The sequence below is a fragment of the Desulfobacterales bacterium genome (assembly GCA_028704555.1).
Classification (GTDB): Bacteria; Desulfobacterota; Desulfobacteria; order Desulfobacterales; family JAQWFD01; genus JAQWFD01.
On sequence record JAQWFD010000028.1, the window covers coordinates 1 to 49,187 of the forward strand.

Genomic DNA, 49,187 nt, shown 5'->3' on the forward strand with positions numbered 1-49,187 from the left:
CTTGAAGCTAATATCCCGAACCGCCCGGTCCTTTGCGCTCTTCAAGACGGAGGTAAATTCAAGAACCGGCCGATCCTCCGCGTAGAAGAGGGTGGCCAGTCCTTCCAGCAGTCGTTCCTCCTGACGGGTCACCCGCGCTCTGGCCGTGATGATCCCTTTTTTCACGGGATAGAGAAATTTTGTTTCCGCTGAAATCGTTGCAAAATGGGTCTGGGGAGACACCAGGCTCTTGATGGCCATAACCACCGCGGTATCGGCCAGGCTGACGAGCGCGCCGCCATGCATCAGTCCGGCGCCCTGCGCAAAATCGAAGAGAAACGGCATGGTCAGGGTGGCCTGCCCGTCCAAGGCATCGATGATCTTCATGTGAAGCAGCCGCTCGAACGGCGCGCAACTGATCCAGCTGTCCAGCTCGAATTTATGCGGTCCGGTAGATATCTGTTGTCTGTCCATTTCTTTTCCTGATTTAGCATCCATCATGTCATCCATTTTTTACCATCTTCCTTATATACAATTTGACGGCCCTGTAAAAAGTCATATTCAGCCCTCATTTGTCATTCACCTAAAATAAGAAATTCAGTTATTTCAGCATGTTCTGGATTCCCGCCTACGCGGGAATAACGGGTGTGGGTACTGAGAATGTAAAAATTTCCAGTATGATTACCGGGCCCGATGCTGAGGATCAGGGATTTTTCCCGGCGATATATTTTATCATCTGGCCGATGACCATGGAGATGACTTCCCGGGCAAAATAGTTGTCCGGCAGGGTTTTCATGACAAAGCGCGTCATCTCTTCGGTGCTGCGGGCCAAATCCCGGGTTCGGGCCCAGGAGGCCTCGAGCATCTTTCGGGTTTCCAGTGCAGAATTCATGGAGGCTGTCATGAAACCGGGTACATCCGGTCCGGTCACCCCGCCATAATGGGCGGCCAGAACCGCCTCCATGTCATATGCGGAGATCTTTCCGAGGCTTTCGATATACAGATCAAAATTTGAATTGGCGACCGTAAAAATTTCATCACCACAGGGAATGCCCCCCGAATCGGACGTGAACATCGCCTTGATCGCCGGGACGTACACCGCGATCGAACAGGAGGAGTGCCCGGGCACCTCGAGAATCTCAAGGGTTAAATCGCCACAGCCAAGCCGATCCCCGCTGCTGACCGTTTCTTCGACATCCACCCCGGTAAAAACCAGGCCCAAGTGCTCAGCCGCCTCTTCCCTTCCGTACTGTTTCAGAACAATGCGGTTATACCTCTCGCAGGCATCGATGACCTTCTGAAGACGCAACCGCTCCTGCGTTCGTTCGGTAGCCGTCACCGTCATCCAGGGCCATCGTTTTTTAAAAAAGGGAACGATCCCGCAGTGATCAAAATGGGAATGCTGAATAACGATCCGGCGGATTTTTTCTTCATCTATGTCAAACGCCTGCAGCTGTTCGAGAACTTCCGGCACAATATGGACCATACCCCCGCCCAGCAAAACATATTCGCTGCCGCCATCGAGCAGATAGACACAGGACTCTTTCCTGCCCAGCATCAGGATACGATCCGTGATTTTTCCGGGTGTTTCAATTTTCATAAGCGATTAGCACTTTAAATCAGTTATCATCCCCCTTTGTCAGCCGCATGGCGAACCCGGGTCAAAAAAATAACAGGAACCCCTTCAGCGGCTCATCCCTGATCCGCATGTCCTGCGTTTTATGTCAAAAACGACTTTGCGTAAATCAATCCGTAAATTGACATATCCAGTCGTAAGCGGAACCGCTTTTAATCTTTTTCAATTTCAAACAATACTTATACATACTGGCGTTGTATATCGTATTGACGAGTTCCACCGGATTGCCATTTTCGTCGTACATGATTCTTTCCGTAAAGAGTATCGGAGAACCGGGTGCAATTTCCAGATGAGCCGCCGTTTCCTCGTTGGCAAAAAAACTTTTCGAAGTTTACGCCTGTATGCAAAAAAAGTCAATCAAATCAACTGATTGTTTGTGAGGCTTACTGACTTATGCAGTACGGGCAAACGCGAAAATTAACGGATAAATCAGGCAGATACGCTCAGATTTCGAAAAGCTGTTATGGATGGAGACTGTTTAGTAAACCTTTTACAGATTTGGAGTCAAGCCCAAAAAAAAGGCGATTTGAACAGTTTGCGCTTCTTAACGCTTCATGGCCCCGGCATCTTTTCCCCGGATCGCACCATATCATACGCCGGCAACGGGCGGGACTTCGAAACTACACGTAAGAATATGGCCGCAGTTATGGATCAAGCCCGCATAACGATTTTTATGAGGCAGTTGGCTTGAAAATTAATCCCCCGCCGCAAGCAGCAGGATATTAATTTAGTTATCAGCGTAAAATCATTCTGAGCTTAAACCAAAACGGCCGGCCCTTTTTAGGGCCGGCCGTTTAATTTGTTACAACCTGCAGATGTATCTGATCCGTTATAAATCAGATATCCAGCATACTGACTTCAAGTGCGTTATTTTGGATAAATTCCCGCCGGGGCTCTACCTCATCTCCCATGAGTATGGTGAAAATTTCATCGGCTTCCACCGCATCCTCCACCCTGACCTGAAGCAATTTTCTGTTTTCTCTGCACATGGTGGTTTGCCACAACTGTTCCGGGTTCATCTCCCCGAGGCCCTTATACCGCTGGACAGCCAGACCCTTTTTCCCTTCATTAATTAAAAAAGAAAATAGCGCTCGTTTATCCGCGCAATTTACGGATTCTTTTTCCCCTTCTATATTCACTACATTGAAAGGCGGTTGATCATACGCACTGATCTGTTTGCCCAGTACGATAAGATTCTGAAAATCAGCAGAATAGACCAGCGAACGGTTAATGGTTATTTCATGCCCGGAGGTTAAACTCTGCCGGATCATGTCTTCATCCAGCACGTTTTCAGGCGCAATCACCGTTAATTCATAAATACCGCGTTCTTCACTCCAGATAAGCTCCTGCGTCCGGTATCCTTTGTCGACCAGGTTCTGTTTTAACTGCAGCATTTTATCCTGGTTTTTCAAAAAGGCTTTTTCCTCAAATCCATAATGAATCAACAGCTCAATAAGATCCTGAGGCACCGCCTTTTTTTCAAACCGTTTCATGATCGCAAAATAGTCGGCAAGATTCCCGACCAGGGTATACAGGATATGCTCCTTCAGGCTTTGTTGATCGCCAGAGGTTTCAACTCGCTTTTGACTGCACACCCGTTTGAGCAGATATTCATTCAGATCCGCTTCGGTTTTCAGATAAATTTCCTGTTTTCCCTTACCCACCTTCAAAAGCGGCGGCTGCGCAATATATAAATATCCCCGATCAACGACTTCCGGCATCTGCCGAAAGAAAAATGTCAGCAACAGGGTTCGAATATGAGATCCGTCGACATCGGCATCCGTCATGATAATGACCTTGTGATACCTTATTTTTTCAATATCATATTCTTCATCGCCGACGCCTGCCCCTAACGCCGTAATAATATTCTTAATTTCTTCACTGCGCAGGATCTTGTCAAACCGGGCTTTTTCAACGTTCAAAATTTTACCCCTGAGTGGTAAAATGGCCTGAAATTTTCGATCTCTGCCCTGTTTGGCACTGCCGCCTGCCGAATCTCCCTCAACCAGAAACAGCTCTCTTTCAGCCGGATCGGAACTCTGACATTCGGCCAGTTTCCCGGGCAGGGTTGAATCCATCAACGCGCCTTTTTTCCGGGCAATCTCACGGGCCCGTTTAGCGGCATCCCTGGCTCTGGAGGCATCGACGGCCTTGCCAATTATTTTTTTCGCAACCAACGGATTTTCTTCAAAATAGGTTCCGAGACTCTCATTCATCAAGGATTCGACCAGACCTTTGACTTCGCTGTTGCCCAGTTTGGTTTTGGTCTGTCCTTCAAACTGAGGATCTTTAATCCGGATGCTCACCACGGCGGTCAGCCCTTCCCGCACATCATCTCCGCTGATTTTGATATTAAGATTTTTCGGCATATTGCCGTTGGTGGCAAACTGATTAATTGATCGGGTCAACGCCGCCTTAAATCCGATCAGATGAAATCCGCCCTCGACCGTATTGATGTTGTTCGCAAAGGATAAAAGCGTTTCCGTATATTTGTCATTATACTGAATGGCGACATCGATCTGAACATCGTTTCTTTCCCCATGGATGACAATGGGGTCATGTAACGGACTATGACGCTTGTTCAGATATTCAACAAACGATTTCAATCCCCCTTCATAATGAAACTCTTCTTTATTATCCGATCGTTCATCTTCAATCATGATCCGGAGCCCTTTATTCAGAAAGGCAAGCTCCCTGAATCTGCGGATCAGGGTGTCATAATTAAAAATCAGGGCAGTGAAAATCTCGCAATCCGGTTTGAAATGTACCAGGGTTCCCCGGCGGGTCGTATCGCCGGTAATCGTCAGTTCAGTGGTTTTATGACCTCTTGAATAGGACTGGGTATAAATATGGCCGCCGGAATAAATTTCCAGGTTCACAAACTCTGAAAGAGCGTTGACCACTGAAATTCCCACCCCGTGCAGGCCACCGGACACCTTGTAAGAGTCATTGTCAAACTTTCCTCCGGCATGCAGTTTGGTCATCACCACTTCAACAGCCGGAACACCTTCGGTTTTATGAATTCCGACCGGAATTCCTCTTCCGTTATCAAGGACACTGACGCTGTTGTCGGGATGGATTTTCACCTCGATGTAGTCGCACACGCCGGCCATGGCTTCATCGATACTGTTATCCATAACCTCGTAAACCAGGTGGTGAAGTCCTTCAATATCGATATTTCCGATATACATGGAGGGTCGTTTGCGAACCGCCTCCAGCCCCTCCAGTACTTTAATATTATCTTCGTTATATATATTTTCTTTAGTCATATTCTCATCGGCATAATTATACTTAAGTAATGATTATTTTTTTCTTCCTCAATGACACAGGGTTTTTCCGCATCGATAATCGTAACTATCACGTTTTCGCTGTCAATCACATTCAATGTATCAATAAAATATTTTGGATTAAACGCAACCTCAATCGGCTCTCCGCTGAACTCGATAGCCATATCCTCCTTGGACTCGCCAAGCTCCGGATTGATTGAAGTAATCTCGAGGCTATTTTCCCTGAAATTAAATATCACCCCTTTATAGGTGTCAGATGCCAGAATAGACATCCGTTTGAGCATCATTAAAAACATCTGCCGGTTGATGGATATAACATTTCCATCCCTTTTAACGACAATCGCGGAATATTCCGGAAAATCTCCTTCCAGGAGCCGGATACTGATGATTTCAGATTCTTTCTTTAATATAAAATGATTGTGTTTGAATCCGATCCGGACAGTTCCTTCTGAATCTAAAAATTTATGAACTTCCTGAACCCCCTTTTTAGGGACGATAACCCCCGGCCCATCCGGCATCCGAATGTCCGCTTCAAGCACATGATCCACAAGGGTAAGTCGGTTTCCATCGGTAGATACGATTCTGAACACCCCGGCACCCTCTTTGGTAATTCTTTCCATATAGACACCGATCACATGGGCCCTTGAATCGTCAGCAACGGTGGACAGCAATGTTTTTTCAAACATTTTTTTCAGAACAGCCGATTCGATATCGAAAAATTCGACATCATCAAATACCGGAATATCGGGAAAATCATCTGAACTCATTCCCACAATGTGATATTCAACCGTATTATTTTTGATTTCGATCCATCTGTTTTCCTTTTCATGGATCATAATATCGCTGTTGGGAAAATCTCTGACAATTTCATAAAATTTCCTGGCATTGATGGCAATGACTCCTTCGGTCTCGATGGTGGCGGCAAAAAAACCTTCGAAGCCGGTTTCAAGATCTGTCGCGGAAATCAAAATACCCGAATCCCTGGTTTGAATCAAAACATTCGCCGTAATGGCCAGATTGGTTTTGCGACCGGTTAATCCCTGAACCTTTGACAACACATCGAGTACATCACGTTTATTGATGGTAAACTTCATGATATAAATCCTTCATGTTAACTTCAGGAATTAATCCATTGTTTAAGCTGTGGAACCAGCTGGTTGTCCCACTGGTCCGACACCCTCAGCTGAATGAACTGCTGATACAACCGATCGATTAATTCTACAACTTTTCCATAAAGAAAGACTTTTTCCAGAACAGCGCCTTCGATATCATCTTTTATCTCTACTATCGCGGTTTCAGGTGGTTTGAGACCGGTTACATTCAGGCTTTCACCGGTAAGGGCAAATTTCCACTGAAAATCACCTTCCGTATAGACCAGATTGATCTGGGTTACCACAGCGCCTTTTTTCAATGCCAGAACGCCTTCCTCCAGTCCGGCATCATCCCCTTTAATGGTAACGCTTTCATGGGTATCGTCATCGATTCGTTTTTCCAGAACAATTCGATTTCCAATCGCTAAGGACGCACTTTTCCCATCCTTGTTTAAAAACCGTTCCTGTTCTTTTTCGATGACAAACCACAGCCAGGTTAAAAACTCACAGCCTAAAAACTTATATCGATTGTAGGATACAGAAAGATCAAGCATATATTACTCCATAAATAACGTTGGAGACAGTTTTTCGAGACAATCATTCTGGCTGTCGGATAAACCGGCGGTCAACTCTGCGCAGGTGTATGGAAACAGTCGAATCAGTCTCACACCGAAGGATTTTGAAAACAGGGTTTCCAGCTCTTCGTTAGCCGCTTTCTGGGTCGAAAAAAACCATACCACAGCGTTTTCATAATCCCACATCAGATCATAGATATTCGGTGTGGACGGAATGCGAAGATTGAGGCGGTTAATCACCTCTTCCTTGAGCATTTTTTTTTCATTTTGGGAAAGGTACTCTCTTCCACTGTCAGCCAGACGTTTTGCCGATGCAATTTTGAAATGTTTTTGAATCACCTTGGCCGGTATCGATTTTTTATCGATTCGCAGTGAGAATACCAGCAGCTCTCCGATACTAAAAGAAGATCCTTCAAAATCCGGGTGAAACGAATTTTCAAATGATGTCCAGCCAACCGCTCGGTCTGGAACATCATCATCAATATCTCGAATGACATATTTTTTCAACCCATCGGCAATTGTGTCAAGAACAGGTTGTTTGAGGTTCCCTTCGACCTTATAGCGTGTCAGAGATACCGTAGAGGACAAAAGACCCATTATACATCTCCGGTGTACGTTCAGTTACAATCGAATAGATCCAGATGGTTGGATATCGTTTTTCAATATGTTGCAGGATGTACGTTAAAAAACTTATCCTATATTGCCTGAATATTATTTACAAGATTTTTTTGAAACTCTTCAAAAGAGCGGCTTTCCGTAATTTTTTCATCGTGGATAAGAGCAGATTATATTAATCTCTTTTATTATTTATATTAATATAACTAAAAGAAATAATAATGATGTCAATAAATACAATAACTTTATAAGTGACTGATAAAATTAGCTAATTTTATCAGATATAGTATCTTAAAACTCATTGAGAAAATTGTTTAAAATATGTGTCATATCAACACCGCAATAAATCGTGTTGATAAATAACAATTCATTAACACGATTTTCATCACTGTTTATACAGATATAAACGTTAATATTATTCCTGTAACCCGCAGAAATACAATTTTCAACTTAAACATCAATAATCAACGCCGCTGGAAAAAATATGAGAAAGGGTTTCGGGAAGATCTGTTTTTCTTAAATCCGTTAATTTGATGTCGCCAATACCCTGTATAAAAAAATACATCGAAATTTGATTTTTAAAAACTGTTTTATAATTCATCTATAATATATTTAATAAAATATAAAAGATATGTAAGGGGGGATGATAAGTATAACAACTATCATAACTCTTTTATATTATAAAAAAAATAAATCATACAGACCCTATGAAAACATTGTGCAGATAATGTTTGAAAATTAAAGCATATGATCATAAGAATGGAAAATGTATATAACTGACACAATATTGACGATCGTATCATCACCATTTAGCGGTTTATGAACAACCGCTAAATGAATTGTTTATAACTTGTTTATAACTGACTTTTTGAATGAATTATTATGAAATTTATTGCGGACTTACATGTTCACTCCCACTTTTCGAGAGCAACGGCCAAAAATCTGGACCTGGAACATATCAATATGTATTCCCAGCTGAAAGGAATTCAGGTGGTCGGAACCGGGGATTTCACCCATCCCGGCTGGTTTGCCGAAATTAAAGAAAAACTGGTTCCTGCAGAAGAAGGTCTTTTCCGACTCAAAGATGATATTCAGCAGGCCTGTGATGATAACGTTCCATTATCCTGCCGTCAGCCGGTCCGATATCTGCTGACATGCGAGATCAGCAATATTTATAAGAAAAACGGCAAAACCCGGAAAAACCACAATCTGGTCTTTATGCCCGATCTGGATACGGCAGCAGATTTCAGATCCCGACTGGAGCGGATTGGAAATATCCGATCTGACGGACGACCGATTTTAGGACTGGATGCGAGAAATCTTCTTGAAGTGGTGCTCGACACCTCTGAGCGGGCCTTTCTGGTACCGGCACATATCTGGACGCCCTGGTTTTCGATGTTGGGGTCCAGATCCGGGTTTGATTCGGTCAAAGAGTGTTTTGAAGATCTCACGCCCCATATATTTGCGGTGGAAACCGGTCTGTCTTCAAATCCGTCCATGAATTGGAGGGTGTCAGATCTTGACGGGCTGACGTTGATCTCCAATTCGGATGCTCATTCGCCGGCCAAGCTGGGCCGGGAGGCCAACTGGTTTGATACCCAGCTGTCCTATTCGGCTATCCGGAACGCTATGGAAACCGGGGATCCTGCACAGTTTCTCGGCACCTTTGAATTTTATCCGGAACAGGGGAAGTATCATCTGGATGGACATCGAAATTGTGATATCCGGTGCAGGCCGGATGATTCCATCCGGTATAAAGGAATCTGTCCGGTATGCGGAAAGCCCCTGACTCTCGGGGTGCTGTACCGGGTGGAGGCCCTGGCCGATCGGCCGGAAGGCGGAAGGCCGGAAAAGACACATCCGTTTTACAGTCTGATTCCCTTAACGGACATACTGGCTGAAATTTTCAAGGTCGGACCCGATACCAAGACGGTTCAGAGCCGGTATCAGACAGCGGTAAATGAACTGGGACCTGAATTTGATATTCTTCATTGCCTGCCCGTACAGGAAATTGAACGGATCGGCATTCCCCTGCTGGCAGAGGCCATTAACCGGGTACGTCAACAGCAGGTGAGTATTCTTCCCGGATATGATGGTGAATATGGTACGATTAATATATTTGATATAGATGAGCGAGAGCGACTGAAAGGCCAAAAATCCCTGTTTACGGTTCCGGTGCCTGATAACCGAAGCGACGGGTTCCGTAAAATGCGTTTGATTTCCAAATCTTCCGATGTAAAAGTTTCACCTCATCAGAAAAGGATGAATACGATCCATTCTGAGCCGGTCCAACAGTCTCTGTCCGTACCGGATCGGTTAAATTTAACGATCTGCGGGTTAAATGACCGGCAGAAGGAAGCGGTCTTTCACCATGAAGGACCGATCATGATTGTGGCCGGACCGGGCACTGGAAAAACCCGCACCATTACCCATAAAATGGCCTATCTCGTCGTGGAAAGGCAGGTTTCGCCCGAGCAGATACTGGCCGTTACCTTTACCAGTAAGGCCGCCCGGGAAATGAAAGACCGTATTCGGCTCCTGCTGGCACCTTCCAAGGTACTGCCATGGGCCGGAACGTTTCATTCCCTGTGCTTGAAGATATTGATTTCTCTGGAAGACAAAACATCCGGCAGCACCGGTTTTTTTATTCTGGATGAAGCGGATCGCCGATATATGATCCGTGAAGCAGTTCGTCAGCTCACAGGCGCCGGCATTGAACCGACCCTTTCGCCCAGTGCGCTGCTTGACAGGATTGTAACGGCCAAACAGCAGATCATCAGCCCTGAGGAAAATCTGGATACGGTTGTCGGAAATTTGCAGATCAATGAATTCAGAGCGGTATACACCAGATATCAACATCTTTTAGCTGTTGAAAAATGCATGGATTATGAAGATTTGATTTTTAATGTGGTCCGTATACTCGAAACCGATCCGGCGTTTTGTGAGGTTTGCAGACAACGGTATCCGTATATTTTTGTCGATGAATATCAGGATCTGAATCATGCTCAGTACCGGATGATCAAAGCCCTTGCGCCCGGAAAGGCCGATATTTGCGTGATCGGCGATCCGGATCAGTCCATTTATGGATTCAGAGGATCGGATACCGGTTATTTTGCGCGTTTTATCGATGATTACCCTTCGGCCAAAGTGGTCCGGCTGACGCAAAATTATCGGTCTTCCGAAACGATTTTACAGGCATCTCATCAGATTATTTTTTGTCAGCATCAAGAAGACAGTTCCCGGATTTATTCAAATATCGACGGGGTCAAAACCATATCGATTCTTGAACAGGGAAGTGAAACGGCCGAAGCGGTGGCCATCGGTAAGCAGATAGAACAACTGGTTGGCGGAATCGGGTTCCATTCGATGGATTTTGACCATGTGGACCCGTCAAACGATATGCGGTCGTATAGTTTTTCAGATATTGCGGTATTATTCCGGACAGGGGTGCAGGCGAACGTATTTTCCGATATATTTGATGCCGCCGGTATTCCGTTTCAACGGGTCAGCCGGGACAGCGTGTGGGGATCAGAGCCGGTATGCCGGCTGATATCCTTGCTGAAACTGACAGATGGCCTGGGATCATATGCGGATTTTGAACGGGTGCTGGCGGCAATTGGACATCAGTCCGGGAAAAAGACATTGGACTCGTTCAAAACATGGGGGTATCAAAATGATTTCGGGATTCAGGATGCCATGATCCATGCCGTCCGGTTGCCCATTGCCGGTATGAGTCTGTTCCAGCAGAAAAAAATATATCACAATGTGACCCTGTTACTCGAACTCAGTGATCAGGTGAAAAATCTTACCGTTGATCAGAAACTGATGTATTTTATTAAACATACCCATGGCGGTGAGCTGAGCAGCGGCACCATCCGCATTCAGGAAACAATAGATGATCTGATCAGGCAGGCGGCGTCGTTCGGAACAGACAGCCGGGAATTTCTTTCGATGATTGCACTGCAGACCGATACGGATACCTGGAATCATCAGGTGGAAAAAGTGTCGCTGATGACCATGCATGCCGCCAAGGGGCTGGAGTTTCCCGTGGTATTTATCTCCGGATGTGAAAAAGACCTGATTCCTTTGAGCCGGCCGGATCAGGCCTCGACGGATCCGGATGAAGAAAGAAGGCTGTTTTATGTGGCCATGACCCGGGCAAAAGAAAGGCTGTATCTGACATATTCCAGAAAGCGCATGGTATATGGTAAATGCCGGATCAGAGAACCGTCTCCGTTTATTCCGGAAATCGAAATCCGTTTGAGGACCCATGAGACGGGCAGGATAAAATCTGACCGGCACGATAAGGACGGCGGGCAGGTGCAGCTGAAATTATTTTAACAGTGTATGAATATTTTTTGCCGCGGATTTACGCGGATAAGCGCGGATCAATTTTTTCTTTTTGAACAACGTTGTTTTTTTAGCCACATAAATTAAAAAAAAGTTGATAGCCAACGGTGTAGGGGCACGATGCATTGGCCCGATTTCGGACGGATAGACCGTAGAATGTTTATAAGTACGGAGTTATTGACAATTTTGTTGTGGGGAAATGATATGGATAAAAGACTGATTCAATCTATGGATCTGAATAATCATCAGGTGTTAAAAATTTACGACGCATCAAGAAAAATTACCGGAGGGCGCTGGTTTATCACCATGATTTCCGAAATTGAAATTACGGTGGATGAAACCGCTTTTGCCGGTTGTGAAGGATCATTGCCGGATATCAGCGATATCAGAAACGCGCTGGGTGTGACCGTTACATTCGAACAAAAAAGAGAACGGGTGTTTATTGATGAAAAGGAAAAGGATCGGGTGCTTAAGGAAGTATGTGATTTTTTTCTCGACAGTTCCCTTTCGTATCTGTCCCATGCCGATTTTCCGGGGAAATTTATATTGAGACAGTATGACCAGTATCGGAAAAAACAGGCCTGGTACCAGGAATAATCCGGCGTTGTTGGTAAGATTGTTTATAACGTGTTGATAAGCACAAACCGGTTTGCGCTTTTGATTTTAACAGACGGATATAATGAAATTTGTCTCACGCTCCAAAGGCCGGAAAAAATAAAAATTATTTTTGCGGTCTGGATTGGATCACATAAGGCTTTATCCTGAGGCCCTATGCTCGTTCAATATTTTGTTCATCATGTCCGTAACTATGTTGATATAATGATTATAACTTTTTAAGTCACTAAAAATATTCGTCATTTTAAGTGCTGGGGTGTCTGCCCGGCAAGGCACGAAAGCGGATCATCCGCTATATTCCCAGCTTTCGAAATGCAGGCAGGATGTATCGGTGCTTAAAAGGTAAAGTTGTTTTTGAGGAAGCCCTGACGATGGCCGGCGCTGAGGTCATGATCAGAAAATGTTCATAAACCTGTTGATAAGGTGTTTATAAATAATTTTGTATGGGAATAGAACCGTCTTGAAAAGTTGCTGTAAACAGTTTGTTTTCAGTGTCATGGCAGGGATTGTGTGGATGAGCTTTCCAGCGTCCGGCTATCCGGATATATACCGGTATATCAATAAAGAAGGGGTGATGTGTTTTACCAATGTTCCAACCTCGTCACAATACAGTGTTTATATCCGGGAAGAACCGTTGAATTCGGATCGATTTCCCAGGGATCAATATGATCACATCATCGTCCGGGCCTCTGATACCTTCGGGGTCCCTTTTTCCATGATAAAGGCGATGATAAAGGTGGAATCCGATTTTAACCCAAAAGCCGTGTCCCTGGCAGGAGCGATGGGGTTGATGCAGATTATGCCGGAAAATTTTACGGTATTGAATCTTGAGGATCCGTTTGACCCTTATGAAAATATCATGGCGGGATCACGATTTTTCAAAAACCTTCTTCAGCGGTATAATGATAATTTCCAACTGGCCATTGCAGCATATAATGCGGGGCCGGGAAAGGTTGACCAGTATAACTGTATTCCACCGATAAAGGAAACCCGGGAGTATGTCTCAAAGGTGATGAAATTTTATTACGTGTATAACCGGCAGGATGCGGATAAATAATTGGATAGCGCTCTTGCGGGCGGACATAGGGACCGCTATCGCTTGAGGAGCACTTCGTTTGAGGCAAAAGATAAGAAACAGAAAATTTTTAGTTTATAACATTCTTAAAGGCGGCAATGACGAGAACGTGATGCCATGCTCTAAAAATGAATTTGATCCATGCTATGATCAAGCCCAAAACTCCTATGCATCCAGAAAACCGAATGGCTCAGAATATCATGTCATGATCAATGATGGTTCCTTCTTTAACGACTCCGGCAGTATTTTTCGTGTTTTTAATCCGGACACGTCCTTTGATGGAAACCTGATCTTCAAAAAACACATCTCCTTTAATTGACAATGATTCACATTCTATGAGTGAAGGCGTTGAAAATTGAAATCGGGCATTCAGGTCATCGATTTTCCCGTAATAGCGGGGATCCAGAGACAGTTTCGGGAGGTCGAAAAGTCGATCCGGATTCATGATCAGTTGAAAATTTTCGGTCAACTGAAAACAGTCTGACCGGACGGTGAGCAGATCGTCGCATTTTTTCACCGGAAAAAAACGGGAACGCGGCACTTTTACCGCTATTGACCCTTCAAATAAAGATATGGCCGATCCCATTGCCGTTTCAATCTGAAATACCTTCGGACTGTTCATATCCCTGGGATCGATCGTTTTCGGATTGACAATCATGGGAAGCTCTATGGTTTGACGGGTTTGAGTCAGCTGCTTTAAAAATTGCAGATTGATCCAGATGTTATTCGTATTGAAGAATCGGTACCGGCAAATATTTTTAAAGGCTTCGATTTCTTCGTCAGGACACTGGGCCGATTCTCTGAGAAGCAGACGTCCGTTTCTGTGTCGGGCCAGATGTCCTCCTTTGGCGTCCGCCGGCGTTCTTTCGGCAACCTCCATCATGAACGGTAGTTGCTTTTCGGCAAAATATCCCAGAAGCGATGTATCCATGGTCGCTCCCAGGTTGTCCGAATTGGAAATAAAGGCATAGGTAATGCCCTGGCTCAGGAGAAAATCCAATATGCCCGACGTAACCATGGCTGTATAGATATCCCCGTGCCCGGGTGGATTCCATTCAAGTGACGGATTTTTCGGACAAAGGGCGGGTGACAGGTTGTCCTGCAGTATTTTCGGAAATTTATGCTGCATGAATAAAAGCGGAAATTCTTCAGGGTGGATGGCCTTCAGAGCGGCCATCGTATCGTCATGGGTACTGAAGCTGTTCATAAATGCCAGTTTTACATGATCGGCCTCTGCCTGTTTTGTGATGATTTCAAGGAATGAATATCCGTTTTTTATTTTGAGAAGGGATTTGGCCCGAGTCAGGCCCATACTGGTTCCAAGGCCGCCATTTAACACCAGCATCACGGCATGCCCCAGCATTTGATTTCCGTAATCGGCATACGGCTTGAGATGTCCGGAAGTCTCTATTTCGTCCGGATCCACAGGCCTTATATCTTTGTCATACACAAGACCTGTGGATCCGGATACCAATTTTTTATAATAATATGCAAACGTATCGATCGCTACTTTTGGGAGCCCTTCGATATCCATTTTTTTGATGAATGACGGAAGATGGTTCATATATTTTATGTCCGGCCCCTTTTAAGCATTGATTAAAATCAGGAAATATTTATACCGGCTCAATCCAGCCCGCTGTATCTTCGGATCTGCCGTATTGAATATCCGTGATGGCCGTAAAGAATTTTTGAGCCAGTGGTCCAACGTTCCCATCGGCCACGCGGATCACCCTGTCCCCGTATTTGAGTTCGCCAACCGGTGAAATGACCGCCGCGGTACCGGAGCCGAAAATTTCCTGCAGCGTTCCCCTGTCATTGGCCTCCATGACCTCGTCAATGCTGATTTTTCGCTCGGAGACGTTCAGATTCCAATTTCTGGCCAGCTGAAGAACAGAATCCCGGGTAATGCCCGGAAGAATGCTTCCGTTGAGCATGGGGGTGATTACTTCATTGTTGATGACAAAAAAAATGTTCATGGAGCCGACTTCTTCGATGTATTTCTGCTCTATCCCATCCAGCCACAGGACCTGTGTATAGCCGTTTTTATGGGCTTCTTCACCAGCGTACAGACTCGCTGCATAGTTGGCCGGGGTTTTGGCTTCACCGAGACCGCCTCTGACCGCGCGAACATGATCACGGGTGACCCAGATACTGACCGGATTGAATCCTTCCGGATAATAGGCACCGACCGGAGAAAGAATCGTAAAAAACCGGTAGGTGCTTGATGCCCTTACCCCCAGAAACGGATCCATGGCGATAACGGTGGGCCGGATGTACAGAGAGGTTCCGGCTGCTTTAGGAACCCAGTGCTGTTCAAGACGAATCAGTTCTTTTATTGCTTTCAGGACAAATTGTTCGTCCAGTTCAGGGATGCACAGGGCCCGGGCGGACTCATTGAACCGTCTGATATTGTCTTTGGGCCTGAACAGACGAATGTCTCCGGATTCTGTCCTGAACGCTTTGAGCCCCTCAAATATGGCCTGCCCATAATGAAGAACCATGGTGGACGGATCCATTTGGATAGGGCCATACGGCTCGATTCGGGGATTATGCCACCTGTTTTCAGGATCATAATCCATATTCAGCATATAATCTGTAAAGAGGGTTCCAAATCCGAGCCCGGAATCATCCGGCAGTGGTTTTAACTGCTGTGCTTTTGTAATATTAATCTGCATGTAAAACTCCTTCAGTAAGTCCGGAAATTGCTTCTATCGGTCCAGCCGGTGAACCTGATCAGAAACATCGACATTCATGTTAGAGACGATCCGTATCGGGTTGTTCGGTAGATACGAATGCTCAAAAACAGTTATTGCGCAATCCACGAGTTAACGTTTAGAGACCGATCGGGTAGGATCTGTCAATCAGGCGGTGATATCCGGTCTGGTCACTGAAAGCCGTATGGCAATTCACGACGGGGTATCCGTCTGAAGGGGGAAAGAACCATCAGACCATTGGATTTCAAGGGGTGAGTTTTCCCTGAAAGTGACATATACCTCCTGCTTCTGATACAGAAGTGACCATTTCGGGTAACTGCTGTGTTGCTGTTCGGGAACCGTGTTAACGTGTCAGAGATATTTTTTAAAAGAAATAGCACAACTATCTGTTAAATCAAGATGTAAGTTATGACGGCATCGCAAAAAGTTGTGGGGGATATAAAAAAAAGAAGTTTTTGAAACAATCAAGGTGAAAGGCGGTTGAATTCCTTTCACCTATCTCTCTGCTCAGTGGCCGAATAAAATTACAATCATGTCAGATGTATGAGAAAAACCTGTATCAATACGTTTCATAACACAACCCTTCTAGGTTTGACTGGTGATAGAGGCGTTCTTCAATATCGATATCGAAATAGTCTGCAGCGGGTTTCAGGATCTCGGGATGAGTCCGATTTACGGATCGAACGGTTTCCAGGATGATTGCCATGGCATTTTGAGTGACTTTTCCAAGAGGCCTTCTACATCTTCCTGCCGGCATTCCCAGAAGTGAAACGAGCACTTTAATACCCAATGGATTTCTGGCCCGGCATACCACATTGCCAAATGGCGTTTTTTCCGTGGTCGTGAAAGTCACCAGATTAAATAGCGGCATCAGTGCGTCTGATATTTCCCTGGCTTCGGCGAGCTGATTCATCTGGATCAATTCAACCATCTCGGCTACCGCTTTGGGTGCGATATTGGATACTACGGAGATGATCCCGGAGCAACGGATAACAGAATTTGTCATCATATCGAATGTCAGCGCGTCATCACCGGAAAGTATGGAAAAATCCGGCCCGCACAGTTCACGGATTCGTTTCACGTTCGCCGTATCCCCGGTCGCTTCTTTGACGGTTTGTACGTTTTCATATTCTTCATGTAAAATCGCCAGATCTTCGGGAAGCAGCTTTGTTCCGGTTCGGCCCGGAATAATATACGGTATGATGTCTATATCCGGAAATGCCGATGCAACCGGGGCAATATATTCCCGTCGGATTTCCAGAGAACTCGGTCCGTTGTAATACGGGTCCACCAATAATACGGCGTTTGCCCCGGCCTTTTGCGCATGTTTGGTTGCTTCAAGGCACTCTTTTGTATTGTTGCTTCCGGTACCCGCAATACAGATGCACTGGTTCCGGCACTGGTTTGCAATATGTTCAACAATGGTATTGTGTTCCTGCCATGACAATGCGGGGCTTTCGCCGGTAGTTCCTACGGCAAGAATTCCATTGATGCCGTTTTGAATCTGAAAATCCACTATTTTTTCCAGTCCCTCATAATCAACGGCATCATTTCTGAAAGGAGAAATCAGTGCGGTGAAACATCCTGTGATCATAACTTACTCCCTGTAAAAACAAATTGATCAAAATACAAGCTGTCATATGGATGACGCAAAAAGATAATACATTTCAACGTCCCTCATCATTGCGGGGGTGTAAACGGCATCATGGACAAGGGACAACAGAATTTCAAGTGACATGCCTGATGAGCTCGTAAAAATTACCCAAACCCGTCATTCCCGCGCAGGCGGGAATCCAGAACGCACTAAAACGCCTGGACTTCTCTTTTTAGTCGAATGACAAACAAGGGCTGAATATGACTTTTTACATAGCCATCATACCTGTTCATTGAATCTTTAGATAAAATCGGTTATTGAATACCATATCTGCAGAGGTCAGGCAAGCTTAAGGGCCTATGTAAAAATAAATTACACCACCCCGCCTGCATTTTTGTTCGTCTCCCGGGTTGCATCAAGGGGGCTTGATCGTACCTGCGGCCATATCCTCTTACGTGTAGTTTCGAAGTCCCGATCGTTTCCTCCGTATCGTGCTGGAGATGCCGGGAATGGCCGGGACGGTCCTCACGACGTTATGGCCGAAGTTATGATCAAGCCCGGGATACCCATACAATGAGCATCCTTGATACGTACCATTCCGGCAGCACGGCGTATTTTTGTCGAGGCCCCGGGTGGCGGATATAAATATCATGGAGATAACGGATAAGTCCATGCGTAAGTCAGAAAGAATAATTCGAAAAAAAGGGCAGCCCTGTTCGTGTGAACGAAGCTGCCCTCTGTATTACTGGTGATTCAGCTGAGCGGTGTTAATTGACTTTGGGATGGCACTTTGCACAGGTGGCCGGTGCGGCTTTCGTGTTATTCTTTTTGTTGAAGTCTTTGTGGCAGCTGATGCAGTTTTCATGAACGGCGTCCGCATGGTACTCCATCTTCTGCGCCATGGTCAGTTTTTCACCCTTTTTGGCTTTTGCCTTGGCGGGTTTTTTGTGGCATTCGATACAGCCCTGAACCGCATCACCTTCTTTCAGGGTTGCCAGCGGTTTTCCGGTGGCATCGTGGTGACATTCGCCGCAGCCGATTTTATAATCGGTGTAGTGTTTCTGATGGGAAAAATCGACGATGCCTTTTTTATGAGCGGCATAAGCCTTGTTGTCCATTTTAATACCGGCAGGACAATCTGCAGCATATACGGTTGCGCCGAACAGAAAGAAAAATCCGGCCAGAGCCATGACTAGTGATAACCCTTTTTTTCTCATAACCTCCTCCTTAAAGTTAATGTTAAATGTATTACCCCATATCTTAAATTGAAGTACTCTAAAAATTCGTATCAAGTAAACATGAATCTGTCAACGGGAAAGAGTATAAGGGATATTCATTCATGCTTCGTTGTCGGAAGAAGACTTACTTTTTTTTGAGAAAATTTTAGCTCCGATAATACTTATTTCATACAGCAGCATTAACGGAAGCGCCATCAGGATCTGCGTAACCACGTCCGGCGGGGTTAACAGGGCTGCCCCGATGAAGAACAGTAAAATGGCATATTTTCTCTGCTTTTTCAAAAAATCGACGCTGACAAGGCCCAGTCTGGCTAAAAAAGTTATCACCAGAGGCATTTCAAATACGACTCCAAATGCTATGAGTAATTTTGAAGAAAAAGAGAGATATTCTTTCATTGACGGCATGGGTTTGATAAATTCGGTTGAAAAACTTAAAAAAAACTCAAACCCAAAGGGAAAAACGATAAAATAACCGAACAGGGCTCCGCCAATAAAGAAAAAAGAAGACAGAATGACAATCGGGTACAGCACGCTTCGTTCTTTTTTATACAGGCCCGGAGCGATAAACATCCAGAACTGGTAAAGGATAACTGGCGCGGCCAGCATGAGTCCGGAAAGAAACGATACCTTCAGGTAGGTAAAGAAGGCCTCGGGGAGGCCTGTGAAAATAAGCGTATCACCGGTTTTCATGACCGATACCAGCGGATGCGTTAAAATTTCAAACAGCTTTTCCTTGAAACCGTACGAAAGAGCAAAACCGACACCGACAGCGATGAAACTGACAATCAATCGATGGCGAAGTTCATCAAGATGAGAGGTAAACGGAAGTTTTTCAGCATCATTCATGGGGTGAAGAGCCTTTTGACCCGGTGTGCTTCCCCTGTCCCTTTATTTCATCAGGGGCGGTTTCAGAGGTAGCTTCGGTGGTTTCTCCAGGCGTTTTATCTATTGCATGGATGGAGGTTCGGATATCCGTGTTTATGTCATCGATGGTTTCTTTAGCCGTTTTAATTTCGTCATCGATTTCAATGGTCTGTTTAAATTCCCGTGTGGCCTTTTTAAATTCTCCCAGCGCACGGCCTAATGACTTTGCAAGATCCGGCAGCTTTTTGGGCCCGATCACGATCAGAGCGATGGCCAGAATAAGTATGATTTCCGGCATTCCCATGCCAAACATGTGGTTCTCCTTGTAAGGAAATTTAAAGAGATTATATTTTATGTGTAATCAATTTATCAGAAAATAAGTTATTAGTACTTAGAATCAGGTAAAGAGTCAAGAGGATTTAAACAGGCCTCGAAACAGGCTTCGGGCCATCAGTCAAGAGTTGCGCGGATGCCCGGTTTTCGGATTTCAACCATTTTTGTCCGGGCATCCGGTTTTAACACCAGGAAAAAAAGGGTGCCGGGGTGCTGCATGTGACCGGATGCGATTTCAGCATAAGGGCCATCTCCCCAGAACAGATCTGCCCGGCCCGGTCCCCGGATAGCGCCACCGGTATCCTGATTCATTGCAAATCGGCTGAATTTCCGCCAGTTTCTGATTTCACCATTTCCGTCAATTACAGGTTTGCGGGTCTGTATAAACGTCAGCGCGGCTGGTGGAAATATCCGCCGGTCCAGTGCAACGGATCTTCCGGGCGTGAGTCTGACATTCAAACATCCCAGAGGGCCATCGGGTTCGGGTTTGAAAAAAACATAACTCGGATTGTAGTTCAGCACCTCGTCAAGCTCATCCGGGTGCTGGCTCAGATAAGAGCGGATGGCCTGCATGGACATCCCGGACCGCGGTATTTTCTGCTTTTCGATCAGCAGGCGACCGATGCTTCGGTAGGGCCGGCCATTTGAAGCATGGTAATGTACGTTGAGAATGGATCCGTCAGTCAGGCATATTTTTCCGGACCCCTGAACCTGGAGGAAGAACAGATCGACCGGATCTTTCAGCCAGGCCAATATATCCGCCTTGCCATCCAGTGCACCGCTGCCATTGATTTCTCTTCGATCAGGATACGGCACGATGGTCTGCCCGGAAAACCTGCCGATAATCCGTTCGCCCTTGAATCGGGGTGAAAACGGTGACAGGTCTATTGAAATCAGGTCCTTCGGGCGGGTATATACCGGAACCCGGAATCGGTCGGTTTTTTCAGGGCTTCCCTGAAGAACGGGTTCGTAGTAGCCGGTAAACAGGACCCGGCCGCTCCGGTTGTTTCCAACAGACTGATAGACGCGGTAGTTATCATAAATAAAGCGGTGAAGTTCGGATTTGACTGGCCGGGTATGAATAAAATTTAGAAAATGGGTCAAAGAGGCGGTCATGTGCCGGGTATCATAGACCTCATCGCCAAAGGTAAACGGTGTGTCCGGGGAAACGGTTTCAAGGTAGGACAGACTCTGTCTGACGGCAAATTCAACATCATCATAGTTCATGTCGTCCGTGAACTCCGGATACTGGCTGACAGGCACTCTGATCATGACCCCGGGGACCGATTCAGTGCCGTCATGACGGATTGAAAGGGTGTTGCACCCGCCGATGCACAGCCATAGTATACACAGAATTGCTGTGGTTAACGTCGCCGTTTTGCGGGCTATCCGGGGCGACCGGTCAGCGTTTTTCATGGATATCCGGTTGAGAATCTTCAAAAGGGGTCAATGAAATCAGTTGAGCCGAAGGGGCGGATCGAAGGCTGCGGGTTTTTACCTCAACCGGGTTGATGGCTGACAGCTGTGCCTCTGCTCCGGATTTGATGCCAAAGTCACCGAATTTTCTGGCGGATGTTAACACCCGGCTTTCAAACGATCCGATGAGCCGGTTATAGGTCTGACAGCAGCGGTCTATCTCCCGGCCCAGGCGGTTGATATGCTCGGCCATAGAGCAGAGCCGCTCGTAAAGTTCCTGCCCCAGCCGGCAGATGGATTTGGCATTTTCTGCCATATTTTCCTGCTGCCATCCAAATGAGATGGTTTTTAACAGGGATATCAGGGTGGTGGGGGTTGCCAGGATGATGTTTTTTTCAATGCCCTCTTCGATCAGTTGAGGATTTTGTTCCAAAGCGGCGCTGAAAAAATTTTCTCCGGGTAAAAACAGCACCACAAATTCCGGCATGGAATCAAACTGGGCCCAGTAGGCTTTTCGGGATAATTGATGAATGTGGGTCTGGAGCTGCCGGGCATGGCTGGCCAGCAGCTGATCCCGCTGTTGATCGGTTTCGGCCTCCAGAGAGTCCAGATAGGCGGACAAAGGTGCTTTTGCATCGATGACAATCTGTCGTTTTCCCGGCAGATTGACGATCATATCCGGGCGTATTTTCCCCTCATCCGTGTCTGAGGAATGCTGAAGGGAAAAATCGCAGAGATGGTGCATGCCGGCAAGCTCAGCTACCCGCTGGAGTGTCATTTCCCCCCATCTGCCCCGAACATGGGGCAGCCGGAGCGCTTTGACCAGTTTTCCGGTTTCTTTCTGAAGGGCATCCTGGGTCCGGATCATCGAAACCACCTGCTGGGAAAGACCGCCGTAAGCCTTTTCCCTGGCCAGCTCCATGGTCTGGATATGTTGGTCATACCGGATCAGAGCCTCTTTGACCGGATCGATAACGCTTTCAATGGCTTTGCTGCGATGCGTCATATCCTGTTGGGCGCTGTCTATATATTTTGACAGGGTGGTATGGGCCAGATCCAGAAACGACTGGTTGTTTTCTTTTAATACGGCCGATGAAAGTGCCTTGAACGTATGTTCCATCTGCGTTCGCATCTGTTCGAGAAAGGCGATTTTTTCTTCAGCTGCCTGACGCTCTTTGCGGATTTCGGTTTCAAGGCCGGTCTGCCGCTGTTTCAGTTCTGTGATGGTGGTGAGCAGGTTGCTGTTGTCGTGACGACTTTCATTCAGGGTCTTTTCGATCTGCTGCATGTAATCGAGTCTGGCCAGGGCGGCTGATCGCTGCTGGGAAATGTCCAGAACCCGTTCGTTGAGCGTACGAATCTGCTGTTCGGCGGTTTTCAGCACCGATTCCAGAGCCTCGTTTTGTTCGGTTTTTCGCTGGACAGTTTCTGACAGTGTTGAAATGGTTGCCCGGTGTTCCATCCGGATGCTGGATACGTAACGGGAAGACCGGATGCTGGAGGCCATCCACCCGATTGCTCCCGCGATCAGCACTCCGGATAACCCCGCAATGTTGATGAATAAAGATTTCATGTTACCAGTGGTGTCTTGAATGCGGATTTCAATCGACCAGCTCCGGCGGATGTTTCCGGATAAAGTGGCCACTTTTCCCGCCGGTTTTTTCCAGCAGGCAGATGCCTGAGATGACCATGGACTTGTCGTAGGATTTGCACATGTCGTAGATGGTCAACGCTGCTATGGATACAGCCGTCAACGCTTCCATTTCAACCCCGGTCGGACCGGACATGCGGGCCGTGGCGTTGATGACAATGGAGTTGGAATTCATGTCCGGGATAAATTCCACTCCCACGTGGGTTACATTCAGGGGGTGGCACATGGGGATGAGTTCCGAGGTTTTTTTGGCGGCCATGATGCCCGCGATTCGGGCGGTTTCCAGCACATTGCCTTTTTTGACGGATTGCGTTTGAATCAATTCAAAGGTTTGCTGCGTCATAGACACCCGCCCCCGGGCAACGGCCGTTCGCACGGTCGGCTGCTTGTCCGTAACATCCACCATCCTGACATGACCTTTGCTGTCGAGGTGTGTAAATTCTGTCATTTCGTACTCCACATGCGTGTTTAGTCTGCAAAAAACTGTTCTTTTCGGGTGACGGTTGTTTTAATCTCATTGAGGGTGTCATGAAGGGCCGGAACGACATTGTCCCGGATATCTCCGGCAACCACCAGAAACATCACATCATCTCCAACCGCCAGCCGTTTATTTTCAACGATTTGTATCCGGATGTCAAGAATGCCGGGCCTTTTTTTATGCTTTTCGATCACCTGCCGGAGCTTTTCGTGATCTACCGTCAGTTTCAGGCCGGTTACTTTTCTTCCTTCCCGGGAGGTGGCCCGTACAACGCCGTTATGGCACAGGATCATGCCTACCCTGTCAAAATCAGGATGTTGTTTAATGCTTTGAATCAGTTCGTTCATGTCCATGAGTTCTATCTGCCTGTTGGTTGGTGTTGGTTTTTACGTTCGATAATCACGGCTTTACATGCCGTTTACGATGTCATACGCGGCAATCGGATGTTTTTCAAGTCCTTATTGCTGAAGCAACGATCAGGTTTACATTTCCAGAATTTGTTTCAGCTGTTCCGGGGTATTGATATTGAAAAAAGATATCAGTTGTGCATCCGTTTTTTGGAGGACCTGTTGTGGAATTTGTTTGACGCGGACCTTGTCATAAAAAAGAGATATTTTAAATTTTTTCCGGATCAGCTGGTTTTCGGCTGCCTTCAGGCAGTTTCTGGAATAAACGGCGCACAGGGGCTCCAGGCCAGATGATGTTTGCGGCACAACAATGTCGATGTTTTCTTCGATATGGCCCATGATGGCTTGAACCAGTTCTTTTTTTAAAAAGGGGGAATCACAGGCGGTAAAAAACGCATACGGTGTGGTGGTATAAAACAGGCCGGAATGAATTCCGGTCAGCGAACTTCGGCAGGGGAAAATATCCGTTACGATATCCGCCTCCCAAACCAGGTATTGAAGCGGGGAATTGGTCACGATGATGATGTGTTCAAACAGATCGGAAAAAGTTTCATACAGCCGGTCAATGATTTTTTTCCCGCCGATTTGAATGAAGGCCTTGTTTTTTCCGTTAAAACGGGAATTCAGCCCGCCAGCCAATATCACGCCGGTACAGGGGTATGTCATGTCATCATCCTGCGTAGTAGACGGTTAGGGTAGTGGTAATGATGTCTTTATGGCCCTTGTGTCATGTTATGGATAAGGATCGCAGTCGGATTGAAGCCATCTGTCCCGATAGAAACCATATATATGATCTTCATAAAAAAAAATGATTGTAAAAGCAAGGTAATTTCATTTATGGTTCAAAAATGCGGCTCCTGATCGGGAGCGGTATGCGGATAGAAATGTGTATTTTTCTGAAGAATGAAATGAATGGATGCATGCACAAAGTGGTTGCTTAATCGGTGTATTGATAACCAGTGAAATGGAAACTATGAATGATGAGTACGCAAGAGCATAAAAAAAAGGCTCCGGAAAAGGTGAGGGTCGCTGTTGTAACAGTATCGACCACCCGGACGCTCGCGGAGGATAAAAGCGGCCAATGGATCAGCCGGACAGCGGAAAAAGAAGGGCATGAGGTGGTGTTTCATCAGGTGATTCCGGACGATGCCGCCGTGATTGAGGCTACCGTAAAGGAAGTGATCCAAAGCCTGCGCCCGGCTGCGGTTCTGCTGACCGGAGGAACGGGAATCACCCCGAAGGATGTGACGATCGAGGCCGTCCGTCCTTTGTTTGAAAAAGAACTTACCGCGTTCGGCGCCCTGTTTGCCCAGCTCAGTTACGAAGAGATCGATTCGGCCGCCCTTATGTCCCGGGCAACGGCCGGGGTGATCGATGCCACGGCTGTTTTCTGCATGCCCGGCAGTATCAATGCCTGTAAACTGGCCTGCAAATCGCTGATTTTTCCCGAGCTCGGGCATTTGGAAAAACATATGAAAGAGGTTTGATACACTCATGGAAGGGAATCAATCCAGACGATCATCCAGCAGGAAGCCTCCGTTTATAACGGCGGTGGTGGCCAATGAGCGGGGAGAAATTTTCGATCTTCAGGGATATGCCGCCGTGGGTATGGACGGACCGGTTCAGGTTCCGCTGACGGTTGAGCAGACCGTGAATCTGCCCTATGGCGGGGAAATGATGTTTCTGCCGGATCGCTACCCGGTGGTCTACAACATGAAAGCCCGACGCATCGAGACATTGAAGGAAAATCCATTTGTTCCGGGCGAAGCGGTATTTCCTGTAGCCGCGTTTAATTCTCCCGGGTATGTGACCGCTTATGTGACCGCTTATCAGGAACGCGACACTGCCGGTTATCTGCCCCTGTTTTCCTATGGCGCGGCCGGCTGGTACCGGGGAAAATTCCGTTCTGCCGTGATCTGTGTGGACCGTGAAAAGCGTCAGGATTTACGATTGATGAAACGGGAAGATGTCATCCGGGGCGTCAGCCAGATGAGAAAGATAATGCCGGACAACCGGCTGCGACGGCATCTGGAGACCTGCGCGCTGGAGTATGGCTGTCCTGCGGGGAAAAATTTTTTTTTAAAACGCTATGAAGCCCCCCTGCCCACGTCTCAGGCCTGCAACGCCAGGTGCCTGGGCTGTATATCCCTGCAGACGAGTGAAATTTCCAGCTGTCAGCGCCGGATTTCCTTTACCCCTTCCCCGGAAGAGATCGCCGAAGTCGCGCTGGAGCATATCCGGAAGGTCAGGCACAGCGTGTTGAGTTTTGGTCAGGGATGTGAAGGCGATCCCCTGCTGGCGGCAGATGTCATCGAGCCGGCCATCCGCCTGATCCGCTCCCGGACACCAGAGGGCACCATTAACATGAATACCAACGCCAGCCTGCCGTCAGTTCTGAAAAAGCTGTTTGGTGCCGGCCTGGACAGCATGCGCGTCAGCCTCAACTCTGTCCGGCAGGACTGTTACCATGCGTATTTCAGACCCGCAGGGTATCATCTGCGGGATGTTGAAATCAGCATCGATACAGCCCTTGATGCCGGAAAGTTTGTTTCCGTCAATTACCTGAACTGCCCCGGGTTTACGGATACTCCCGAAGAACTGGAGGCAATGCTCAGCTTTATCCGCCGCCACCCCATTCACATGATCCAGTGGCGGAATCTTAATTTTGATCCGCTGAGATACATCAGCATCATGAACAAGGCCGGGTCCCACGGCATACCGGTGGGAATGGCCACGGTGCTGCAGACCATCCGAAGTCGGTTTCCGCATGTGATGTATGGCTACTTCAATCCTCCCAAGGAAAAATTTCATCTTGCAGGATGGTCTGAAGCGATCGGTTGATTAAGGCCCTCGTCAAAAATTAAAGAAATCCTCCATCCTGCCGATGAATAAATAAGAGCGTAAACGCTGCTGTTCGATCTGAGACCGGTTGAAGCAGGTCTTATCTGATTTTGTCTACAGGAATTTTTTATACACCGGATTGAATTACCGGCCGTTTGATGCATTACGCAGGTATGAAGCGGGTTCACTGGCATCGGCCAATTATCGGGCATTCGTGTGTCCGCACGGATCAGGGGGTATGGATGGAAATTATCATTGGCGCGCCATCAAAAATTGGAGGGACAACAATACGATCGGGTTGCCACCGGGCAGGTCATGTCGAGGCCAGGCTATTGAACAGCCGGCCGTCAAGAAAACGGTACGGACATCTGCCGAATGGCGGAAAAGATCGCAGAGGGGAAAAAAATATACCGGATCCGTCCAGCGGACGGGTGCTTACCCTGCTTGTCCCGGAGGGATATGAAATCCCGGCCGATCTGGATTCCGGGAAATACCGATTATTTCTACGGTTTGCTCCGCGGTGAGACAGATTTCGATATCAATAAAGGTTTTTCAAGGTCATGTGTTTGTGGTATTTTGTAAGCCTTTCGTATGGAAAGCATAAATTTGGTATCAGGGTCTCGGAAACAATAAAAATAAATAACTTCAAACACAAGACGGATCATCATGAAATGGATTGAAGCACAGGTTATATTTGATTCCGGCGATAAACAACTGGCCGTGGATCTGATCTCAGAGGCATTTTACAACCTTGGCGTGAAGGGGGTGGTCGTGGCCGATCCTGAACTGGAACCGGAAGAGGGGTGGGCGGACCAGATCGAGACCAGGGCCGAAAAGGATTCAGTCACCGGATATTTTCCGGATTCCGACGCATCTTGTGACAAGTGCCGGCGCCTCGAACAGGCGCTCAGGCAGCTTGAAGCGGATCAGGACCTTTGCTGCCGCATCGAATACCGGAAAATCGAGGAAGAGGATTGGGCCAATTCCTGGAAAGAATATTTCCGGCCGGAGAAGGTGGGCGAGCGGATCGTTGTCAAGCCGACCTGGCGGGAGTACTTTCCCCGTGAGGAGGAGATTGTCATTGAAATTGATCCCGGAATGGCCTTTGGCACCGGAACGCATCCGACCACGTCGCTGTGCGTTCAGATGCTGGAAACCTATGTCACTCCCGATGTCTCTTTTCTGGATATCGGTACCGGTTCGGGGATATTGATGGTTGCCGCCGCAAAACTCGGGGCCGAAAAAGTCCACGGTGTCGATATGGACGAGGTGGCCGTTCAGGTGGCCCGGAAGAATCTGGAACTGAACCAGATCCGGCCGGATCAATTCACGGTGGCCCATGGGGATCTGGTGACCGGGGTCGAAGAAACATTTGATATCGCGGCAGCCAATATTCTGTCCCATGTGATCATCACGCTCCTGGACAGTGTCGCAATGGTCCTCAATCCCGGCGGCCTGCTGATATGCTCCGGTATTATCGAGGAACACAGGGACAGCGTGCTGCTCAAAATGATGTCCTGCGGCTTTGAGATTCTGGATGTCCGGTCAAAGGACAGCTGGGTGGCCATTTGCGCCCGATATCCAACAGCGCCGGCGATATAAAATCGCATATTGAACCAGCAGGGTCACATTTTATCTGATTTGCGGATGTGGGTGACATGGATTCAGTTCCTGATATGTTGCAGAAATTAAAAATGTTTAAAAATCAGATCTATCAGATGGATCAACGGGTACGGTTATATGTTTCTGACCGGAAAAAATACGGCCACCCGTTTCCTGAAGACCTGATCAACAGGATACGGGCTTATGAAACAATACTTCACCGGTATCTGGCGGGATTTCGAAACACCGAGCTGGAGCTGTGGCTGGATAATCTGATGTATTCGCTTCAGGTTTATGAAGCCATATGGAAGCGAATGCTTGAGGGGGATGCTCAGGGGTCCGGGACGAAAAGAGGAAAAGACCCTTATCCTGACCCGTCGGTCCGCTCTCATCCCATCGTTCAAAAAGCCTTTGAACTCGAGGCGAGACAGTGGTCGAAATTAGGAATTTGTGACACGGAAACCGAAGAGGAGCTGGCGGCCCGAATCCTTGAACAGTACCATGAGGCCAGTAAAAATCTGAAACAGAATGAAAAGCTCGTGTTGTCGTACGATCTGAGGGATCACAGGGTTCAGATCAAGGTAAGGGCCTCGGAATAAATAAAAAATTACCCCCCGCCCGCTTTTGAGATGGGGACGGTTTGCGCTTTTTAACGCTTCATGGCCCCGACATCTTTTCCCCGGATCGCGCCATGTCGTACGCCGGCAACGGCCGGGACTTCGAGGCTACGCACATCAAAATATGACCGCAGGTATGATATCAAGCCCTGTTTTTTCAAGTTCAAGGAGGGCGGCAATTCAATTTTTCTGATATTTATTGGTATCGAAGCGGTTTTTCTCTTTTTCTGAATACCCCCAACGGCACCATATCTTGAGATGTTTCCTGCTTGACACACAAGCCATTCTTTTATATACCTTTCTGACCCATGTGAATAAATCCTGACGTTGCATAAAAACATGGCAATTCATACAGAAAACGGGGGGTTGCTCAGCCCGTTGAGAAAAAAATGGCTGGCTGTCATGTCGTTTCCCCTGCACCTTTTTCGTTCAGGGTAAGCTTTATGACCCGTATGGCCTTGGTCCTCCATCAGTGACATCTTATTTGCCGGCAGCGCCGGGAATGAGTTGAAGACATCTATGGTATCTTACGACCCCGGCAGAAATAAATTGCACGGGTTTGAGAAAATCCGAAAGTCTGCATAATTCATGCGCAGTTAATTTTTGTCGAGACCCTTACAGCAAGTTCATGAGTGTAGATCTGTGAATCAAAATGAAATGAGCAAACCGATTCAGAATATGCCACCGGTTCGATTGAAAGGGGTGGGAGACAGCCTCTGGGTGACGGTGGATACGGCCCAGCCGGAAGAAGTATTAAAAGAGCATCTGATAAAACTGTTTGAGCGGATGAAACACCTGGTCGTCAATGCCCGCGTTGTTATTGATACCGGAAAAGAAAACGGTTCCGAACCGCTGATCGAACATCTGGGAGCGTTTTTAAAGCAGACCTTCGATGTCGGACTGGTTTCGGGTCCCCCCATAAAACGGTCGTTGGCGCAGGAACAGGTTCGAAGACAGGACATGGGCCATTCATGGCAGTATCATCGAAGCGATGTGTTGATGCTGGCCGGCCGGGTTCGATCCGGACAGAAGGTAAGGGCAAGAAAACACCTTCTGATCATGGGAGATGTCAATCCGGGCGCTGAAATTGTGGCTCCCGGAGATATTCTGGTGATGGGCAGTCTTTGCGGGTCCGCGATTGCCGGTCAGCCGGAAAATGAAGAGGCCATTATCGTGGCGCTGGATTTCAGACCGACCCAGATCCAGATCGGCGGATTTGTGGCAGCCGGTCTTCCCGCTTCATCGGAAGGGGCTGCAGAGTTTGCTCATGTGGAAGACGGATTGATCGTTGTGGAAGACTACTTGAAAGCCAAGCCGTTTAAAGACCTGCCATGGCCGCAGGTCAGATGAGAGCCGTCTGACCGCAAGCGGTCCGGCGGAATTGGACAGCCGGCATCTGTAAGGTTCGCAGGTAGTCTCGAGCCTCCGGGATATGGTTCAATCGCAGGGATGATAATATTGGATCAAATCTAATACCATGACATGAGAGCCCGGACAATATGTCCGATAGAGGGCGTTCAGTCAAAACTGTTTTCAAGAGGTGCACTTTGGAAGGAAAAGTAATCGTTATCACTTCAGGCAAAGGGGGCGTCGGTAAGACTACAGCTACGGCATCTATCGGCGCCGGACTGGCTGTTGAGGGAAAACGCGTTGTGGTGGTGGATATGGATATCGGTCTCAGGAATCTGGATGTGGTGATGGGCCTGGAAAACCGGATCGTATATAATGTGGTGGATGTTGTTCACGGTCGATGCAAGGTCATGCAGGCGGCTATCAAAGACAGAAGACTGGACAATCTGTATCTGATTCCGGCGTCCCAGAGCGACAACAAAAACGCCCTGACTCCTGACGGCATGCGGCAGCTCTGCGGGCAGTTACGGGAGGAATTTGATTTTGTCCTGATCGACTGCCCGGCCGGGATCGAACAGGGATTCGAGAATTCGATCGCGGCCGCTGATGAGGCGGTGGTGATCTGCACTCCGGAGGTCTCGTCGGTCAGAGACGCGGACAGGGTCATCGGACTGTTGTACGCGCGGTCCATTACGCCGAAGCTTGTGGTGAACCGGATCGTTCCCAGAATGGTGGAACGGGGGGATATGTTAAGCCATGAAGATGTGGTCGAGGTGCTGGCGATAGAACTCCTTGGTTTGATTGAAATGGATGAGCAGGTAGTCGTGTCCACCAATACTGGTGTTCCGCTGGTGCTCCAGAAGGAATCAAAGGCAGGGGACGCATTCCGGCGGATTGCACTGCGACTCAACGGGCAGCCGGACCTTCCTGTCGAAGTTCCTCAAACTCAAAAACGGTTCTGGAAAAAGATCAGCCATAAGCTTGGCTTTGGGAAATAAGGCGAATCAATGTTAAACGGATTACTGCAAAAAATTTTTGGTAAAGGCGGGAGTAAGGATGTAGCGAAAAAGAGGCTGCAGTTTGCCCTGGTATATGACAAACTGGAAGTAACCGATGATATTATGAGAGAGCTGCAACGAGAGATTGTGGAGGTGATTTCACGCTATTTTGAAATCGATAAGGAGACCATAAAACTCGATATTCAGCGATCTGATGATTTGTCTGCGCTCGTGGTCAACACGCCGATCATTTCGGCCAAACACAGGCAGCGCTCGGTATCCTGAGGGGTGTATTCTGTTGATCTGGCCGGAAGGCTTGTCCGCGTTTGCCCGGCGTTAACACGTGAGGGTATCCTGTCGGATGGAAAGAATGCTACAAATCTCCCAACGGTCTTTTGAAAGTAAACGTTGCCGGTTTGACCACCAGATTCTTCCATGCGGTCTTCGTGTTCCCGCCCAGGGCTGAAAAAGGCAGTGAAACAATAAATACGGCTGCGCCTGCGATTGTGGCTACAACACCAACCGGGCGAACCAGGAGCGCGTCCGCAACCATTTTTTCACCGGACAGCTGCTCATCGTTGTTCATATGGCCTTGAGCCATAGCGGCAGAACCAAAAGGGATGAGCACCAGCGCCGAAATTATCAGCACAGCTATCATCTGTTTAAAATTTTTGTTCATAGATCCCTCCATGTTTATCAAGCCCGTTTCCATTTTATTTCAAACCGTCAGGCGGACTTTTCCGGTTTCGATCCCCGGAGCCGGTCTGCCAGGCTATGAATCAGCAGAGAAAAGAACCTCATCAACTATTGATTTTATGATATAGAGTAAGAAAAAGCCGTTGAGCGTGTCAAGAAAAAACACCTCATCCTGTTGAATTCCCATGAAATGAGCGTTGATGATTTTCCATCAATTTCGCATCCCATACGGAAAGAGGGCCTTCCCCGAATCAGCATGAGTATATCCCCGGAATATGAATATATTGAAGTGGCCGTCTCGCTTCCGGTAGACGGGACCTATACCTACCGCGTGCCGCAGCCGTTTCTGGCGATAGTGGCGGTTGCAAAGAGAGTGCTGGTTCCGTTTCACAACCGGACGGTTACCGGCTATATTCTCGCCCTGCATGCGGACGGGGGGCCGTCGGCCGGTGAGACGAAATACATCTTGGATGTGCTGGATGAAAAACCGCTGTTTACGACGTCTCTGATTCCGCTTTTTAAATGGATTGCCCGGTATTACATGTATCCTCTGGGGCAGGTCATTACAAAAGCCCTTCCTGCGGGTATCAATGATAAGGAAGTTACCTCGCTTAAGATTACCGGAAAAGGGGCTGCCGTATTGTCAGAATCCGGTATTCCGCCGCTTGCCGAACAGGTATTAACCCGATTAGTCCAGGGGCCAAACCGGCTCAAGACCCTGAGCCGTCAGATTGGCTGTCCCCTGCCGGCCGGGCTGATTCTTTCAATGGAAAAAAAGGGGTGGATCGTTACGCGCCGGTATATTCAAAAAGGAACGCCCGTACCCAGGACCGAGCGATATTTGTCGTTAATCCGGTCGGATATTCCACAGGATCGGTATTATCCGCAGCGAAAAGCCATTTTGGAGGCGATTGAATCCGAGGGAGAAATTTCATTAACGCATTTAAAAAAGCGGGTCCAGTCAGGATGCGGATCGGTCCGCTACCTGACCGAAAAGGGATTTATTCAGACGTGTGAAAAAAAAGTTTACACCGATCCCCTGGGAGAGCTTATTGAGCCTGACAGCCCTCCGCCGCTGACTTTGGAACAGGAAACCGTTATTTCCAGCATTAGCGGGGCCATGGGTAAGGGGTTTTGTACCTACCTGCTGGAGGGGGTGACCGGAAGCGGCAAGACCGAGGTCTATATGCAGATTGCCGCTGAAGCCGTTCAAAACGGGTTTTCGGTTCTGGTGCTGGTGCCGGAGATCGCCCTGATATCTCAGACTGAAAGACGCTTTCGCGCCCGGTTCGGACAGTGCATCGCCCTTCTTCACAGCGGGCTGACAAAAACCGAGCGTTTTGACCAGTGGAAGCGCATCATGGATCAGGAGGCGAGCATCATCATCGGGGTCAGATCGGCTGTTTTTGCACCGCTGGATCAGATCGGCGTCATTATCGTTGATGAAGAGCATGATCCTTCCTATAAGCAGGACGGCAGTTTTTCCTACAATGCCAGAGATCTGGCCGTCATGCGGGCGAAGTTTCAGAACTGTATCGCATTGCTGGGATCGGCTACCCCGTCCATTCAATCCGTATATAATGTGGTTCATTCCAAATTCAAAGGCTTGCAGCTGAGACACCGGGTAAATCAGCAGCCGCTTCCGGAAATCCGGGTGGTTGATCTTCGTGAGTATCGGGACATGAAGGGGATGAACCGATATCTTACCCCGGATCTGGTCGATGCCATGAAGCAGACGTTGCAGCGGGGTGAACAGGTGCTGCTGTTCCTCAACCGACGGGGGTTTGCCAATTTTGCGGTCTGCTCGGAATGCGGCAAAGCGATTCGTTGTAAAAATTGTGATATCTCCATGACCCTCCACCAGAAGGCAAACGCCTATAAATGCCATTTTTGCGGGTATACCCGACCCTTCGGTATCAGTTGCCCGGATTGTGGCTCATCGAAGATTTATCTGCTGGGCCTGGGGACCGAAAAGCTCGAGGCGGGGATAAAAGCGCTGTTTCCGGACCGCCGGATTGCCCGGATGGACCGGGACACCACCCTGAGAAAAGGGGCCTTGATAACCCTGCTGAAGGGACTGCGGAATCGAACAATCGATATCCTGATCGGGACCCAGATGGTTGCCAAAGGCCACGACTTTCCCCATATTACCCTTGTTGGGATCATCTGCGCGGATCTGTCGCTGAATTTTCCGGATTTTCGCTCCGGAGAACGCACGTTTCAGCTGCTGGCCCAGGTAGCCGGCAGAGCCGGCCGGGGGGAAACTCCCGGAAAAGTGATTCTGCAAACCTATACGCCGGACCATTACAGCATCGAGTGCTCAAGGGATCAGGATGTCGAAGGGTTTTACAACCGGGAAATCGAGTTCAGAAAGTCTTTGAATTATCCCCCGTTTTCCAGGATGATTCAGCTGAATATATCAGGCAGGGATAAGAACGATACAAAGCGGGATGCCCGGATTCTTGGTGAATGCAGTTTTTCATTGATGAAGGCCAATCCGGCATTTATGAATCAGCTGGAGCAGCTGGGACCGGTTGAGTCTCCACTGGCAAAGATTGCCAACCGCTTTCGATGGCAGATTCTATATAAAAGTCCCAATGTCGGGCTCCTTCATGAATTTGTCCGCAAGCTGATGGAGGAGAAAACGTTTAAATCAGTTCTTCGTCAGGTGACACTGGCGGTGGATGTGGATCCGTTTTTTATGATGTGAAAAAAAGAACGGGGAACGGGGAAACGGGGTATAAGGTATGAGGTATAGGAGGGTATAGGGTATAAAAAAACACTCCGCTATTTTACACCTTGCACCTTGCACCTTACACCTTACACCTTACACCCTTTATCTATTCAAAATCGTAAATCTTAACCCTGGCGCACATGGGGACGCATTCCTGTAAGAACGCCTGGTGGAGCGGGTGAATCTGGTACTGGTCCTGATCGCTCATTGATTGGAAAACGGAATTGATCGCAAACGAATAGGATTTATCGATCACGGTACGATCAGCAGTGGCAGCCGGTGTGCCGATATGGACAACCCGGGCGAAGTCAATTTTTTTTAATGATTCCAAACCGGCACAAAATTTGTCTTTCTGCTCGACTGACAAATCGTCTTTCAGCCAAAATACGACAATATGAGATAACATCATCGTCTCCTTTCGGGTTGCTTTCTAAAGAGATTTATTCCTTAGTTCAATGCGGTTTCGGGTTGTCTTTTTGTATCTTCGTGTGTGTGCTGATCATATCAGCCCTTTGCATGGATATGTTTATCACACATCCATTATAAGTGTGACGTTTCCGTGTCAAGAGAGAAAATTACATCCACTGCCGGATCTTGGACTTTTGCAAGATAATATCCGTCAACCTGCCTTATAACAGTTGAATACGATGGATTGTTCTTTAAACAATAACTTTGTTCTTGCAAAATGAATTCTATTCATAATAGAATTTACTACAGATTAATTCCGTGCAGCGAACCGGAAAGAGGCCTCGGGCAGGTTTTTTAAGCTTAAACAAGATAATATCGGACACATGATTCAATGGGCTTGATCATAACTGCGGCCACAATGTCACGGGGTCCGTCCCGCCCGTTGCCGGCTTCTCCAGCACGATCCGGGGGATGCCGGCAACGGGCGGGACTCAGAGGCTACGCACAGCAAAATATGGCCGCAGTTATGATCAAGCCCAATTCAATGTATATTTCGAGGGCCAGAATCTGAGCCGGAAGCGGTAGAACTGCTTTTGGCCCGAATTTTCAGCCGACTGTTTGTAATTTGAGCCTATTGCTGTTGTCCGAACGAAAATTTGATTATTTTTTACGTTCAAGGCGGGCAGAAAGACCACCGCATTCAGGGAAAATTTGCAGCCCTTCGTTCAGGCATGACAGAATCAACACTTTCAGAGAGGAGGTAGCTATGACGCAAAAGATACTGGTGGCATTGGACGATTCCGAAAATGCGATGAGAGCGGTTGAATTCATTACGAAAATATTTAAACCGGACAGCAGGGTTACCCTGATGTGTGTTTTGCAGGATACGGCGGCGCTGTGTGATATGAGCAGCCCGGAGTTGACATCCTACTTTATTGCTCAGCAGGGGACGTTTTGTGCGCTTGAGCAGGAAAAGAAAAAGCTGGTGGAAAGTGCTGTTGAAAACGCCAGAGCCCTGCTGCTCAAAGCCGATTTTTTCGAAAACAATATTTCTATTAAAGTCGATATGAAAAAAACAGGCGTGGCTGCAGACATCCTTGAAGAATTCAAACTCGGGAATTATGATGTCCTTGTGATGGGCCGCAGAGGGCTGTCCGGAATCAAGGAATTTTTTCTCGGCAGTATCTCACAGAAAGTGATTCACGGCGCAAAAGATATATCGATTATGCTTGTCAGCTAGACAGAACCTCCCCGTCGGATTCAAGAAGTGGAATCCGATCTTCACGGATTAAGGGCCTTTGCCCTGAGAGAATTGCTCCGGATCGGTCATTTTGCGGTATCCGGAGCTTTTTTCATTTGGACCTGATTGACGGGCGAGTGCCCAGTATTTTTTCATTCAGCCGTCGTGCTCTCAGACAGAAGGTTTCCAGTTTGGCCGTGATGAGTTGGGGAAAAGGCGATCCATCGCTTTCGATGGCCAGAAACGGCAGCTTGTCCAGATCACCGATCGTGGATTGAAGGTCACGGTTGTCCGGGTCTGATGCCAGTTTTATCTCTCCGCTCATGTTTTCGGTAAGGATCGATTCGGCTAACCGGTTCGGCATGCAGCCGAATGGCCCGATGGCAATCACACCACAGACCTGTGAAACGATTTCGCTCAGCGCGCTTCCCACCGTTAGAATGGCTTCCCCGGCCAGTTGACGAGACAGATAGGGTTCGGCATGGCGCATGATGGAGGGCAGATCAATGGGATGGGCATGGACCAGTCCGGAATCGGATAAAATGGATTTGATCTTTTTTTCATACCGTTTTTTAACATACTGCCTTAAATGAACCGACAAGGTGTCGGGAACTGAAACATAATCATCCGTAAGCCCGCCGGTAACCAGATAGTCCGAGTAGTGAAGCCATTCGGCGATGGGAGAGCATGTGGTGGCAAAGCCTTTTTGAGCCATTTTCTCGGTCAGATACTGACGGGAAAGCGAATCTCTCCGGACAAAAATCTCACCTGAAATGGAGATGACCGGTACGTTTTCGGGCGGAATTTTCATGGGAATATGACGAAAGCATGCTACAGCCTGCCGGAGACTGTCTTCAAGCTGCCGGTATTTTCCGTTTTCCAGCTGCGTCAGGATCAATGCCCATGCGGCATTGAACAGCTTCATGGCCGCGTCAGGATCGGCAGCATTGGCCAGCAGCATGGAACGGATATCCTCCATCACATCCGATACGATCACCGCCCACCATCCTCTGATCTGAAACGCATTATTAAAACCGGCATAGGCATTGTCCGACGACAGGGCCAGCAGGGCCACATCCGGGATATTGAGCCGCCGGATTAAATCTTCCATAAAGATGTAATACTGACCGAACCGGCAGGGACCTGATCCTGTCGGCATGAAATACACCACAACTTCATCGCTTTGTTTATGGTTGTAAATATAATTCAACAGCATGCCGGTGGTCAGGATCAGCGGCAGGCACTCTTTGCAGGAGGTATGAGCCCGTCCGAGTTTAAGAATGGGTTCGGTGGCGGGTGGATGAACAAATGTGCGCAATCCTTTGCCCCGGAAAACGGCTGCCAGCGATTCGGTGGCGATTTTTCCCATCGACGGCAGCATAATCGTTACCTGGGGATCTGTCAGCGAGAGGCGGCTGCCGGAAGAGGTCTTCACCATGGCGGTACCGTTGTGAAGAACCATTTGTGCGGGGGTAAATGATGAAGGCCTGCGAGGCTGCTGTTGATCGCTCCGGAGATGACCAAACGCATTGACGATGTCCAGAAATGCTTCAATCCGTGTTTCCAGGCCGGCATCTGCCGTGTGATTGTCCAGTTCGAGGGTCAGACAGGGTTTGCGTCCCATCAGTTCTCTGACATACCCAATGATAAATGAATCCGGTCCGCACGAAAAATTGGTGATATAAGTCGCGAACAGCTGCGGGTGTCTTTTGATAAAACCCGCCGCGTTGAGCAACCGTTGCCCCATTCCCCAGTACATATGCCGTTTTGCTTCTTTTGCTTCCAGCGGCAGAAAATCCATCGGAAGGACCCGGATGCCTCTGGATGCCAGTTTATGAGGGATTCCCATATTGGCATCATCTGTAAATCCGTTATACGGCCGGGCCAGAATCACGATGGCGATCTGTTCAGGATGGGCTTCCAGTTCATCGAGGATCCGGCGGCCCGCCTGTTGCATTTTTTCGAGGCATTGATCTTGGCGTTCAGCAGCTGTCGTAAAGGCCCGGTTGGCCTCAGGCCGGGGAATTCCCATGCGAAGCGCCATGTTGACAAGCGGCTTTCGGGCTGCGTGCAGGCCGGATTTCAGATCGATGACGGGAAACAGGAGTTGAACTTTCTTTTGTTTGAGGTCGTTCAGTTTTTTCCGGAATGCTGTTTGAAGAAAATATGCCTCTCCCTGTACTATCGGGCAGACGCAGGAATTGAGTTTGCTGTCCAGTGTTGGAATGGATTTGAAATGAGGCAGGAAAATCGCATCCGGCGGATGGGGCATATGGATCAGATTGTAAAAAAAACCGTGTGAAAGCTCCGCCGGATAGCAGAAAGCGGCTTGTCTCTGTTCTATCCCCTCTGCGGATGCGGCTTCGGGAAGAACGGGCTCATAGCCCAGTTCAGAAAAAAAAGTTGAATACAGGGGATAATAGGTGTGGACCATGAAGCTTTTATTGAAACCGACTCTTCCCCGATAGCCGGGAGGGCTTTTTTTATTGGGACCGGTTGATCCGTATGTTTCATACACCAGATGCTGGCGAAAACGAACCTGGTTGAGCGCGTTTACATCATAATTGATCTGATGCCTCAGATTGTAGTAGCGGTTGCAGGCGCCGCCAAACGGGTAGGCCTTGCCTTCAATTTCGATGAGGGCAATTTCGCAGTGCCGGTCACATTTTTCGCTGCCTCCTCTGCAGACAAAGGATTTCCCATAGCCGACCTGACGGCGTGCCAGTACTTCCAGATCAAATCGTTTTTGTTGCATCAAACCGGCTTCGATGCGGGATTTTACTTCCAGGGCGACACCGAATGCGCCCATCAGTCCCGGATGCGGTGGCACGATAATCCGTTTTCCGATCAACGAAGCCATGGCCAGGGGAACGGCACGGTTATAGCATACCCCTCCCTGCATGAATACTTTTTCGCCTACCGGCCGGTTGCCTTTGACCCGGTTGGAATAATTCATGCAGATGGAATAGACCAGACCGGCGATGATATCCTCATGGCGGACACCTTCGTGAATGGCGTTTTTGATGTCGGAAGCAATAAAGGCCGCACACTGGTCATTGAAGTTGGGGGGGTGGGTGCCGGCAATCGCGATATCGGCAATATCTTCCATCTTCACGCCCAGTGTTTCATATGCCGATTCTTCCAGAAAAGATCCGGTCCCCGCGGAGCAGGCTTCGTTCATGGCATAATCGGCCGGGACACGGTTGATGATGTAGGTGTATTTTGCATCCTGACCGCCGATTTCAAAAATGGTGTCCACCTCCGGGTCAAAATACACGGCCGCCGTCGCATGGGCGATGATTTCATTGATCACGGCATCGGTCAGTGCGTGAAGCCCGGAGATCTGGCGTCCGGAGCCGCAGATGCCGAGACCTTCGATAACAATTTCCCGGGGCGCGACGTGTGATGAAATCTGGCGAAGAACCGCGCTGTAGCATTGACGTGAGGCTTCGACGGGATCCCCATTGGTTCGCAGGTATACGGAAGCCAGGATGGCCTGGTCGCTTTTACGGATCAGCACCGCTTTGGTGGTGGTGGAGCCCACGTCAAGTCCCAGCAGGCAGATGTCTCCGGAGTGAATTCTGCCCATGGGAAGGTCCCTGAATTCCACCTGTTGATGGAAATTGGAAAGAGGCGGCAGGCATTCAAAAGAAGCGCTTTGCGTATGAAACAAACGGGCCGTTCCCGGAAACGGGGTGGTTTCATGTTCCAGTGCCCAGAGAGCGGCTCCTAATGCCTCAAAGTACGGGGCTTCTTCGGGAACAATCAGTCCCGGTATTTCCTTGCGCAGGTAGTCGATCATCATGCGGTTTTGTGAGGTTCCCCCGCAAATCATGATATTCCGCCGGGGAACTTTTTTCAGAAGCTCCAGGATTTTACCGGCCATCATTTTGCACAGTCCGGCGGTGACCCTGGCTTTGGCAATGCCCTTGTTCGTGGCGTGCGTGCAGTCGGATTTGCAGAATACCGAACAACGGCTGGATAGCGGATACGGGGATTGTTCGGCAGACCATCGGGCGGCTTCTTCAAGTGAGACATTCAGACGTCTGATTTGCTGGAGAAAAAATTCCCCGGTACCTGAAGCGCATTTGTTGCCCGTGAGGACATTGGATATCTGTCCGGACCGGTTCAGAACATACACCATGAAGGTTTCGCCCCCGGCCGCGACAACCGCAGGGCAGCTGATGCCAGAGGGTTTGGCATACCGGTAGGCATACTCTACGGCTTCAGGTTCGGAAATGCTCGATAAGTTGATACAGGATTTGAACTTTCGCCCGGTGGCGGCAATCCGGTCAAATGATTTCAGATCTAACGCTTCCAGTGCCGACAGCAGGGTCTGTCTGGGGCCGCCTTCATGGGGATGGATTGAATAACGGATGGTGTCCCGCGCCTTACGGCAGGATACCCTGTTTTTCTGATCCTCGGGATTGCGTTCCAGCTGGACAGCAGAAATCGTGGAGGCTCCGATACACAAACCAAGTATTTTCATTATGTTACGTCCGGGTATCTATATGTTAAGGTTGCCAGAGTTGTATAAACCTGTATTTAAAGGATTATAAAATTCGACCCATATAGGAAATTGAATAAAACTGGAAACATTCGTTTATGCGCTGCATAAGTAATTAAAATAGATGTATACGAATTTGTCAAACAATTACTACTGAGTTTTCAGTATTTTCGAAATGGGTTGGGACATATTTATCGGTATTCCATGCATTTTCCCAGTAAGGAACGCAAACGTATTAACATGACCAAAATTACCTTAAAATTATCCGATAGGCCTTCAGGCCGTAAAACCCAATGCTTTAGCTTCGGGCAGCTCACCAGTAAGCTGTATGCGCAGTGGTGCTGCGCTTGAGAGGCGTGAGCTTCTCGCTTCTTATCTTTTGCCTTAAACGAAGTGCTCCTCAAGCGATAGCGCTCTTTAGTCCGCCCGCAGGGCGTTCAGTCGGTTACAAAGCCCGTCTCGTAGGCGATGTCAAAACCGGCGCGAATCAGCGCCGAGGGATTTAACTGGTGGATTTCAGCGATAGCGGACAGACCGGCCTTAAAGCCTTCTTCAGCCAGGACGCCGCCAAAATTAAACAATACGGCCCGGATTTCTGGTCGAAGGCTCATGCCGGCGGCTCCTTTTCCTGCAGCAGGCTTGACAATTCGGCGGCATCGGTAGTTGGTTGATGGCAGGAAAACTGTCGGCAGACAAAGGCGGTGGTGTTTTCGCCTTGTGCAAAGAGGCTGGCCGTATACGGGGCGATTTGAGCCAGCTGTTTTCCGTGGCGTTTTGACTTGAGCAGTACCACTTTTCGGGGGATAAAATGACTGTTGAGGGCAGTCAGCATCTGTTGGGTGGCTACCGAATCAGGTTCCCCCGCTATGACGATCTCCATTCCCGGATTCAAGGCAAGGTCGAGTCCTGTCATAAAGTGGGTGTATTGGGACGGATGGGCCTGGATGGTGCCGCTGAATGCATGCATCAGCGCATGCGCCTTTTTCTCCCAATCGGGCTCGCCGGTCAGTCGTGCCAGCAGGAGCAGGTTCGATAACGATACCGAATTTGCCGAGGGAAGCGAACCGTCATAAAGTTCTTTGGGACGAACCGGCAGATCCTGAGTCTGGGCGGATGTCAGAAAAAATCCGCCGTTTTCAGGATCCTGAAAGTCGGTTGACATCTGGTGCTGGAGTTGGACGGCCTGCTTGAGATAGAAGGGATCAAACGATGCCTGATACAGCTGTATCAGGCCTGAGATGAAAAAAGCGTAATCATTGGCATTGGCGCAGATGCCGGTGTCGTTGTCGCAAAACCGGTGCAGCAGGCGTCCGGTTTCGTCCTTCAGCCGGGTAAGGATAAAATGGGCGGCCTGCTGAGAGGCGCAGGCATATTTTGGAATGTTGAGAACCCGAGCCCCGAGCGCCAGGGCAGAAATCATCAGACCGTTCCAGCTGGTCAGGATTTTATCGTCTTTCAGGGGCCGGGGTCTCCGGTTTCTGGCGGCAAACAGCTTTTCACGGATCTGTGTCCATTGATGACAAAGCTGAGCCTCTTCCGTGTCAAGCTCCCTGGCCCATTGGGCCAGGCGCCGATCCTGGTAAAGAATATTCGACCCGGTTTTATGGCCGGTCGTTTCTTCGACATAGTTACCGTCCGGGTCAAGGTTGAACATGCGCTCCCATGGCAAAGGGGTGAGTTCACCGATTGTCCGTCGAATCTGATCCATGCGCCATACATAGAATCTGCCTTCCTCCCCTTCGCTGTCGGCATCTTCTCCCGTGAAAAATCCCCCGTTATCCGACACCATATCTCTCAGAACGTAGGTAAATATATCCTGTGCACAACGGGCGTAGAACTCATCCCGGGTCAGTTGAAATGTTTCCAGATAGACCATGGCCATCAACGCCTGGTCATAGAGCATTTTTTCAAAATGCGGAAGAATCCACTGTCGGTCAGTCGAATACCGGTGAAAGCCGAAGCCGACATGATCCCATATGCCGCCAAGCCGCATGGCGGTCAGGGTTTTTTCAACCATTTCCAGGGCGGCCGGATTTGCCGAATAGTGGTAATATCTGAGGAGAAACTGCAGCGGATGCCCGGGAGGAAATTTGGGGGCCGGATTGAATCCGCCATGAAGGGAGTCAAACCGCAGCTCAAGATCACGATATGCCTGGTCAAATATGAAAGGATGGATTTGTGCCGGAGAGGAAAAGTCAAAGGCCCTGGTTAACGAGTCCGAAAGGTTTCGGGCAGATTCAATGATGGTTTCCCGTTGAGTTGCCCATATCCGTTTGACGTGCTGACACAGTTCGATCAATCCGGGTTGTCCCATCCTGCGGGTTACCGGAATATACGTGGCGGCAAAAAAAGGTTGTTTGTCCGGGGCCATAAAAATGGTCAGGGGCCATCCGCCCCTTCCCGTCAGCATCTGGCAGGCCTGCATGTAGACCGAATCGATATCCGGCCGTTCTTCGCGGTCCACTTTGATGCATACGAAAGTATCGTTGAGATGTCTGGCCGCCGCCGGGTTTTCGAAGGACTCTTTTTCCATGACATGGCACCAGTGGCAGGTCGAATACCCGATGGATAAAAATACGGGCTTGTTTTCATCCCGCGCTCTGCGGAAGGCCTCGTCGGACCAGGGATACCAGTCGACCGGGTTTTGGGCGTGCTGAAGAAGATACGGGCTTTTTTCGTGTATCAGCCGGTTGGGGGCCATGGTTGTCTCCGGAATAGTATTTGACAATACAAAGGCGGAACGTTAGACACCCCTCTGGGGTGTTGAACGGATGCTATCCGTTTCCTTCAGCTGCTTCCGGTGTTAAACGTCCCGGTGCATTTTTTCGAAAACGCAACGCAGACCGGCGCTGGTGTTGGATGCCTGCGCAAACCCCGGGTGGATTTTCGATAAACCCCGCCCGGACGTAAAGGAATGATGTATGAACCAGAAAAATAATGATGAATTCAGACTGCCGAAAGCCCTTGTGCGCTGCATCGCGTTTCACGGCCATGTATGCCCCGGTCTTGTGTATGGTTACCGGGTGGCTGCAGAGGCGATGCGGCTGCTCGGCGTGTGCCGGTCAACTGACGAAGAAATCGTTGCCGTCTGTGAGAATGATTCCTGCGCGGTAGATGCGTTTCAGGTGCTTCTGGGAACAACGGCCGGCAAGGGTAATCTCATTATAAAAGATTATGGTAAAAACGCCTATACAATTTTTCATCGATCCGGCAAAAAGGCGTACCGGTTTTTCCGGAATACCGGGTATCGGTATTCGGGTCCGGATAAAGAGGAATTTGATCGTCTGGATCGAGCCATGTCGGACCAGACGGCGGACCGCCGGCAGCTGTCACGGTTGAAAAAGCTGAAGGCCCGGGATCTGTTGACCAGGCCTTTTGAAGAGGTGTTTTCGGTCAGGCAGGCCGCATATGCTCCGCCGCCATATGCGCGCATGGCCCCCTCCTGCGCCTGCTCCCGGTGCGGGGAAATGACGATGATGACCCGAATGATCGATTTGAAAGACGGATCGCGTGTCTGTATTCCATGCTCGGAGCAACGGCACATGGATTAAAACCGGGGCGGAGGGATCGGCCGCCAGCCCTTTTTCGATGATCCAAATCGGTTTTAAAGAAGATTGACAAGGGCGTTCCGGATGCCCGGATAATGAAATTCAAACCCGTGACGGGTCAGTCGATCGGGAACGGTCCGTATGCTGTACAGCAGCGAGTTGCCGAATTCCCCCATGACCAGACGGATCATAAATGCCGGGACCGGCACGAAGGCGGGGCGGTTGAGGATATCTCCCAGTGTGGCGGCAAGCTCCCGGTTTCTGACCGGATAAGGACTGCAGAAATTCAAGGGGCCGTTGATCCGGGGCGTTTCAATAGCATAAAGAAAAGCAGATGCCAGATCCTCCAGATGAATCCAGGAAAACCACTGCATGCCACTGCCGATCGGCCCCCCCACAAACGAGCGAAAGGCGGGCAGCATTTTTTGAAGGGCTCCGCCATTTTGGCCCATCACAATGCCCAATCGGGCCGTGACAACCCGGATGCCCTTTTGCGTTGCCTTAACGGCTTCGGCTTCCCAGTCGCGGCATACCCCGGCGAGAAAATCATCTCCGGACAGCTGCGTTTCCGTGAGCACATCCTCTCCTCTGCCGCCGTAATACCCGACAGCAGATCCGCTGCACAGTACCGTCTCCGCATTTTCGGGCAGGGCCTCAACCACCTGTTTTGTGGTCAGGATTCGGCTGTCACGAATCTGCTTTTTATACGTCGGACTCCAGCGCTTGAAGATGGATTTTCCGGCAAGATTGATGACGGCATCGCAGGCGCTTAGTTCGTTCTGCCATGCGCCCGGTTGTGTGGTATCCGCGGAGATATATCGGAATCTGCCGTGGTAGATCAGGTTCTGAGTCGGGCGAAGACCTATGGCTGTAACATGAGCTCCTTTTTCGAGAAAAAAAGTGGACAGGTAGGAACCCACAAATCCCAATCCGCCGGTGATAACAATATTCATATGTCACCCCCATTTTTTGAACCGTCTGATATCGTTGTCGATATGGTGATTGATGCGATACGCTGGTTATCATAACAAAAAAACAGACCGGAACGGGTTTAAAAAGCCGGGTAATATTAATGATAAGCTAAGTGTAGGGTATGGAAAGCCAGTTTTCAAGAATTTTTTATCGGTTATCAAGGGGGTCGTGGCGTTCATATTGACGGATGATTCGAAAGAATAAAAAAAGGGCGGCACCGCGTGAGCGGTGCCGCCCTGAAAGTTCACCGTAAACCGGAGATCATGAACACGATGATCCGCAACTTGAACAACCCGAATTGAATTGAATCGCACAGTCGAGTTTGAAGCCGTTCGCCGCAAAATCCACCTTGATCGGCTTGGCTTTATCCATAAAGTCGATATCGACGATATATTTAAACCCGTCAATCTCATAGACATTATCCGTGTCTTTAGGCTCATCCAGAGCCATTGCCAGTGATGGACCCGCTCAGCCGCCCTGATTCAGGAAAATACGAATGGGAGATGCTTCTTTCCCTTTAAAATAATCAGCAATTTTTGTTGTTGCTGCTGTTGTTACTTCAAGCATGGAAACCTCCAGAAAATATAATATAATAGCCACTAATACGAATTGACATTTCAAATATAACAATCAAAATATATTTGTCAATTCAATACGTGTTTTTTTCTTCTGGCATGAGTCTTCAGTCGTGAGTCAACAGTCTTCGTCCTGCTGGCGAATCTGTGGCGTTTCATGTCAATTGTTGAATGTAATCCGTATAAATGGCATAATCGCCGGCAGAAAATAAAATGAAGACCACCTTTTCAAGCGCATTGTTTTCACGGAGGAATTCGATGGTCGTATCGATGGCGATTTTGCAGGCATCCTGTATGGGATAGCCATAGATGCCGCAGCTGATGGCGGGAAAGGCGATGGTTTTGGCATCATGGTCAACGGCAAGTTGGAGGCTGTTTCGGTAGCAGTTCGCCAGCAGGACAGGGTCAGAGGGTTTTGCGCTGTACACCGGACCGACCGTATGGATGACATATTCTGCGAGAAGATCGTAGCCGTATGTGATTTTGGCTTCTCCGGTATTACATCCCCCGAGGGTCCGGCAATATTTGACCAGTTCCGGGCCTGCTGCCCGGTGAATTGCACCATCGACACCGCCGCCGCCCAGGAGGGTTTTATTGGCTGCATTCACAATCGCATCAACCTCCAGTTCGGTGATATCGCCCTGTTGAATTTCAATTCGGTCCAGTATGTGATTTTCCATGTTACCCCCTTGTTGTTGTGTTGGATGCATATTGATGCGGTCTTTGAATTTAAAGTTCGTAAAGGGTTTCGTCCCTGAATGGCTGCCTGGCCCGGGCTTTGAGTCGGTTTGAGGCCTTCCCGGCCAGGGTGAACGGATCTTCTTCTTCCAGCAGACGGCCCATTTCAGCCTCGATTTTATCCGGATCTTCGCCCTTTTCCATTCGATGCAAGGCTTCTTCCATGCCCGGCCCCAGCTTCAGCCCTGTCATGTCCGAAAGTTTTTTCATCATGGATGCGGCCTGACGGGGATCATCCTCGTTGATCCTGTCCGCTTTACCGGCGAGCATCTGCATGGCTTTTTCAATCTTGCTTTCATCGATGGGAAGATCGTTCATATCGCCGGCTTCGGCAGCCTTTCCGGTAAAGGCAAATACGGATACCTGCCGGGACAGGCTGGGTTTCCCGCATTTTGGGCAGTCAGGCAGTCTGGTGGTGTTGACGGTTTTGGAGAAAAAGTTGAACAGGGTGTTGCACTCGGAGCAGTAAAATTCGTATATCGGCATAACTACCTCGTCTTGTGATGGATTGGGGTTATTTGAAAAAATAATAAAATTTGATGCTGCCTTTGTCAACGGTATTTACTTTTTCATAGGCTTGCTTGAGATATCCATTCGTTTTTTTAGTTTTATTCGAATATATTCAGAAAAACAGATCGTTGACTTCAGGGCCCCCTTCTGGTAAGCCACTGGCAGTCAACATCATTCAGAAAAGAAAGGATAAAAACATCATGGAAAGAACGTTATCTATCATAAAACCGGACGGCGTGAGCAGAGGGGTTATCGGAGAAGTTGTCAAGCGTCTGGAAAACAAAGCGATCAAGATCGTTGCCATGAAGATGGTTCATATGACAAAGGCACAGGCGGAAGGCTTTTATGCGGTGCATAAGGAAAGGCCGTTTTTCGGGAGTCTGACAGCGTTCATGTCATCCGGGCCGGCCGTGGTGATGATTCTGGAAGGGGACGATGTGATTGCGCGTTACCGGAAACTGATGGGTGCGACCAATTTCAAGGAAGCCGAAGAGGGAACCATCCGGAGGGATTTTGCAACTGATATCGAAAAAAACGTGGTTCACGGTTCGGACGCACCGGAAACTGCCGCCGTTGAAATCGCTTATTTTTTTAACAGCTTTGAAATTGTTGGCAGATGATCGAAAAAATCAATCTTGATCATATTGCCGTTGTTCTTCAGCAGCCCCGGTTTCCTGAAAATATCGGGGCTGCTGCCCGCGCCATGTGCAACATGGGGCTCCGCCGGCTGATTGTGGTCTGTCCGGAAAACTGTGACCGGGACCGGATGTTTAAAATGGCAACCCATGAGGCATCGGACATTATCGAGCGGATGCAGATTGCCGATGAATTGAAACAGACGCTGTTCGATTTTCAGTATGTTGTGGGTACCACCGCCCGGCTGGGCGGCGAACGCAAGGTGGTCTATACGCCGTCAAACCTCGCTCAAAAGCTGATTTCGATTTCAAAGGAAAATCAGGTCGCGCTGGTGTTCGGGCCTGAAAACAGGGGGTTGAACAACGAGGAAGCCCGAAACTGCCATGTGCTGGTCAATATCCCGACGGCGCAATTTTCCTCGCTGAACCTGGCGCAGGCGGTCATGGTCATGTGCTATGAGCTGTTTGTGGCCGGCAGTGAAACCGAATCGGCGTTTGTTCCCCGGATGGCCAACCATTATGAACTGGACGGCATGTATGATCAGCTCAAACAAGTGCTGGTCAACATCAGCTATATCAATGCGGACAATCCGGATTACTGGATGACGAAAATACGCCAGTCGCTCAACCGGATTTGTCTGCGGGCCCGAGATGTCAAAATCATCCGCGGCCTTTGCCGTCAGATCAACTGGTATGGAGAAAAATGCTATCAGGACGGGTTTAAAGCCGGACAATCCCCCGAACCTCAACCTGAAGATGAACGTCTGGCATGAGCATCCGAATCAGGGCCGAAGTTTTTCTTCCACAGATTTGATTTTTCCCGACAGCCGATTCTCAGCGTCTTTCTGATAGTCCGCTTTGATGGTCATGTAGATGCGGTGGCAGTCGTCACGCATTGCCTGAAAACACAGGCTGACCACGTTCATCACCTCGTCCCACTCCCCTTCGATGCTGGTTCCCATCGGGCCGAATGTATACGGCAGACCGCTTTGTCTGATAATTCTGACGGCTTTCGAGACATAAGGGCTCAGATGTTCCCCCTTGTCCACCGGAAACATGGCTAAATCAACAACTACGCTCATCTGTTTTTTCTCCGTTGCCTGTTTATTCCCTCAAGCCCCGAAGGGGTGCCCCTCAAGGCCGTCAGGCCGATCCTAAAGCGAAGCGATCTTTTTTTTCTTCAGTATTTTGAGTCCGCAAATTCCACCCAGCCGCCGGCTTCGACAAGACAGCGGTCAAATTCAGACAGCTCAAACGGTATCTGCTCTGTCTGGCCACCGGATTTAACAACAAACAGC

General features: G+C 48.5%; 43 protein-coding genes and 1 pseudogene. 16 read left to right on the forward strand and 28 right to left on the reverse strand.

The features are described from left to right. From PHQ97_11025 to rdgC, 7 genes and pseudogenes are all read right to left on the reverse strand, one after another. Positions 1-489, reverse strand: a 489-nt coding sequence (locus tag PHQ97_11025) for a PaaI family thioesterase (GenBank protein MDD4393265.1), incomplete at its 3' end; no start/stop codon positions are given. Positions 490-682: 193 nt separating this feature from the next. Continuing rightward, positions 683-1,579: an MBL fold metallo-hydrolase gene (locus PHQ97_11030; GenBank protein MDD4393266.1), complete on the reverse strand. Its 897-nt coding sequence runs from the start codon at positions 1,577-1,579 to the stop codon at positions 683-685. A gap of 145 nt (positions 1,580-1,724) precedes the next feature. Further along, a pseudogene (locus PHQ97_11035) lies at positions 1,725-1,919 on the reverse strand (UTRA domain-containing protein). A 532-nt stretch (positions 1,920-2,451) separates the two neighbouring features. Continuing rightward, positions 2,452-4,884, reverse strand: a complete 2,433-nt coding sequence (gene gyrB, locus PHQ97_11040) for a DNA topoisomerase (ATP-hydrolyzing) subunit B (protein ID MDD4393267.1) — start codon at positions 4,882-4,884, stop codon at positions 2,452-2,454. Then, the gene (gene dnaN / locus PHQ97_11045) at positions 4,881-5,996 is read right to left on the reverse strand and encodes a DNA polymerase III subunit beta (protein ID MDD4393268.1); all 1,116 of its coding nucleotides are present in this window, start codon (positions 5,994-5,996) and stop codon (positions 4,881-4,883) included. Before dnaN ends, gyrB begins: the two co-directional genes overlap by 4 nt. A 23-nt stretch (positions 5,997-6,019) precedes the next feature. Further along, positions 6,020-6,547, reverse strand: a complete 528-nt coding sequence (locus PHQ97_11050; protein ID MDD4393269.1) for a hypothetical protein — start codon at positions 6,545-6,547, stop codon at positions 6,020-6,022. Between the two features lie 3 nt (positions 6,548-6,550). Then, the gene (gene rdgC, locus PHQ97_11055) at positions 6,551-7,165 is read right to left on the reverse strand and encodes a recombination-associated protein RdgC (protein ID MDD4393270.1); all 615 of its coding nucleotides are present in this window, start codon (positions 7,163-7,165) and stop codon (positions 6,551-6,553) included. Between the two features lie 900 nt (positions 7,166-8,065). Here rdgC and PHQ97_11060 point away from each other — a divergent pair. From PHQ97_11060 to PHQ97_11070, 3 genes are all read left to right on the forward strand, one after another. Further along, complete coding sequence (locus PHQ97_11060) at positions 8,066-11,524, forward strand: UvrD-helicase domain-containing protein (GenBank protein MDD4393271.1); 3,459 nt, start codon at positions 8,066-8,068, stop codon at positions 11,522-11,524. A 213-nt stretch (positions 11,525-11,737) separates the two neighbouring features. After that, positions 11,738-12,130 (forward strand): hypothetical protein, encoded by a 393-nt coding sequence (locus tag PHQ97_11065; GenBank protein MDD4393272.1) that lies wholly within the window; start codon positions 11,738-11,740, stop codon positions 12,128-12,130. 532 nt (positions 12,131-12,662) lie between these two features. After that, entirely contained in the window at positions 12,663-13,205 is a 543-nt protein-coding gene (locus PHQ97_11070) for a lytic transglycosylase domain-containing protein (GenBank protein ID MDD4393273.1), read from the forward strand. A 208-nt stretch (positions 13,206-13,413) separates the two neighbouring features. Here PHQ97_11070 and PHQ97_11075 read toward each other — a convergent pair whose 3' ends face one another. From PHQ97_11075 to PHQ97_11125, 11 genes are all read right to left on the reverse strand, one after another. Then, positions 13,414-14,787, reverse strand: a complete 1,374-nt coding sequence (locus PHQ97_11075) for a UTP--glucose-1-phosphate uridylyltransferase (GenBank protein MDD4393274.1) — start codon at positions 14,785-14,787, stop codon at positions 13,414-13,416. Between the two features lie 49 nt (positions 14,788-14,836). Next, entirely contained in the window at positions 14,837-15,898 is a 1,062-nt protein-coding gene (locus PHQ97_11080) for a branched-chain amino acid aminotransferase (GenBank protein ID MDD4393275.1), read from the reverse strand. Between the two features lie 598 nt (positions 15,899-16,496). Further along, complete coding sequence (dapA, locus tag PHQ97_11085; GenBank protein MDD4393276.1) at positions 16,497-17,531, reverse strand: 4-hydroxy-tetrahydrodipicolinate synthase; 1,035 nt, start codon at positions 17,529-17,531, stop codon at positions 16,497-16,499. Positions 17,532-18,298: 767 nt separating this feature from the next. Then, positions 18,299-18,748 carry a cytochrome c3 family protein gene (locus PHQ97_11090; GenBank protein MDD4393277.1) on the reverse strand — a complete coding sequence of 150 codons (450 nt, stop codon included), beginning with the start codon at positions 18,746-18,748 and terminating at the stop codon, positions 18,299-18,301. A 120-nt stretch (positions 18,749-18,868) separates the two neighbouring features. Next, positions 18,869-19,615, reverse strand: a complete 747-nt coding sequence (gene tatC, locus PHQ97_11095) for a twin-arginine translocase subunit TatC (GenBank protein ID MDD4393278.1) — start codon at positions 19,613-19,615, stop codon at positions 18,869-18,871. Further along, complete coding sequence (tatA, locus tag PHQ97_11100) at positions 19,608-19,946, reverse strand: twin-arginine translocase TatA/TatE family subunit (protein ID MDD4393279.1); 339 nt, start codon at positions 19,944-19,946, stop codon at positions 19,608-19,610. The genes tatC and tatA overlap by 8 nt, the downstream gene beginning before the upstream one ends. 137 nt (positions 19,947-20,083) lie before the next feature. Continuing rightward, complete coding sequence (locus tag PHQ97_11105; GenBank protein MDD4393280.1) at positions 20,084-21,382, reverse strand: MltA domain-containing protein; 1,299 nt, start codon at positions 21,380-21,382, stop codon at positions 20,084-20,086. Continuing rightward, positions 21,369-22,955: a DNA recombination protein RmuC gene (gene rmuC, locus PHQ97_11110; GenBank protein ID MDD4393281.1), complete on the reverse strand. Its 1,587-nt coding sequence runs from the start codon at positions 22,953-22,955 to the stop codon at positions 21,369-21,371. Before rmuC ends, PHQ97_11105 begins: the two co-directional genes overlap by 14 nt. Before the next feature lie 28 nt (positions 22,956-22,983). After that, positions 22,984-23,481 carry a cyclic pyranopterin monophosphate synthase MoaC gene (gene moaC, locus PHQ97_11115; protein MDD4393282.1) on the reverse strand — a complete coding sequence of 166 codons (498 nt, stop codon included), beginning with the start codon at positions 23,479-23,481 and terminating at the stop codon, positions 22,984-22,986. A 20-nt stretch (positions 23,482-23,501) separates the two neighbouring features. Beyond that, positions 23,502-23,858 (reverse strand): molybdenum cofactor biosynthesis protein MoaE, encoded by a 357-nt coding sequence (locus PHQ97_11120; protein MDD4393283.1) that lies wholly within the window; start codon positions 23,856-23,858, stop codon positions 23,502-23,504. Between the two features lie 135 nt (positions 23,859-23,993). Beyond that, positions 23,994-24,584 (reverse strand): molybdenum cofactor guanylyltransferase, encoded by a 591-nt coding sequence (locus tag PHQ97_11125; protein ID MDD4393284.1) that lies wholly within the window; start codon positions 24,582-24,584, stop codon positions 23,994-23,996. Between the two features lie 314 nt (positions 24,585-24,898). On the opposite strand from PHQ97_11125, the gene PHQ97_11130 reads away from it, so the two are divergent. From PHQ97_11130 to minE, 8 genes are all read left to right on the forward strand, one after another. Then, the gene (locus tag PHQ97_11130; GenBank protein MDD4393285.1) at positions 24,899-25,405 is read left to right on the forward strand and encodes a molybdenum cofactor biosynthesis protein MoaB; all 507 of its coding nucleotides are present in this window, start codon (positions 24,899-24,901) and stop codon (positions 25,403-25,405) included. A gap of 7 nt (positions 25,406-25,412) precedes the next feature. Further along, the gene (locus PHQ97_11135; protein MDD4393286.1) at positions 25,413-26,759 is read left to right on the forward strand and encodes a radical SAM protein; all 1,347 of its coding nucleotides are present in this window, start codon (positions 25,413-25,415) and stop codon (positions 26,757-26,759) included. A gap of 242 nt (positions 26,760-27,001) precedes the next feature. Further along, positions 27,002-27,283 (forward strand): hypothetical protein, encoded by a 282-nt coding sequence (locus tag PHQ97_11140; protein ID MDD4393287.1) that lies wholly within the window; start codon positions 27,002-27,004, stop codon positions 27,281-27,283. 142 nt (positions 27,284-27,425) lie between these two features. Continuing rightward, entirely contained in the window at positions 27,426-28,361 is a 936-nt protein-coding gene (prmA, locus tag PHQ97_11145; GenBank protein MDD4393288.1) for a 50S ribosomal protein L11 methyltransferase, read from the forward strand. A 56-nt stretch (positions 28,362-28,417) separates the two neighbouring features. Next, positions 28,418-28,960, forward strand: coding sequence for a hypothetical protein (locus tag PHQ97_11150; protein MDD4393289.1), 543 nt, complete (start codon positions 28,418-28,420; stop codon positions 28,958-28,960). A gap of 660 nt (positions 28,961-29,620) precedes the next feature. Further along, positions 29,621-30,328: a septum site-determining protein MinC gene (locus PHQ97_11155; protein ID MDD4393290.1), complete on the forward strand. Its 708-nt coding sequence runs from the start codon at positions 29,621-29,623 to the stop codon at positions 30,326-30,328. Positions 30,329-30,525: 197 nt separating this feature from the next. Continuing rightward, entirely contained in the window at positions 30,526-31,326 is an 801-nt protein-coding gene (gene minD / locus PHQ97_11160; GenBank protein ID MDD4393291.1) for a septum site-determining protein MinD, read from the forward strand. 9 nt (positions 31,327-31,335) lie between these two features. After that, positions 31,336-31,611, forward strand: coding sequence for a cell division topological specificity factor MinE (gene minE / locus PHQ97_11165; protein ID MDD4393292.1), 276 nt, complete (start codon positions 31,336-31,338; stop codon positions 31,609-31,611). A gap of 88 nt (positions 31,612-31,699) precedes the next feature. Here minE and PHQ97_11170 read toward each other — a convergent pair whose 3' ends face one another. Continuing rightward, positions 31,700-32,005 carry a hypothetical protein gene (locus PHQ97_11170; GenBank protein MDD4393293.1) on the reverse strand — a complete coding sequence of 102 codons (306 nt, stop codon included), beginning with the start codon at positions 32,003-32,005 and terminating at the stop codon, positions 31,700-31,702. 273 nt (positions 32,006-32,278) lie between these two features. On the opposite strand from PHQ97_11170, the gene priA reads away from it, so the two are divergent. After that, entirely contained in the window at positions 32,279-34,732 is a 2,454-nt protein-coding gene (priA, locus tag PHQ97_11175) for a primosomal protein N' (GenBank protein MDD4393294.1), read from the forward strand. Positions 34,733-34,862: 130 nt separating this feature from the next. Here the strand turns inward: priA and PHQ97_11180 are convergent, their stop codons facing one another. Beyond that, complete coding sequence (locus tag PHQ97_11180) at positions 34,863-35,165, reverse strand: Dabb family protein (GenBank protein MDD4393295.1); 303 nt, start codon at positions 35,163-35,165, stop codon at positions 34,863-34,865. 765 nt (positions 35,166-35,930) lie between these two features. On the opposite strand from PHQ97_11180, the gene PHQ97_11185 reads away from it, so the two are divergent. Next, on the forward strand, positions 35,931-36,404 hold the full coding sequence (locus tag PHQ97_11185) for a universal stress protein (protein ID MDD4393296.1): 474 nt from the start codon (positions 35,931-35,933) through the stop codon (positions 36,402-36,404). Between the two features lie 112 nt (positions 36,405-36,516). Here PHQ97_11185 and PHQ97_11190 read toward each other — a convergent pair whose 3' ends face one another. The 3 genes from PHQ97_11190 to PHQ97_11200 form a co-directional block, all read right to left on the reverse strand. Continuing rightward, positions 36,517-40,893 carry an acyl-CoA dehydratase activase gene (locus PHQ97_11190; GenBank protein MDD4393297.1) on the reverse strand — a complete coding sequence of 1,459 codons (4,377 nt, stop codon included), beginning with the start codon at positions 40,891-40,893 and terminating at the stop codon, positions 36,517-36,519. Positions 40,894-41,348: 455 nt separating this feature from the next. After that, a complete protein-coding gene (locus PHQ97_11195) occupies positions 41,349-41,522 on the reverse strand; it encodes a hypothetical protein (protein ID MDD4393298.1) in 174 nt (57 codons plus the stop codon). Continuing rightward, a complete protein-coding gene (locus PHQ97_11200; GenBank protein ID MDD4393299.1) occupies positions 41,519-43,612 on the reverse strand; it encodes a thioredoxin domain-containing protein in 2,094 nt (697 codons plus the stop codon). The genes PHQ97_11195 and PHQ97_11200 overlap by 4 nt, the downstream gene beginning before the upstream one ends. Before the next feature lie 220 nt (positions 43,613-43,832). Here PHQ97_11200 and PHQ97_11205 point away from each other — a divergent pair, with 220 nt between their 5' ends. After that, the gene (locus tag PHQ97_11205; GenBank protein MDD4393300.1) at positions 43,833-44,462 is read left to right on the forward strand and encodes an FmdE family protein; all 630 of its coding nucleotides are present in this window, start codon (positions 43,833-43,835) and stop codon (positions 44,460-44,462) included. Between the two features lie 53 nt (positions 44,463-44,515). Here the strand turns inward: PHQ97_11205 and PHQ97_11210 are convergent, their stop codons facing one another. From PHQ97_11210 to PHQ97_11225, 4 genes are all read right to left on the reverse strand, one after another. Beyond that, a complete protein-coding gene (locus tag PHQ97_11210) occupies positions 44,516-45,412 on the reverse strand; it encodes a TIGR01777 family oxidoreductase (protein MDD4393301.1) in 897 nt (298 codons plus the stop codon). Positions 45,413-45,692: 280 nt separating this feature from the next. Continuing rightward, a complete protein-coding gene (locus PHQ97_11215; GenBank protein ID MDD4393302.1) occupies positions 45,693-45,881 on the reverse strand; it encodes a hypothetical protein in 189 nt (62 codons plus the stop codon). Positions 45,882-46,161: 280 nt separating this feature from the next. After that, a complete protein-coding gene (locus PHQ97_11220) occupies positions 46,162-46,686 on the reverse strand; it encodes an O-acetyl-ADP-ribose deacetylase (protein ID MDD4393303.1) in 525 nt (174 codons plus the stop codon). A 49-nt stretch (positions 46,687-46,735) separates the two neighbouring features. Continuing rightward, entirely contained in the window at positions 46,736-47,230 is a 495-nt protein-coding gene (locus PHQ97_11225) for a zinc ribbon domain-containing protein (GenBank protein MDD4393304.1), read from the reverse strand. Positions 47,231-47,454: 224 nt separating this feature from the next. Here PHQ97_11225 and ndk point away from each other — a divergent pair, with 224 nt between their 5' ends. Continuing rightward, positions 47,455-47,874, forward strand: a complete 420-nt coding sequence (gene ndk, locus PHQ97_11230; GenBank protein MDD4393305.1) for a nucleoside-diphosphate kinase — start codon at positions 47,455-47,457, stop codon at positions 47,872-47,874. After that, positions 47,871-48,662, forward strand: coding sequence for an RNA methyltransferase (locus PHQ97_11235; GenBank protein MDD4393306.1), 792 nt, complete (start codon positions 47,871-47,873; stop codon positions 48,660-48,662). Before ndk ends, PHQ97_11235 begins: the two co-directional genes overlap by 4 nt. A gap of 9 nt (positions 48,663-48,671) precedes the next feature. Here the strand turns inward: PHQ97_11235 and PHQ97_11240 are convergent, their stop codons facing one another. Then, complete coding sequence (locus PHQ97_11240) at positions 48,672-48,971, reverse strand: MTH1187 family thiamine-binding protein (protein ID MDD4393307.1); 300 nt, start codon at positions 48,969-48,971, stop codon at positions 48,672-48,674. Between the last annotated feature and the right edge of the window lie 216 nt (positions 48,972-49,187).

What these genes read in the sequence shown, in the direction of transcription:
- PHQ97_11030 (MDD4393266.1), bottom strand. Translation starts at nt 1,579, where the DNA reads ATGAAAATTGAAACACCCGGAAAAATCACGGATCGTATCCTGATGCTG.
- gyrB (MDD4393267.1), bottom strand. Translation starts at nt 4,884, where the DNA reads ATGACTAAAGAAAATATATATAACGAAGATAATATTAAAGTACTGGAG.
- dnaN (MDD4393268.1), bottom strand. Translation starts at nt 5,996, where the DNA reads ATGAAGTTTACCATCAATAAACGTGATGTACTCGATGTGTTGTCAAAG.
- PHQ97_11050 (MDD4393269.1), bottom strand. Translation starts at nt 6,547, where the DNA reads ATGCTTGATCTTTCTGTATCCTACAATCGATATAAGTTTTTAGGCTGT.
- rdgC (MDD4393270.1), bottom strand. Translation starts at nt 7,165, where the DNA reads ATGGGTCTTTTGTCCTCTACGGTATCTCTGACACGCTATAAGGTCGAA.
- PHQ97_11060 (MDD4393271.1), top strand. Translation starts at nt 8,066, where the DNA reads ATGAAATTTATTGCGGACTTACATGTTCACTCCCACTTTTCGAGAGCA.
- PHQ97_11065 (MDD4393272.1), top strand. Translation starts at nt 11,738, where the DNA reads ATGGATAAAAGACTGATTCAATCTATGGATCTGAATAATCATCAGGTG.
- PHQ97_11070 (MDD4393273.1), top strand. Translation starts at nt 12,663, where the DNA reads ATGAGCTTTCCAGCGTCCGGCTATCCGGATATATACCGGTATATCAAT.
- PHQ97_11075 (MDD4393274.1), bottom strand. Translation starts at nt 14,787, where the DNA reads ATGAACCATCTTCCGTCATTCATCAAAAAAATGGATATCGAAGGGCTC.
- PHQ97_11080 (MDD4393275.1), bottom strand. Translation starts at nt 15,898, where the DNA reads ATGCAGATTAATATTACAAAAGCACAGCAGTTAAAACCACTGCCGGAT.
- dapA (MDD4393276.1), bottom strand. Translation starts at nt 17,531, where the DNA reads ATGATCACAGGATGTTTCACCGCACTGATTTCTCCTTTCAGAAATGAT.
- PHQ97_11090 (MDD4393277.1), bottom strand. Translation starts at nt 18,748, where the DNA reads ATGAGAAAAAAAGGGTTATCACTAGTCATGGCTCTGGCCGGATTTTTC.
- tatC (MDD4393278.1), bottom strand. Translation starts at nt 19,615, where the DNA reads ATGAATGATGCTGAAAAACTTCCGTTTACCTCTCATCTTGATGAACTT.
- tatA (MDD4393279.1), bottom strand. Translation starts at nt 19,946, where the DNA reads ATGTTTGGCATGGGAATGCCGGAAATCATACTTATTCTGGCCATCGCT.
- PHQ97_11105 (MDD4393280.1), bottom strand. Translation starts at nt 21,382, where the DNA reads ATGAAAAACGCTGACCGGTCGCCCCGGATAGCCCGCAAAACGGCGACG.
- rmuC (MDD4393281.1), bottom strand. Translation starts at nt 22,955, where the DNA reads ATGAAATCTTTATTCATCAACATTGCGGGGTTATCCGGAGTGCTGATC.
- moaC (MDD4393282.1), bottom strand. Translation starts at nt 23,481, where the DNA reads ATGACAGAATTTACACACCTCGACAGCAAAGGTCATGTCAGGATGGTG.
- PHQ97_11120 (MDD4393283.1), bottom strand. Translation starts at nt 23,858, where the DNA reads ATGAACGAACTGATTCAAAGCATTAAACAACATCCTGATTTTGACAGG.
- PHQ97_11125 (MDD4393284.1), bottom strand. Translation starts at nt 24,584, where the DNA reads ATGACATACCCCTGTACCGGCGTGATATTGGCTGGCGGGCTGAATTCC.
- PHQ97_11130 (MDD4393285.1), top strand. Translation starts at nt 24,899, where the DNA reads ATGAGTACGCAAGAGCATAAAAAAAAGGCTCCGGAAAAGGTGAGGGTC.
- PHQ97_11135 (MDD4393286.1), top strand. Translation starts at nt 25,413, where the DNA reads ATGGAAGGGAATCAATCCAGACGATCATCCAGCAGGAAGCCTCCGTTT.
- PHQ97_11140 (MDD4393287.1), top strand. Translation starts at nt 27,002, where the DNA reads ATGGAAATTATCATTGGCGCGCCATCAAAAATTGGAGGGACAACAATA.
- prmA (MDD4393288.1), top strand. Translation starts at nt 27,426, where the DNA reads ATGAAATGGATTGAAGCACAGGTTATATTTGATTCCGGCGATAAACAA.
- PHQ97_11150 (MDD4393289.1), top strand. Translation starts at nt 28,418, where the DNA reads ATGGATTCAGTTCCTGATATGTTGCAGAAATTAAAAATGTTTAAAAAT.
- minE (MDD4393292.1), top strand. Translation starts at nt 31,336, where the DNA reads ATGTTAAACGGATTACTGCAAAAAATTTTTGGTAAAGGCGGGAGTAAG.
- PHQ97_11170 (MDD4393293.1), bottom strand. Translation starts at nt 32,005, where the DNA reads ATGAACAAAAATTTTAAACAGATGATAGCTGTGCTGATAATTTCGGCG.
- priA (MDD4393294.1), top strand. Translation starts at nt 32,279, where the DNA reads ATGAGTATATCCCCGGAATATGAATATATTGAAGTGGCCGTCTCGCTT.
- PHQ97_11180 (MDD4393295.1), bottom strand. Translation starts at nt 35,165, where the DNA reads ATGATGTTATCTCATATTGTCGTATTTTGGCTGAAAGACGATTTGTCA.
- PHQ97_11185 (MDD4393296.1), top strand. Translation starts at nt 35,931, where the DNA reads ATGACGCAAAAGATACTGGTGGCATTGGACGATTCCGAAAATGCGATG.
- PHQ97_11190 (MDD4393297.1), bottom strand. Translation starts at nt 40,893, where the DNA reads ATGAAAATACTTGGTTTGTGTATCGGAGCCTCCACGATTTCTGCTGTC.
- PHQ97_11195 (MDD4393298.1), bottom strand. Translation starts at nt 41,522, where the DNA reads ATGAGCCTTCGACCAGAAATCCGGGCCGTATTGTTTAATTTTGGCGGC.
- PHQ97_11200 (MDD4393299.1), bottom strand. Translation starts at nt 43,612, where the DNA reads ATGGCCCCCAACCGGCTGATACACGAAAAAAGCCCGTATCTTCTTCAG.
- PHQ97_11205 (MDD4393300.1), top strand. Translation starts at nt 43,833, where the DNA reads ATGAACCAGAAAAATAATGATGAATTCAGACTGCCGAAAGCCCTTGTG.
- PHQ97_11210 (MDD4393301.1), bottom strand. Translation starts at nt 45,412, where the DNA reads ATGAATATTGTTATCACCGGCGGATTGGGATTTGTGGGTTCCTACCTG.
- PHQ97_11215 (MDD4393302.1), bottom strand. Translation starts at nt 45,881, where the DNA reads ATGGCTCTGGATGAGCCTAAAGACACGGATAATGTCTATGAGATTGAC.
- PHQ97_11220 (MDD4393303.1), bottom strand. Translation starts at nt 46,686, where the DNA reads ATGGAAAATCACATACTGGACCGAATTGAAATTCAACAGGGCGATATC.
- PHQ97_11225 (MDD4393304.1), bottom strand. Translation starts at nt 47,230, where the DNA reads ATGCCGATATACGAATTTTACTGCTCCGAGTGCAACACCCTGTTCAAC.
- ndk (MDD4393305.1), top strand. Translation starts at nt 47,455, where the DNA reads ATGGAAAGAACGTTATCTATCATAAAACCGGACGGCGTGAGCAGAGGG.
- PHQ97_11235 (MDD4393306.1), top strand. Translation starts at nt 47,871, where the DNA reads ATGATCGAAAAAATCAATCTTGATCATATTGCCGTTGTTCTTCAGCAG.
- PHQ97_11240 (MDD4393307.1), bottom strand. Translation starts at nt 48,971, where the DNA reads ATGAGCGTAGTTGTTGATTTAGCCATGTTTCCGGTGGACAAGGGGGAA.